The organism is Massilia yuzhufengensis, from assembly GCF_900112225.1.
Taxonomy (GTDB): Bacteria; Pseudomonadota; Gammaproteobacteria; order Burkholderiales; family Burkholderiaceae_D; genus Telluria; species Telluria yuzhufengensis.
In genome coordinates, this window is sequence record NZ_FOLD01000017.1 from 1 (window position 1) to 57671 (window position 57671).

The 57671-nt window shown below is 64.8% G+C and carries 43 protein-coding genes and 9 pseudogenes (1 of these 52 running past the window's edge); 43 read left to right on the forward strand and 9 right to left on the reverse strand.

Annotated features, from left to right (window positions below):
• Positions 1–302, forward strand: a 302-nt coding sequence (locus BM031_RS14565; protein ID WP_143084593.1) for an integrase core domain-containing protein, incomplete at its 5' end; no start/stop codon positions are given.
• A 16-nt stretch (positions 303–318) separates the two neighbouring features.
• Positions 319–1416, forward strand: a pseudogene (locus BM031_RS14570) (IS3 family transposase).
• A gap of 19 nt (positions 1417–1435) precedes the next feature.
• On the opposite strand, the gene BM031_RS25100 reads toward BM031_RS14570, so the two are convergent.
• The 3 genes and pseudogenes from BM031_RS25100 to BM031_RS14580 form a co-directional block, all read right to left on the reverse strand.
• Positions 1436–1579, reverse strand: a complete 144-nt coding sequence (locus BM031_RS25100; RefSeq protein ID WP_177207764.1) for a hypothetical protein — start codon at positions 1577–1579, stop codon at positions 1436–1438.
• Positions 1580–1826: 247 nt separating this feature from the next.
• The gene (locus BM031_RS14575) at positions 1827–2129 is read right to left on the reverse strand and encodes a putative quinol monooxygenase (protein ID WP_066419950.1); all 303 of its coding nucleotides are present in this window, start codon (positions 2127–2129) and stop codon (positions 1827–1829) included.
• 357 nt (positions 2130–2486) lie between these two features.
• Positions 2487–3409 (reverse strand): annotated as a pseudogene (locus BM031_RS14580) (IS5 family transposase); the annotation flags it as partial.
• Positions 3410–3571: 162 nt separating this feature from the next.
• Here BM031_RS14580 and BM031_RS14585 point away from each other — a divergent pair.
• From BM031_RS14585 to BM031_RS14610, 6 genes and pseudogenes are all read left to right on the forward strand, one after another.
• Positions 3572–5068 (forward strand): annotated as a pseudogene (locus BM031_RS14585) (aldehyde dehydrogenase family protein).
• 65 nt (positions 5069–5133) lie between these two features.
• Positions 5134–6258, forward strand: a complete 1125-nt coding sequence (locus tag BM031_RS14590; protein WP_091875302.1) for an alkene reductase — start codon at positions 5134–5136, stop codon at positions 6256–6258.
• An 89-nt stretch (positions 6259–6347) separates the two neighbouring features.
• Complete coding sequence (locus tag BM031_RS14595; protein WP_091875303.1) at positions 6348–7319, forward strand: LLM class oxidoreductase; 972 nt, start codon at positions 6348–6350, stop codon at positions 7317–7319.
• A 220-nt stretch (positions 7320–7539) separates the two neighbouring features.
• A complete protein-coding gene (locus BM031_RS14600; RefSeq protein WP_066419976.1) occupies positions 7540–7845 on the forward strand; it encodes an ArsR/SmtB family transcription factor in 306 nt (101 codons plus the stop codon).
• Positions 7846–7857: 12 nt separating this feature from the next.
• Positions 7858–9022 (forward strand): annotated as a pseudogene (locus BM031_RS14605) (IS30 family transposase); the annotation flags it as partial.
• 4 nt (positions 9023–9026) lie between these two features.
• Positions 9027–9332: pseudogene (locus BM031_RS14610) on the forward strand (integrase core domain-containing protein); the annotation flags it as partial.
• Between the two features lie 3 nt (positions 9333–9335).
• Here the strand turns inward: BM031_RS14610 and BM031_RS26360 are convergent.
• Both BM031_RS26360 and BM031_RS14615 read right to left on the reverse strand, forming a co-directional pair.
• Complete coding sequence (locus BM031_RS26360) at positions 9336–9641, reverse strand: hypothetical protein (protein ID WP_143084594.1); 306 nt, start codon at positions 9639–9641, stop codon at positions 9336–9338.
• Positions 9642–9705: 64 nt separating this feature from the next.
• A pseudogene (locus BM031_RS14615) lies at positions 9706–9972 on the reverse strand (transposase); the annotation flags it as partial.
• Here BM031_RS14615 and BM031_RS14620 point away from each other — a divergent pair.
• From BM031_RS14620 to BM031_RS14645, 6 genes and pseudogenes are all read left to right on the forward strand, one after another.
• Positions 9917–10684, forward strand: a pseudogene (locus BM031_RS14620) (RNA-guided endonuclease InsQ/TnpB family protein). The pseudogenes BM031_RS14615 and BM031_RS14620 sit on opposite strands and share 56 nt — an antisense overlap.
• Positions 10685–10953: 269 nt before the next feature.
• Complete coding sequence (locus BM031_RS14625) at positions 10954–12099, forward strand: MFS transporter (protein WP_091875305.1); 1146 nt, start codon at positions 10954–10956, stop codon at positions 12097–12099.
• 334 nt (positions 12100–12433) lie between these two features.
• On the forward strand, positions 12434–13504 hold the full coding sequence (locus BM031_RS14630) for a WD40/YVTN/BNR-like repeat-containing protein (protein WP_091875306.1): 1071 nt from the start codon (positions 12434–12436) through the stop codon (positions 13502–13504).
• Positions 13501–15951: an efflux RND transporter permease subunit gene (locus tag BM031_RS14635; protein ID WP_091875307.1), complete on the forward strand. Its 2451-nt coding sequence runs from the start codon at positions 13501–13503 to the stop codon at positions 15949–15951. The genes BM031_RS14630 and BM031_RS14635 overlap by 4 nt, the downstream gene beginning before the upstream one ends.
• 101 nt (positions 15952–16052) lie before the next feature.
• Positions 16053–17666 (forward strand): DUF1302 domain-containing protein, encoded by a 1614-nt coding sequence (locus BM031_RS14640; protein ID WP_218147601.1) that lies wholly within the window; start codon positions 16053–16055, stop codon positions 17664–17666.
• 13 nt (positions 17667–17679) lie between these two features.
• Positions 17680–19059 (forward strand): DUF1329 domain-containing protein, encoded by a 1380-nt coding sequence (locus tag BM031_RS14645; protein ID WP_091875309.1) that lies wholly within the window; start codon positions 17680–17682, stop codon positions 19057–19059.
• Here BM031_RS14645 and BM031_RS14650 read toward each other — a convergent pair.
• Positions 19022–19579: a MarR family winged helix-turn-helix transcriptional regulator gene (locus BM031_RS14650; protein ID WP_229408905.1), complete on the reverse strand. Its 558-nt coding sequence runs from the start codon at positions 19577–19579 to the stop codon at positions 19022–19024. The two genes, BM031_RS14645 and BM031_RS14650, sit on opposite strands and share 38 nt — an antisense overlap.
• A gap of 86 nt (positions 19580–19665) precedes the next feature.
• Between BM031_RS14650 and BM031_RS14655 the strand changes: the two genes are divergently transcribed.
• The 5 genes from BM031_RS14655 to BM031_RS14675 are packed head-to-tail and all read left to right on the forward strand — an operon-like array spanning position 19666 to position 24007.
• Positions 19666–20709 carry an aromatic ring-hydroxylating dioxygenase subunit alpha gene (locus tag BM031_RS14655; RefSeq protein ID WP_091875311.1) on the forward strand — a complete coding sequence of 348 codons (1044 nt, stop codon included), beginning with the start codon at positions 19666–19668 and terminating at the stop codon, positions 20707–20709.
• The gene (locus BM031_RS14660) at positions 20706–21659 is read left to right on the forward strand and encodes a PDR/VanB family oxidoreductase (protein WP_091875312.1); all 954 of its coding nucleotides are present in this window, start codon (positions 20706–20708) and stop codon (positions 21657–21659) included. The genes BM031_RS14655 and BM031_RS14660 overlap by 4 nt, the downstream gene beginning before the upstream one ends.
• Positions 21659–22366 (forward strand): alpha/beta fold hydrolase, encoded by a 708-nt coding sequence (locus BM031_RS14665; protein WP_091875313.1) that lies wholly within the window; start codon positions 21659–21661, stop codon positions 22364–22366. The genes BM031_RS14660 and BM031_RS14665 overlap by 1 nt, the downstream gene beginning before the upstream one ends.
• Positions 22353–22772 carry a nuclear transport factor 2 family protein gene (locus BM031_RS14670; RefSeq protein ID WP_218147602.1) on the forward strand — a complete coding sequence of 140 codons (420 nt, stop codon included), beginning with the start codon at positions 22353–22355 and terminating at the stop codon, positions 22770–22772. Before BM031_RS14665 ends, BM031_RS14670 begins: the two co-directional genes overlap by 14 nt.
• Before the next feature lie 8 nt (positions 22773–22780).
• Entirely contained in the window at positions 22781–24007 is a 1227-nt protein-coding gene (locus tag BM031_RS14675; protein ID WP_091875314.1) for a gallate dioxygenase, read from the forward strand.
• 6 nt (positions 24008–24013) lie between these two features.
• On the opposite strand, the gene BM031_RS14680 is transcribed toward BM031_RS14675, so the two are convergent.
• Entirely contained in the window at positions 24014–25051 is a 1038-nt protein-coding gene (locus BM031_RS14680; RefSeq protein ID WP_229408907.1) for a fumarylacetoacetate hydrolase family protein, read from the reverse strand.
• Between the two features lie 248 nt (positions 25052–25299).
• Here BM031_RS14680 and BM031_RS14685 point away from each other — a divergent pair, with 248 nt between their 5' ends.
• From BM031_RS14685 to BM031_RS14760, 16 genes and pseudogenes are all read left to right on the forward strand, one after another.
• Positions 25300–26439 (forward strand): amidohydrolase family protein, encoded by a 1140-nt coding sequence (locus BM031_RS14685; protein WP_091875315.1) that lies wholly within the window; start codon positions 25300–25302, stop codon positions 26437–26439.
• An 88-nt stretch (positions 26440–26527) separates the two neighbouring features.
• Positions 26528–27688: an alpha/beta hydrolase family protein gene (locus tag BM031_RS14690; RefSeq protein ID WP_091875316.1), complete on the forward strand. Its 1161-nt coding sequence runs from the start codon at positions 26528–26530 to the stop codon at positions 27686–27688.
• A 23-nt stretch (positions 27689–27711) separates the two neighbouring features.
• Positions 27712–28659: a VOC family protein gene (locus BM031_RS14695; protein ID WP_091875317.1), complete on the forward strand. Its 948-nt coding sequence runs from the start codon at positions 27712–27714 to the stop codon at positions 28657–28659.
• Positions 28660–28668: 9 nt separating this feature from the next.
• Positions 28669–29037 (forward strand): Rieske (2Fe-2S) protein, encoded by a 369-nt coding sequence (locus BM031_RS14700; protein WP_091875318.1) that lies wholly within the window; start codon positions 28669–28671, stop codon positions 29035–29037.
• Positions 29030–30160, forward strand: a complete 1131-nt coding sequence (locus tag BM031_RS14705) for an FAD-dependent oxidoreductase (protein ID WP_091875319.1) — start codon at positions 29030–29032, stop codon at positions 30158–30160. Before BM031_RS14700 ends, BM031_RS14705 begins: the two co-directional genes overlap by 8 nt.
• 10 nt (positions 30161–30170) lie before the next feature.
• Complete coding sequence (locus BM031_RS14710) at positions 30171–30983, forward strand: cyclase family protein (protein WP_091875320.1); 813 nt, start codon at positions 30171–30173, stop codon at positions 30981–30983.
• Positions 30984–30992: 9 nt separating this feature from the next.
• A complete protein-coding gene (locus tag BM031_RS14715; protein ID WP_091875321.1) occupies positions 30993–31994 on the forward strand; it encodes a fumarylacetoacetate hydrolase family protein in 1002 nt (333 codons plus the stop codon).
• A 10-nt stretch (positions 31995–32004) separates the two neighbouring features.
• Positions 32005–32322, forward strand: a pseudogene (locus BM031_RS26365) (sulfatase-like hydrolase/transferase); the annotation flags it as partial.
• 101 nt (positions 32323–32423) lie between these two features.
• Positions 32424–33107 (forward strand): formylglycine-generating enzyme family protein, encoded by a 684-nt coding sequence (locus BM031_RS14725; protein ID WP_218147603.1) that lies wholly within the window; start codon positions 32424–32426, stop codon positions 33105–33107.
• 191 nt (positions 33108–33298) lie between these two features.
• Entirely contained in the window at positions 33299–35512 is a 2214-nt protein-coding gene (locus BM031_RS14730) for a glycoside hydrolase family 3 protein (protein ID WP_091875323.1), read from the forward strand.
• 8 nt (positions 35513–35520) lie between these two features.
• Complete coding sequence (locus tag BM031_RS14735; RefSeq protein ID WP_091875324.1) at positions 35521–36429, forward strand: sugar phosphate isomerase/epimerase family protein; 909 nt, start codon at positions 35521–35523, stop codon at positions 36427–36429.
• On the forward strand, positions 36426–39068 hold the full coding sequence (locus BM031_RS14740; protein WP_091875325.1) for a glycoside hydrolase family 2 TIM barrel-domain containing protein: 2643 nt from the start codon (positions 36426–36428) through the stop codon (positions 39066–39068). The genes BM031_RS14735 and BM031_RS14740 overlap by 4 nt, the downstream gene beginning before the upstream one ends.
• 228 nt (positions 39069–39296) lie before the next feature.
• Complete coding sequence (gene gudD, locus BM031_RS14745; RefSeq protein WP_091875326.1) at positions 39297–40649, forward strand: glucarate dehydratase; 1353 nt, start codon at positions 39297–39299, stop codon at positions 40647–40649.
• A gap of 57 nt (positions 40650–40706) precedes the next feature.
• Entirely contained in the window at positions 40707–43658 is a 2952-nt protein-coding gene (locus tag BM031_RS14750; RefSeq protein ID WP_091875327.1) for a TonB-dependent receptor plug domain-containing protein, read from the forward strand.
• Between the two features lie 5 nt (positions 43659–43663).
• Positions 43664–44716 carry a LacI family DNA-binding transcriptional regulator gene (locus tag BM031_RS14755; protein WP_091875328.1) on the forward strand — a complete coding sequence of 351 codons (1053 nt, stop codon included), beginning with the start codon at positions 43664–43666 and terminating at the stop codon, positions 44714–44716.
• A gap of 28 nt (positions 44717–44744) precedes the next feature.
• Positions 44745–45659, forward strand: a complete 915-nt coding sequence (locus BM031_RS14760) for an alpha/beta hydrolase (RefSeq protein ID WP_091875329.1) — start codon at positions 44745–44747, stop codon at positions 45657–45659.
• A gap of 16 nt (positions 45660–45675) precedes the next feature.
• On the opposite strand, the gene BM031_RS14765 is transcribed toward BM031_RS14760, so the two are convergent.
• Positions 45676–46662: a LysR family transcriptional regulator gene (locus BM031_RS14765; RefSeq protein WP_091875330.1), complete on the reverse strand. Its 987-nt coding sequence runs from the start codon at positions 46660–46662 to the stop codon at positions 45676–45678.
• Between the two features lie 199 nt (positions 46663–46861).
• On the opposite strand from BM031_RS14765, the pseudogene BM031_RS14770 reads away from it, so the two are divergent.
• Positions 46862–47206 (forward strand): annotated as a pseudogene (locus BM031_RS14770) (FAD-dependent monooxygenase); the annotation flags it as partial.
• A gap of 36 nt (positions 47207–47242) precedes the next feature.
• Here the strand turns inward: BM031_RS14770 and BM031_RS14775 are convergent.
• A complete protein-coding gene (locus BM031_RS14775; protein ID WP_091875331.1) occupies positions 47243–48454 on the reverse strand; it encodes a LysR family transcriptional regulator in 1212 nt (403 codons plus the stop codon).
• Positions 48455–48589: 135 nt separating this feature from the next.
• Between BM031_RS14775 and BM031_RS14780 the strand changes: the two genes are divergently transcribed.
• The 7 genes from BM031_RS14780 to BM031_RS14810 all read left to right on the forward strand — a co-directional run.
• Positions 48590–49615, forward strand: coding sequence for an amidohydrolase family protein (locus BM031_RS14780; RefSeq protein ID WP_091875375.1), 1026 nt, complete (start codon positions 48590–48592; stop codon positions 49613–49615).
• 17 nt (positions 49616–49632) lie between these two features.
• Positions 49633–50316, forward strand: coding sequence for a 4-carboxy-4-hydroxy-2-oxoadipate aldolase/oxaloacetate decarboxylase (gene ligK, locus BM031_RS14785; RefSeq protein ID WP_091875376.1), 684 nt, complete (start codon positions 49633–49635; stop codon positions 50314–50316).
• A 28-nt stretch (positions 50317–50344) separates the two neighbouring features.
• Positions 50345–51427 carry a 4-oxalomesaconate tautomerase gene (locus BM031_RS14790; protein ID WP_091875332.1) on the forward strand — a complete coding sequence of 361 codons (1083 nt, stop codon included), beginning with the start codon at positions 50345–50347 and terminating at the stop codon, positions 51425–51427.
• A gap of 508 nt (positions 51428–51935) precedes the next feature.
• Entirely contained in the window at positions 51936–54251 is a 2316-nt protein-coding gene (gene ggpS, locus BM031_RS14795) for a glucosylglycerol-phosphate synthase (RefSeq protein WP_091875333.1), read from the forward strand.
• Positions 54252–54273: 22 nt separating this feature from the next.
• Positions 54274–55341, forward strand: a complete 1068-nt coding sequence (locus tag BM031_RS14800) for a mechanosensitive ion channel family protein (RefSeq protein WP_091875334.1) — start codon at positions 54274–54276, stop codon at positions 55339–55341.
• Between the two features lie 9 nt (positions 55342–55350).
• Positions 55351–56868, forward strand: coding sequence for a BCCT family transporter (locus BM031_RS14805; RefSeq protein WP_091875377.1), 1518 nt, complete (start codon positions 55351–55353; stop codon positions 56866–56868).
• A 101-nt stretch (positions 56869–56969) separates the two neighbouring features.
• A protein-coding gene (locus BM031_RS14810) for a TIGR00341 family protein (protein WP_091875335.1) crosses the window boundary here: on the forward strand, positions 56970–57671 show its beginning. Its footprint extends 720 nt past the window's final position; the window shows 702 of its 1422 coding nt (coding positions 1–702); it begins with the start codon at positions 56970–56972; its stop codon lies off the right edge, out of view.

A 57671-nucleotide genomic window follows, 5' to 3' on the forward strand; every position in this document is an offset into this window, starting at 1 on the left:
CTGACCGTGGCAGCCAGTATTGCGCGCATGATTACCAAGGACTGGTTAAACAATTCGGCATGCAGGCATCCATGTCACGCAGGGGGAACTGCTACGACAACGCTCCGATGGAAAGCTTCTGGGGAAGCCTTAAAAACGAGCTGGTACACCACCAGCGTTACGCCACGCGGGCCGATGCTCAGAGGGCTATCCAGGAATACATTGAAAGCTTCTACAACCGCCAGCGGCGTCACTCACGCCTCGGCTATATTCCGCCGGCTTTATTTGCTGAACAATTCAGCAGGCAACAGCAGGCAGCTTGAAACAAGAGTGTCCGCTATTGACAGTACACCTCAGACGTCCCGCTTTACCGACAGCCAGATCATCGCCATCCTCAAGCAAGCCGAAGCCGGCAGCCCGGTACCGGAGCTGTGCCGCGAGCACGGCATCAGCAACGCCACGTTCTACAAGTGGCGCTCCAAATTCGGCGGCATGGATGCCTCCTTGATGGCACGCGCGAAGGAGCTGGAGGAAGAGACCGACGGCTCAAGAAGATGTACGTCGAGGAGCGCCTGAAGGCTGAAATTGTCGCGGAGACGCTCACAAAAAAATGGTAGCGCCATCTCAGCGGCGGGAGATGGCGCAATGGGCCGTGACAGAGCGGTCAGCCGCGATCAAGCTGGCGTGCCAAGCGTTTGGCATCAGCCAGACCTGCTACCGGTACAAGGCCAAGTTGGACGCAGAGAACGTCCTCATCGCGGACTGGCTGGTGCGGCTTACGAACAACCAGCGCAACTGAGGTTTCGGGCTGTGTTTCCTATACCTGCGCAACGTGAAGGGCTTCAAATGGAACCACAAGCGCGTCTACAGGATTTACCGCGAGCTCGAACTGAACCTGCGGATCAAGCCGCGTCATCGCCTCGTGCGCGAGAAGCCTCTGCCGCTGGCGGTGCCGACCGCGATCAACCAGAGCTGGTCGATGGACTTCATGCACGATCAACTGGCTGATGGGCGCAGCATCCGGCTGTTCAATGTGATCGATGAATTCAATCGTGAAGGCTTGGGGATCGAAGTCGACTTCTCGCTGCCGTCCGAGCGCGTGATACGCTCGCTCGACCTGATCACCGAATGGCGCGGCAAGCCCGAAGCGATCCGCTGCGACAACGGCCCTGAGTACATCAGCGCGGTGACCCTGGCGTGGGCTGCAAAGCGTGGCATCCGCATCGAATTCATTCAGCCCGGCCAGCCGCAGCAGAACGCCTACGTCGAGCGCTACAACAGGACGGTTCGGTACGATTGGCTCGCCCATCACCTGTTCGAGACGCTCGACGAAATCCAGGAATTTGCCACCAACTGGTTGTGGGCCTACAATCACGACCGGCCCAACATGGCGGTCGGCGGTATTACCCAAAACAGAAATTGGCGCTCGCCGCTTAACCTCTACTTTTAGCATGCTCTAAAAATGGAGGGGATTACCGTGGATGCGCACGCGCGTGTAATCGATGGCGTCGCGGAACAGCAGCGATGCCATGGCGATTTCGCCTGCGGTGAGGGGGCGCCAGCGCTGCGCATGCAGGCGGCGAACAGGTACGGCATCCATCGGTTCTTTTGCAAAATTAAGAGGCTTGGCAAGCTTAACTTAGATTGCTCGGATACCGTTTTGAACAGCTCCTTCGAGAGCAAGACCGCGTCAAAGACGCCTTTCATCAAAAGTGTTGCGGCCGACCACCATCGACCCGTAAGCAGTCCTTGCCGATTCCATGAAGCGGTCGTTCAACGCCCGAGCCAAGCTCCGACTCGCTGGCGCCGCCAGTGAGCCGTCGACTTGAGCGACTTGTCGGGCTTGCTCAGCCCGGCAGCTTTGCCGCAAGAACGTCAACCTTTTCGATTGACGGCGGCTGGGCGAATAACTCACCCGCTTTTTCCATGAGCGCGGCCGCGACTTCGCCGGAAAGATGAGCTTGCCGACCAGCCTCATCTGGAAACGCGTCAAAGATGCCAAAGGTTGACGGCCCCAGGCGGATGCCGAACCAAGCTGTAGTAGCTGGCTCTGCCTGAACGAGGGGAAGACCACTTAACAGAAAGCTTTCTACGTCTTTCTCCTTACCTGGCTTGGCTTCAAGACGAACGAACAACGCGAGTTTGACCATGACATATCTCCTGTTATTAAACAGACAGCAATTCACGCATTTTCCAGCGAGCCGGATGCAATGATGACCGGACCGCCACCACTTGCGGCGAAGCGGCTTTCTTCACGTGCCCGAAAGCAGTTCGCTAGCGAAGGACCGATACCGATTGAATGCGCAGCCAATACCGGATGTAAGAGCGTTTCAGTATAGCATATGGCGATGTTGCTCACAGGGCAAGCAAGAGATATTGGTAGAGACAGCAGCAGTTCGTTTCGGTTGCTTGCAGTTGGCTCGCAGATGTGCAGACTGCCACAACAGGGCTTTGTTGCGTAAATCGAGCGAAGGCCGAGCTAACGCCATTTGTAGTTCGTTTAATAACACTGGGACCGTAACTGGAGTACCCAGCCGAGTGAACCGGTTCAGCACGGCAGCCCGCACTTGTAACTCAGCAACCTGACGGTCAAAGTCGCGCGCCATGACACGCTCGCCCAGCAGCTTGAAGCAGCGCATCTTGGTTTCAACAAGGCTGCGCCGGTGGTAGCCGCTCCATCTCTTCCATATTGCCTGTCCCAGCCTTTTTGTCGTCCGCAGGATGTCATTACGTGCATCGGCGCCACAGCGGTTTGCCTTCCAAGGCTTGGCGTTCTTACGGGTCGGGATGATGGCGTGTGCGGCACGCAACGCGATGGCTTCATGACAGTCCTTCGTGTCGTAGGCGCCATCGCCACTGACGCTGGCAATCTTCTCGTCAGCAGGAATCTGGCCCAGCAGCGCTGGCAGGACAGGTGCGTCGCCGATACTGTTGTCGGTGCCTCCATGGCCCGGATCTCGAGCGTGGACGCATCGATCCCGAGATGCACCTTGCGCCACTGGCGGCGGTACTCTGCACCATGCTTCTTCGTCTTCCATTCGCCTTCGCCCAGCATCTTGATACCCGTGCTGTCCACCAGCAGATGCAAGCCTGCCGTGGTCGGCACGGCGCCAATGGCAACCTGCAGCGTCTTTTGCCGACGGCTCACCGTGCTGTAGTCCGGCGCCGGCCGGTCGAGCCCAGCCAGGTGCAGCAGGCTTTGCGTCATCCCTATGGCCTGGTGTAGCGGTAAATTGAACAGGCACTTGATGCTCAGCCAGAACTGGATCCCCTCGTCGCTGAACGTCTGGCGACGGCCGCGCTTGCCACTTGGCCTGCCGTGCCACTTCATCACTGGATCAAGCCAGATGAGCAGCGAGACGCGGGCCTTGAGGGCTTCGTTGTATGTCTTCCAGTTGGTCGTGCGGTACTTCTGTGGAGCTGGTTTCATCCTGCTCAGGCTACCAGACCTACGCCTTCTACGCTGGCCGAGCCTGATTTACGCAACAAAGCCACGCTGCAAGGCACATGACATCTATCAATTTAGATATTGACATATCCCGATATGTAGCTATGATAGCCATGTCACCCACCCAAGTCAAAAGAGTTCATCGTGTTCACACACAACCAAACGACTTCAAACCATGCCCCTGACAGCCACTACGGTCATTTCATCGACAACCAATGGGTTGATGGTGAAAGTGGCGAGACCATCGACAGTACCAACCCGGCCACCGGTGCATTCCTCACCAAGATCCCGCGTGGCACGGCTGGAGACGTAGATCGTGCTGTCCAGGCGGCTGCCCGCGCATTCAAGTCCTGGGGCAAGAGTTCTCCGGCTGAGCGTGCCAACGCGCTGCTGAAGATTGCTGATCTGCTCGAAGCCGATGCTGAGCGTTTCGTGGCGTTTGAGAGCATGGATGTCGGCAAGCCGATCCGTGAGGCCCGGGTGGATGTGCCGCTGGCCATCGACCATTTCCGCTACTTCGCCGGTGCGATACGCAGCCATTCGATGAAGCTTCCATGCTTGACCACCAAATGATGAGTCTGACGCTGAGCGAACCACTCGGCGTGGTCGGCCAAGTCATCCCCCTGGAACTTCCCGCTGCTGATGGCTGCCTGGAAGATTGCCCCAGCGATTGCTATGGGCAACACGGTGGTGATCAAGCCATCAGAGATGACGCCAGTCACGATTTTGGAACTGGCAAAGATCTTCGCCAAGGTGCTTCCAGCCGGCGTGGTCAACGTCGTCACTGGCCTGGGAACGGAAGTTGGCCAGGCGATTCTCGATCATCCCCAGGTCGCCAAGCTCGCCTTCACCGGCTCGACGCGTATCGGTGAAGTCGTGGCTGCTGCGGCAGCCAAGAGGATCATTCCGGCTACGCTGGAACTGGGCGGCAAGTCGGCCAACATCATCTTTCCTGATGCCAATTGGGATCGGGCTGTCGAGGCGGCTGCTCTTGGCATTCTGTGGAACCAGGGCGAAGTATGTGAGTCCGGTTCTCGCTTGTTCGTGCACGAGTCGATCTATGAGCGCTTCGTCGACGAACTCAAGGAGCGCTTTGAAAAGGTTCGCGTTGGCAATCCGCTCGCCCCCAACACGCAGATGGGTGCCCAGGTCAGCCAGATCCAGACCGACCGCATCATGGACTACATCGAGCTGGCCAAAGAAGAAGGCGCTCGCATCCTCACTGGTGGTGAGCGACTGACTGGCGGTGAATACGATGCTGGCTTCTTCATCAAGCCGACGATCATCGTCGATGTCCGCAACGACATGCGCATCGCCCAAGAGGAGATCTTCGGGCCGGTCGTCACCGTGCTGCCGTTCAACGATGAGGACGAAGTGGTGGCGCTGGCCGATGCTTCCGACTACGGCCTGGCGGGTGCTGTCTGGACTCAGGACATCAACCGTGCAATCTGTGTGGCACGGGCCATCGAAACTGGCCGTATGTGGGTCAACACCTATCATGACATTCCGGCCCACGCCCCGTTCGGCGGCTACAAGAAGTCCGGTCTCGGCCGCGAGACTCACAAGTCAATGCTGGACGTGTACAGCGAGAAGAAGAACATCTACATCAGCCTGAACGAAGCACCATTCGGCGTGTTTTGAGTTCGATTCATCGCCAAAATTTTGCCCAGTAACATCGAGATTTCTGGATATTTAGGAGTATTGAAATGAATAGAGAAATACTGTTTGAAAGCACGCAGCTGGGGCCTTACACCCTTAAAAACCGGATCGTGCTCCCGCCGTTGACCCGCTCGCGCAGTTCCCAGCCGGGCAACATTCCAAACGACCTGATGGCCGACTACTACCGTCAGCGGGCCGGGGCGGGCTTCATGGTCACCGAAGGCACGCAGATCGAGCCGCGTGGCCAGGGGTATGCCTGGACGCCCGGTATGCACAGCCCGGAACAGGTTGAAGGCTGGCGCAAGATCACGGCAGCGGTGCATGCCGAAGGCAGCATCATCTTTGCGCAGCTCTGGCATGTGGGGCGGGTTTCGCATAACTCGCTGCAACCCGGCGGTGCGGCACCCGTCGCACCATCGGCAATCGCTGCCGACAACGTCAAGGTGTTCGTCGAAACCGGCCCGGGCCAGGGCGCACTTACGGAGCCGTCGGTGCCGCGTGCGCTGACAACTGCCGAAGTGAAAGAGTTGGTACAGCTCTACGCCCAGGCGGCCAGCAATGCACTCGATGCGGGCTTCGATGGTGTCGAACTCCACTGCGCCAACGGCTACCTCGTCAACCAGTTCATTTCCTCGCACACCAATCGGCGCACCGATGAATACGGTGGCCCCCTGCAAAATCGTCTGCGCTTCCTGCGCGAGGTGGTACAGGCCGTTGCTGATGTGGTCGGCAAGGAACGGCTCGGGGTGCGATTTGCCCCGCTGTTCGCCAGCACCGAAGAAGACCGCGTCTATCTGGGGCTGGTGGAGGATGATCCCCATGAAACCTATATCGAGGCCATCAAGGTTCTCGAACAGGTCGGGATTGCCTATGTCTCGCTTGCCGAGGCCGATTGGGACAACGCGCCAGAGCTGCCCGAGACCTTCCGAAATGATGTGCGCAGCAACTTCAGCGGCAAGATCCTTTATGCCGGTAAATACAACGTGGAGCGCGGTGTGCGCGTGGTCAAGGCGGGCTGGGGCGATCTGATCGCGTTCGGCCGTCCCTTCATCGCCAACCCGGATCTGCCTGAGCGCATCGCCCAGGGCTGGCCGCTCAACGCAGTAGATCCAGCGACGATGTATGGCGGCACTGACAAGGGATACACCGACTACCCCTCTTACCGGCCATAAGACAGTACTGGCCGCGTTCGCAGCTTCGGACGCGGCCAGTGGCGCTGCGCGCGTGCGATGGAAACCTTGAGACCCAGAGGAGCCTGACAATGTATCAGCCAAGTACAACCCCTTATCAACAGCACCAAGGGTTCGGTCGAACCTTCAAGGCCCGCCACCTAAGCCTGGGGCTGTTTTTCCCCATCGAGGCCTTCCAGGGCGATACGCCGACGATGTCCAACCAGGTCGAGTTGGCCCGTCGTGCGGAAACGCTGGGCTTCTCCGCGCTCTGGTTCCGGGACGTACCGTTGCGCGACCCCAGCTTCGGCGATGTGGGCCAGGTTTTTGATCCCTGGGTCTATCTGGGCTTCATCGCAGCACATACGTCGACGATTGCACTGGGGACTGCGTCGATAGCGATCCCGCTGCGCAATCCGCTGCACACGGCCAAGGCGGCTGCGAGCGTGGACCAATTGAGCGGCGGCCGCTTCCTGATGGGTATCGCCTCGGGTGACAGACCTGTGGAGTTCCCTGCATTTGATGTCGACCCGGATCAGCGGGGCGACATTTTCCGGGAGCACCTGGAAGTGATCCGCAAGGCTCAGCGCACCAGCTTCGAGCCGCTGCAATGGAGTCGTGGCCGATTGGAGAATGCTGACCTGATTCCGAAGCCGACTACGAACGAGATTCCATTTTTCGTGACGGGCAACAGTCGCCAGTCCATGGAGTGGATCGCGCGGGAGAGTTCCGGGTGGATCACCTATCCACGGGCACCGCAGTTGCAGAAGACGATGGTGGCGAACTGGCGAGAGGTGGTCAAAGCCCAATTGGAGGACGCCTACAAACCTTTCCTCCAGTCGCTTTACATCGACCTGGATGTGCGTCCGGACGCACCGCCGGTGCCAATCCATCTGGGCTACCGGCTGGGGCGAAATCATCTGCTGGCGCTATTGGAGTCACTTGAGTCGATTGGCGTCGATCATGTAATTCTCAATCTCAAGTATGGCCATCGTCCGGCATCAGAAATCATTGATGAACTTGGCTCTTATATCGTGCCCCGGTTTACCGCGCACTCGCCATGAGTTTGCAAGAGACCAACTCGTTATGGGGAGTCTGACGCGCGTTCTGTGCTGCACTAGACGGTTGCAGAGACTAGCGAGCAGCGAACGCGGCGAACAGGTGGATGGCATTGCTGATGCCGACATCACTCTGGACTTTGCGGTAGTGGCTCTCACTACATCCGTGCACTGTTATTAGTAATTGAGATATTATAATATCGAGAAAAGTAGTTTTGAGGTTGTCATGAGCATTGATATCCATGAGGCACTGAAGGCTTTGGACAACCCCGCCCGATTGGCGATCTTGGCCAAGCTCAAAGACCCACGCAAACACTATCCGGAGCAAGAGGTCGATCCCGAAAAGGTCGGGGTTTGCGTGAGCATCATCCAGGAGAGTGCGGGGCTGTCACAGTCGACCATTTCACAGTACTTGACGGTCTTGCAGCGGGCCAAACTAGTCACGTCCCAGCGCATCGGACCTTGGACCTATTACAAGCGTCACGAAGGGAATATTGAAGAGTTGCTGAAGAGCCTTCAAACGTTGATCTGAATATTGGCCAAGAGGTATTTGTCGTTCGCTGAGCGAGAAGAAATTGGACTTCTTTCGTGCCAGGGCGTCGGAGTACGTGAGATTGCGCGACGTATCGGGCGTAGCGCATCAACGGTTTCCCGGGAGCTGACACGCAACGCCGCAACTCGCGGCGGCCGACTTGAGTATCGAGCTTCGGTTGCGCAGTGGAAGGCGGAACTGGTTGCTAAAAGACCTAAGCCTTCCAAACTGGTGACTAATCCGCGGTTGCACGCCAACGTTCAAGACCGTCTAGAGGGCAAGGTTGCGACGCTGATGGCCGAGACATTTCTGGGCCTCGGCCGGCGCCGTTCATAGGGAGAAACGAGCCACAACGCGGTGACCGTAAATGGGTCACCGGTTGGTCTCCCGAACAGATTTCCAACCGACTACGGGCCGACTTCCCGGATGACCAATCCATGCGCATCTCCCACGAAGCCATTTACCAGGCACTCTATATCCAGGGTCGAGGCGCTCTCAAGCGCGAATTGGTTAGCTGTCTCCGCACTGGGCGAGCGTTGCGCGTGCCGAGGGCCCGGGCACAAGCAAAAGCCTGGGCACACGTTAGCGAGGATGTGATGATCTCCAACCGGCCTGCGGAAGCCGAAGATCGTGCTGTGCCGGGACATTGGGAGGTGATCTGATCATCGGTCTGAATCGGTCCGCAATCGGAACGCTGGTCGAGCGATCAAGCCGATTCACCATGCTTGTCCACCTGCCTCGCGAGGAAGGCTACGGGTTGCTACCTAGAACTAAAATTGGCCCTGCGTTGGCGGGTTACGGAGCTGTCACGATGGCAAATGCGCTCAAAAATGCCGTGACTGAGATGCCTGCTCTTTTGTGGCCGTCATTGACCTGGGATCGTGGCAAAGAACTGTCTGATCACGCCCGCTTCACGGTCGAGTCCGGAGTGAAGGTTTTCTTCGCCGACCCGCACAGTCCATGGCAACGCGGCACGAACGAAAACACAAATGGCCTCTTACGGCAATACTTCCCGAAGGGCACTGACCTGTCTCGGTGGAATTCCCGTGAGATCCAAGCCGTTGCCAATGCGCTGAATTGTAGGCCCCGTAAAACGCTTGGTTGGAAGACACCGGCAGAAGCACTGGACGAGTACCTAAAATCTGTTCAACAATCTAGTGTTGCGACGACCGGTTGAATCCGCCCAGTATGCGAGCGACCAATACCAGGCGCTGCTGGCCGAGTATGGCTTTGTCTGCAGCATGAGCCGCAAAGGTCATTGCTGGGATAACGCCGTTGCCGAACGCTTCTTCTTGAACTTGAAGATGGAGCGTGTCTGGCAGCGCAATTACGCGAACCACGCGGAAGCCAAGTTTGATGTGGCAAATTACACCGCAGGCTTCTACAACTGCGAGCGCTTGCATTCTGTATTGGGCAATCTGCCGCCCAGCGTCTATGAACGCAAAATGGCAGAGAAAGAACTTATCGTCGTGTCCGAAATTACTTGACCACTACACGACGGCAGAGGTCTCACGACGGTTCCGCATTGCGTTCACAGATGCTGGAGTCCAGGGACTGACGTTCCACGATCTCCGGCACGAGGCGACATGCCGGCTGTTCGACTGCCTGGCCAGCACGTTCGGCGCAACCGGCAGGGCATGCCTGCTGTCGGTCGTGTGCACGAATTTGCGCTTCCAGACGGGCTTCAGGCTGGCCTGCTGCATCGGACGGCGCACCTTGAAACGGCCGATCTGAAGTCCTCTATTGGACAGCGCTGTGACCAGTCGACAGCTGCCGTAACTTTGGCCGCTGCTCATGAACGCGGCACGCGGATGCACGCTCGTTCTACAAAAAGTCGGCGTGACGGAACGACGCTTCGCTTCATAACGCGGGCAAAGCAGGCCGATGCTTTTTTAAGACGTCCACATCACGACGAAGCTGCCGGCTTTCCTGCTCGAGATGGCGAATACGCTGCTGCTCAGCCGGCAACGGTTTGCCAATGCCCGGTTGGCCTTGTTGCTCGGCCTCGTTCTGCTCCATCCAGCGAAGAATCGCGGACAGGCCAATGTCCATTGTCTGGCTGACGTGCGAGATGCTGAGGCCCTGTTCTGTAATCGTTCGGACGACCTCGAGCTTGAAGCTGGGGGCGAAATTGCGACGCTACGAGCTTCCACTTTTACCGCTATCCGAAAACCAAGCTGCGATCGGAGTCGATCTCGGGGTGAGCAATCTGGCAACGCTGTCCACCGGTGAGACGTTCGCTGGGCCGACAGCGCTGCGGCGTGCCTTGACGCGGCTGCGCCGGCTGTCGAGATCCTTGTCACGCAAGGTGAAAGGGTCGCGCAAGCGCGTGTAGGCGAAGCGGAAACTGGCCAGGCAACACGCACGCGTTGCGAATATCAGGCATGACGGCACGCACCAGCTTTCAAGCAGCATTACGCGGCGCTTTCACACGATTGGCATCGAGGACCTGAACGTGAAGGGAATGCTGGGCAACCGGCATCTGGCGCGTGCGATTTCTGACATGGGTTTCGGCGAACTGCGTCGCCAGCTCGAGTACAAGGCGGCATGGCGTGGCGCCCAGGTCGTGGTGGTGGACCGCTGGTACCCCAGCAGCAAAACATGCTCACACTGCGGAGACCGGATCGAGGCGCTCGGCCTGGCGCAGCGTCAGTGGAGCTGTACTACGTGTGGCGTCACGCATGACCGGGACATCAACGCGGCAATCAATCCGAGAAACATGGCGGTGAGTTCCAACGTGTCGGCCTGTGGAGGAAAAGGCGCTGGCCTTGCGCGCGAGTGCGAGGCGAAACCGGCCCCGGTGAAGCAGGAATCCAACGGCAAGGCGAGCGTTAAGTAAGATCAAGCTGCTTTACGTAAGTTTGGAAGAACGGTATGTCCCACTTGAACGATCGATTGATATTCCGGATACCACGAATCGGAAGGTCCGATTTGTGGTCATGGAGCGCCGCCGGTACATTATGAAATTGCCATGCGTGAGCAGGGCGGCTGTCGTGGCCGTTCGCTCTCGCGCCGCCTGAACGGTCGACAGAACCGGGTGGCTCCATGCGGTCCGGGCGCGAAACCTCGCGATGCTCGCGCCGAAGAACGACACATCAGGAGACAAGAATGACATCAACTACCGAAAACTGGGGCGGACGCGCTGCCCTGATGGTGGCGCATTGCGCCGGGATGGTCGACCTGGTCGCGCTGCCGGTCTGGGTCGGCGTCCTGATCAGCGGCTACGGCCTGGATCCGCAACAGGCCGGCGGACTCGCCACCTTGTTCCTGATCGGCGCCGTCTCCGCCAGCCTGTTCGTCGCTCCCCGGTTTGCACGGCTGCCTGCCCGGGCAACGGCGGCGGCCGGCTTTGCCATCGCCGCCCTTGCGTTCGGCGCAGTCGGTCTGGTCGACGGCTACGCTGCGATGGGGGTCCTGCACGTAGTCGCCGGCCTGGCTGCGGCGACGGCGCTGAGCGTGACCCATGCGACGATCGGGGGCAGCAGCAACCCGCACCGCCTGTTCGCCATCGTCGGCTTCGCGCTGGGTGTCTTCGGTATCCTGTTCATGGGCGGCGTGCCGAAGATCATCGACGTCGTCGGCGCGCCCGCGCTGTTCTGGAGCTTCGCCGGCATCATGGCTTTCGCCGCATGCGTGGCTGCGCTCGGATTTCCAGAGACGCGCTCGCTGGGCGCGGTCACGCAGCGCGTTGCCGGCAGGCTGCCGCGTGCGGTCTGGCTGGCGTCGATCGGCGTCAGCTGCATGGCGCTGGTGCAGGCAATGATGTTCGCTTTTGTCGAGCGCATCGGGGCCGACCGCGGTTTCGGCGCCGCGGCCGTGGCCGGCGTGCTGATCGGGCTCGGCTTCGTCAACCTCATCCCGGCGCCGCTTGCCGCGTACCTGGAGAAGCGTGTAAAGCCGCGCACGGTGCTGGTCTGCGGCCCCATCGTGCAGGCGCTGCTGGCCCTCCTGATGACGCAAGGCCAGAGCTTCATCCCTTATGCGGCGGGTGCGCTGTTCTTCGCCGCCGTGATGGTCTTTACCCACACCTTCGCCTTCGGCCTGCTGGCAACGCTCGACCCGAGCGGCCGCGCGGTCGGCGCAACACCGGCCATGCTGATGGTTGGTGCGGCAGTGGGGCCGATCCTGGGCGGGACAGTGGTGAAGCTGGCGGGCTACCACAGCCTCGGGTTCGCGGCCGTTTTGATCGCAGCATGTGCCGTGGCGTGTTTCATGCCGCGCCGGGCCGTCAATCCGGTCCTCTCGCAGCCCTGAGCGCACGCCATCCCCGCTTCAATCCTGCGCTCGCCGGCACGCCCGGCGGGCGCTTCTCTCAAAGGGCCAGGATGTATCGGTCACGCCGATAGAAGCCATCGAAAGTCTCCAGTTCTCCTTCGATAAGGGGCGCTATACCATCAATCCTTAACAAATCGGCACGACGAAGCCGCAACAAGAAGGAGACCCCGCCCATGCATTCCCGCGATTAAACGCAGCATCTACTTCGTGCCCGCTCCATGTCGGGCGCTTCCAGTCTGAACCCTTCCGGATCGGCGCCCATCGGCGGCGCCAGGGGAGAGTTTTGCCTTCAAACCTCTGCAGGAACCGTGGAATGAACCTGAATGTTTCAAGCTTGTACTCCAAGGCTGCGCTGTTGACGGCACTGCTGCCGGCAAGCGTCGCCGCTGCACCCGAAGCGACCGTGCTGGCGCGCCCTGCACTGAAGGCCGAGCGGCTGCACAGCCGCACTTTCCTGGCGCTGGCCAGCGCCGGCCAGCGGCTGGTTGCCGTGGGCGAACGCGGCCTGGTCGCGCTGTCCGATGACGGTGGCACCAGCTGGCGCCAGGCCGTCACCCCGGTCAGCACGACCCTGACCAGCATCAGTTTCGTCGACGCGCGCCTGGGCTGGGCGGCAGGACACGCCGGCACGATCCTGCACACTGCCGACGGTGGCGCGACCTGGGCCTTGCAGGTGGACGGTCGCGGGATCGCGCGGCAGGTGCAGGCTTCGGTGTCGGACCAGGACGCGCGCATGGCAGCCGTGGCCGCGCAACTGGTCGCCGATGGTCCGGACAAGCCCTTCCTCGACATACAGTTCAGCGACGCGCGCCATGGCGTGGCGGTGGGGGCCTACGGGCTGGCGGTAACAACAGCCGACGGCGGCCGCAGCTGGCAGTCGTTCATGCACCAGGTACCGAATCCCAAAGGCCTGCATCTGTACGCCGTGCGGATGGTGGGCGACACGGTCTGGCTGGCCGGTGAACAGGGCTACTTCGCCCGCTCCGCCGGCGCCGGCCAGGACTTCCGGCGCATCGAGACGCCTTATCGCGGCAGCTATTTCGCGCTGGCGCCAAGCGGCAATGGGGTAGTCGTCGCGGGACTGAAGGGCAATGCCTTCCAGGTCAGCCAGGACGGAACCAGCTTCACCCGCATCGAAGGCGCGCCGCCGGTTTCCTTTAGCGGCGTGACCAGGCTGCGCGACGGCAGGTTCGCATTCACTAACCAGGCCGGCCAGGTGCTGTTGGCGCCGCATGCGGGCGCCCCGCTGGCGATGCTGTCCGCAGGCCCACGTGCTCCGTTGAGCGCAGTCACCGAGTCGGCCGACGGCCGCCTGGTGCTCGCCGGCGCCGCAGGCCTCGAGCGCATGGCGCCGGACGGCGCGAAGAGCGGAGGTCGGCCATGAGCGTCACGCCGTCGGCTTCCCGCCAGGACCCGATTCCCGACCTGGAACACTTCGACCGCCAGTCCGGCTCCTGGGCCGAACGGCTCCTGTTCAACCACCGCGCCGTCGTCGTGGCGCTGTGCGTGGCCTTGAGCGCGCTGCTGGCCTGGACGGCCATGGGACTCAGGCTAAACGCAAGCTTCGAGGACATGATCCCGAAGAGCCATCCCTACATCGCCAACTACCTGAAGAACAAGCAGGACCTGGCCGGCCTGGGCAACGCGGTGCGGATTGCGGTCGCCGCCAAAAACGGCAGCATCTACGATCCGGCCTATCTCGACACGCTGCAGCGCGTCAGCGACGAAGTGTTCCTGCTGCCGGGCGTCGACCGCGCCGCGATGAAGTCGCTGTGGACACCCTCCACGCGCTGGGTCGGCGTGACCGAGGACGGCATGGATGGCGGTCCGGTGATCCCGAACGAATACGACGGCTCGCCCGCCAGCATCGAGCAGGTGCGCATGAACGTGCAGCGCTCGGGCCAGGTCGGCCAGCTGGTGGCCCATGACGGCAAGTCCAGCATCATCTATGTGTCGCTGCTGGCCGCCGATCCGGAAACCGGCAAGGCGCTGGACTATGCCGTCTTTTCCGAACGGCTGGACGGGATCCGCGCGCGCTACCAGGCGCAGAACGTCGACATCCACATCGTCGGCTTCGCCAAGGTGGTCGGCGACCTGATCGAAGGCATCCGCCTGATCCTGCTGTTTTTCGCGGTGGCCATCCTGATCGCCACGGCCATGCTGTACTGGTACACCCGCTGCGTGCGCAGCACCCTGCTGGTGGTGCTGTGCTCCTGCGTGGCGGTGGTGTGGCAACTCGGCCTGCTGCCGCTGCTCGGCTATTCGCTCGATCCCTATTCGGTGCTGGTGCCTTTCCTGGTGTTCGCCATCGGCATGAGCCACGGGGCGCAGAAGATGAACGGCATCATGCAGGACGTGGCCCGCGGCGCGCACCGCATCATCGCCGCGCGCTTTACCTTCCGCAGGCTGTTTTTGGCCGGGCTCACGGCCCTGCTGTGCGACGCGGTTGGCTTTGCGGTGTTGACGATCATCGACATCAAGGTGATCCAGGACCTGGCGGTGGTGGCCAGCATCGGCGTCGCGGCGCTGATCTTCACCAACCTGATCCTGCTGCCCATCCTGCTGTCGTATATCGGCGTCGGGGCCAAGGCGGCCCAGCGCAGCCTGGGCCATGGCGGGGAGGGCAGCGACGGCGCACTGTGGCGCCTGCTCGGCAAGTTCGCCGAGCGCCGCTGGGCCGCGCCGACGGTGGTGATCGCCGTGCTGATGGGCGTGGCGGGCTATGCCGCCAGCCTGCACCTGAAGATCGGCGATCTCGACCCCGGCGCTCCGGAACTGCGTGCCGATTCCCGCTACAACCGCGACAACGCGTACGTGGTCGGCCACTACGCGGCCAGCAGCGACGTGTTCGCCGTCATGGTGCGTACGCCGGAAGGGCAGTGCGCCGCCTATGACACCCTGATGCGGGTCGATGCGCTGGAGTGGCGCCTGGCGCAACTGCCAGGGGTCGACTCGACCAATACGCTGGCCTTGCTGAACCGGCGCGTCATCACCGGACTCAGCGAGGGCAACCTGAAATGGTACGAGCTGCTGCAGAACCAGAGCTCGCTGAATATGGTCACGGCCGGTGCCCCGCGCGGCCTGTACAACGACTCCTGCAACCTCTTGAGCATGTACGTCTACCTGCGCGACCACAAGGCCGACACGCTCACGCGCGTGGTGGAGGAGGTTGAACGCTTTGCCGCCGCCAATAACACGGCCGACGTCCAGTTCCAGCTGGCGGCCGGTAACGCCGGCATCGAGGCCGCTACCAATATCGTGGTGAAGGATGCCAGCCGGGCCATGCTGTATTGGGTCTACGGCGCTGTGGTGCTGCTGTGCCTGGTCACCTTCCGCTCCTGGCGTGCGGTGCTGTGCGCAGTGCTGCCGCTGGTGCTCACCTCGATCCTGTGCGAAGCCCTGATGGTCGCGCTGGACATCGGCGTCAAGGTGGCGACCCTGCCGGTGATCGCCCTGGGGGTGGGCATCGGCATCGACTACGCGCTGTACGTGATGAGCATCATGCTGGCCCGGCTGCGCGCCGGCGACAGCCTCGACCAGGCCTACCGCGAGGCGCTGCACTTCACGGGCAAGGTGGTGCTGCTGACCGGCGTGACGCTGGCGGTCGGCGTGTTCACCTGGGTCCTGTCACCCATCAAGTTCCAGGCCGATATGGGCCTGCTGCTGGCGTTCATGTTCCTCTGGAACATGGTAGGCGCACTGGTGTTGCTGCCGGCACTGGCCCGCTACCTCTTGCCGGAAGCGCGGCAGGCAAAGGGGGCATCAGCCCCCGCGACGCCGGACGATGCGGCCGCCGTCGGCGTCGCGCCTGTCCTCATTAATCCTCAATAGCAGCACCCACACCCACCAATAACAAGGGAGACACCATGCATCCATCCAGGCCGACACCAGGCAAATCCGGGCCGCCGCGGCGCTCAGCCATCGCAGGGGCCGTGCTCGCCGTCCTCGCCGGCGCAGCTGCATCGGCAGTGCAGGCGGCGCCGGTCGAGACCGACAACCCGGATCTGCGGATCCGCTTCGACAATACGGTCAAGTACAGCCAGGCCTACCGGCTGGAGAAAGCCTCGCCCGGCCTGGCCAGCTGCGCGATCTGCCTGAACCAGAATGACGGTGACAACAATTTCGGCAAAGGCATGGTCTCGAACCGCATCGACCTGCTCAGCGAGTTCGACGTCACTTACCAGAACGTCGGCCTGCGCGTCAGCGGCGCGGCCTGGTACGACGCGACATACCGCTCGTCCAACGACAACGACACCATCACTGCCAACCACGTGCCGCGCAACGAGTTCCCGGAGGTGACGCGCAAGCTGCTCGGGAAGAAAGCGGAGCTGCTGGATGCCTTCGTGTTCGGCAAGGCGAGCCTGGGCGACATGCAGGCCAGCTTCCGTCTCGGACGACATACCCTGCTGTGGGGCGAGAGCCTGTTCTACGGCGCCAACGGCATCGCCGGCGGCCAGGCGCCGATCGACCTGGTCAAGCTGCTCAGCGTGCCGAATGCGCAGTTCAAGGAAACCGCCATGCCGACCGGTAAGCTGTCCGGCCAGGTGCAGGTGAACGAAGACGTGTCGGTGGGCGCCTATTACCAGTACGACTGGCGCAAGACGAGGATGATGCCGGTAGGTGGCTACCTCTCGGCCTCCGACGCGATGGGCGACGGCGCGGAGCGCATCATTGCAGGCAATCCGGCGCTGCCGAATCCGCCGGCCTTCGCCGCGTTGCCCGAGCAGGAGCCGAAAGACGATGGCCAGTACGGCCTGCAGCTACGCATGCGAGCGCCAAGCATCGATACCGATTTCGGCTTCTATGCCACCCGCTACCACGCCACCACGCCCTCGAACATCTACAACACCCTGACCGGCTTCCCGCCCGCGCCGCGCCCCTCGACCTTCCAGTGGACCTACGCCGAAGGCATCCGCGCCTACGGCGCCAGCTTCGCCAAGGCGATCGGCGAGGTGTCGCTGAGCGGCGAAGTGTCGGTGCGACGCAATGCGCCGCTGTCCAGTTCCGGGCAGTCGATCCTCAGCAGCATTGGCGTCAACGTCGGCCTGAACAACAACAGCAAGCCGGGCTACGCGATCGGCGAAACCGCGCACGCGCAGCTGTCCTGGCTGGCCAGCCTGGGGCCGTCCTTCATCTCGCGCGAGGCCTCCTTCCTGGGCGAGATCGCGTGGAACCGCATTACCTCGGTCACCCGCAATGCCGGCATGCTCAACCCGAATGCGGACCGCTCGGCCACCGCCCTGCGCATGGTGTTCTCGCCCACTTACCGCCAGCTGTTCCCGGGCGTCGACCTCAGCGTGCCGGTCGGCGTAAGCCATACGCGCGGCCGCTCGGGCGCGCTGGGGCCGGGCTTCGGCGTGCATCGCGGCGGCGACATCAACCTGGGCGTCTCCGCGATCTACCTGAATGGCTGGACCCTGGCCGCCAATTACACCCACTTCTACGGGCCGGAAGGTCCGACCCTGGACGGCGCCAACAACGCGCAGTTCAAACAGGCCCTGCGCGACCGCGACTACCTGTCTCTGTCGATCCGCAACTCATTCTGACCAGGAGCACACCATGCACCACACCGATACGAAAAAAATCACGATGCGCCTGATGCCGGGATTCTGCCTGGCGATGGCATTCGGCGCTTATGGATTCGCCTATGCAGGCGTGACCGCCGACGAGGCGGCCCAGCTGAAAACCACCTTGACCCCGATGGGGGCGGAACGGGCCGGCAACAAGGAAGGGACCATTCCCGCCTGGACCGGCGGCCACGCCACGCCGCTCGCCGGCTTCAAGAACGGCGGCCGGCGCGGCGATCCCTTCGCCAGCGACAAACCGCTGTTCCAGATCACGGCCAAGAACATGGACCAGCATGCCGACAAGCTGACGGACGGCACCAAGGCGCTGCTGAAGAAGTACCCGAACAGCTACCGCGTCGACGTCTACACCACCCGTCGCACCGCGGCGGCGCCGCAGTGGGTGTATGACAACACCTTCAAGAACGCCACCAGCGCCAAACTCGACGGGGACACCGTGAGTGGCGCCTACGGCGGCATTCCCTTCCCGATTCCGAAAAGCGGCTGGGAGGTAATGTCCAACCACTTGCTGCACTGGCGCGGCGAGGCCTGGCAGCAGGATTTCCGCCAATACCTGACCACCTCCGACGGCAAGCGCGTGCTGTCCAGCGAAGGGCAGGGCACCTACCAGATGCCGTATTACTTCAAGGACGGTGCCGACAAGTTCAAGAACAACAACTACTGGATGCTGCGCCTGGTGACGGCGGCGCCCGCGATCCGTGCCGGCGAAGCGATCACCGGATCGGAAAACCTGGATCCGGACAAGAGCCAGGCCTGGGTCTACCTGACCGGTCAGCGGCGCACGCGCAAACTGCCGAACGCCTGCTGCGACACGCCAACGCCGGCCTCGGCCGGCGTGATGAGTTTTGACGAGATCGACGTCTGGGGCGGGCGTGGCGACCGCTTCGACTGGAAGATCGTCGGCAAGAAGGAGATGTACATCCCGTATAACGCCAACGGCCTGTTCACGCCGAAAAGCGACGCCGAGGTCTTCGGCCCCAATCACCTGAACCCGGACCACGTGCGCTGGGAATTGCACCGCGTGTGGGTGGTCGAGGCCACGCTCAAGCAGGGCAAACGCCACCAGGCGCCGCGCTCGCGCTACTACGTGGACGAAGACAGCTGGGTGGCGGTGCTGGGCGACCGCTGGGATGCCAAGGCCCAGCTGTGGAAGACCTTGTGGTCACACCCGGTCGTGATGCCGGACCTGCCGGCCACCACCCCGCCGCAGCAGTTCGGTTTCAATGACCTGATCACCGGCGCCTGGTACATGAGCGGCGTGGTGAATGAGAAGAACACCCACTACCGCATCATCGGCCGTCAGCCGGAGGCCAGTTTCACCGGCGACGCGCTGGCTGGAGAGGGCGTGCGCTAGCGGGATCCGGCTTGCAGGCCGTCCAGGCTATGCCTGGCACGGCCAGCGGCGCCCGGCTCTGCGCGTTGTTTTCCCGTACCAGCTTGGCCAGCAGTTCCATGAACCTGCGCTGCTCCGCCGGGCCCAGGGGTGCAAGCAGGCGCTCGCGCAGCCGCAAGGCGCCGGCTTGCATGGTTTCCAGCATCCGCGTGCCACCGGAGGTGATGTTCAGCGCACGCTGGCGCCGGTTATGCGCAATCACGTGACGCTCGAGCAGGCCTTTCTCTTCCAGCCGCGCGCACACGCTTGCCCCGGTAGAGGTATCGATCGCGGCCAAACCGGCCAGCGATACCTGGTCGATACCGGGGTGCAGGGCCAGCTGGCTGAGGATTGCATATTGCACTGGTGTCAGTTGGTCGCCCAGTTCGTCGTAGAAGATCGAGACCGAGATTTGCTGCGCGCGGCGCAGAAGGTGGCCCGGATGCTCGTCGATTGCGAGCATCTCGCGATGCTGCACGTCATATTGTTGATCAGTCGGCATGATTGGCAAGTGTGATGGTCTTTGTATTGAACATTCAGTGTACTGAATATGAATCCGATTCACCGCAAACAATGAAGGAAACAAGCATGTTCCCAAAAAACGCATGGTACGTCGCCTGCACCCCCGACGAAATCGCCGGCAAGCCCCTGGGCCGGCAGATTTGCGGCGAGAAGATCGTGTTCTACCGCGGTGAGCAAGGCAGGGTGGCGGCGGTCGAGGATTTCTGCCCGCACCGGGGCGCGCCGCTATCGCTGGGATTCGTCCGCGACGGCAAGCTGGTCTGTGGCTACCACGGCCTGGAGATGGGCTGCGAAGGCAAGACGATCAGCATGCCTGGCCAGCGCGTCCGCGGTTTCCCGTGTATCCGCAGCTATCCGGTCGAAGAGCGCTACGGCTTCATCTGGGTCTGGACCGGCGACGAGAAGCTGGCCGATCCGGCTGCGATCCACCATCTCGAATGGTCCGACAATCCGGAATGGGCGTATGGCGGGGGGCTGTATCACATCAACTGCGATTACCGCCTCATGGTCGACAACCTGATGGACCTCACCCATGAGACCTATGTCCATGCGTCGAGCATCGGACAAAGGGAAATCGACGAGGCGCCGGTGACGACCAGGGTCGAGGGCGAGCAGGTGGTGACCAGCCGCTTCATGGAAAACATCGGCGCACCGCCGTTCTGGCGCGCGGCATTGAGAGGCAACGGCCTGGCGGACGACGTGCCGGTGGACCGCTGGCAGATCTGCCGTTTCAATGCCCCGAGCCACGTGATGATCGAAGTCGGGGTGGCGCATGCGGGAAAGGGCGGCTACCACGCGGACCCGGCCCACAAGGTGTCGAGCATCGTGGTCGACTTCATCACGCCGGAGACCGAGACCTCGCACTGGTATTTCTGGGGCATGGCGCGCAAATTCAGGCCGGATGACGCCGAGCTGACCGGGATGATCCGCGAGGGGCAAGGGAAAATCTTCGGCGAAGACCGCGAAATGCTGGAGCTCCAGCAGCAGAACATCCTGCGCCATCCCGAGCGCAAGCTCCTGATGCTGAACATCGACGCCGGCGGCGTGCAGTCGCGCCGGATCATCGACCGCTGGCTCGCACTCGAGGGCGCAGCCCAGGGGGCGGCATGAGCACGATCGAGGTCCGCGTCGCGGCCAAGGTATGCGAGGCCGAGGGCATCTGCAGCTACGAACTGGTGCCCCTGGACGGGGCGCCATTGCCGCCATTCGACGCCGGCGCCCATATCGACGTACATGTCGGTAATGAGCACGTGCGCCAGTATTCGCTGTGCAATGCACCGCATGAGACGCACCGCTACCTGATCGGCGTCCTGCGCGACGCTGGCTCGCGCGGCGGCTCCCTTGCGATGCACGAGAAGGTAGATGCCGGCTCGGTACTGACCATCAGCGCGCCCAGGAACCACTTCCCCCTGGTCGATGCGGCGCGCACGCTCCTGATCGCCGGCGGCATCGGTGTTACGCCCATCCTGGCGATGGCGGAAGCGTTGGCGGCGAAAGGCGCCGCCTTCGAGATGCACTATTGCGTACGCTCGCCGGAACATGCGGCATTCCGCGAACGACTCGCGGCGTCCGGATTTTCCCGGCAGGTGCACTTCCATTACGACAGCGGCGACGCGGCGCAGAAGCTGGACCTTTCCGTCTTGCTGGCGGCGCCGTCGGACCAGCATTTGTATGTGTGCGGACCGTCAGGCTTCATCGGGTACGTGCTGGCATCGGCACGCGCACATGGCTGGCCTGATGCGCAGCTGCACGTCGAGTATTTCTCGGGCGCGGTCATCGACACCGCAGGCGACCGGCCTTTCGACGTGAAGCTCGCATCGAGCGGACAGGTCTTGAGGGTGCCGGCTGGGCGCACGGTCATCCAGGTGCTGGCGGAGCAGGGCATCGATGTGCCGTATTCATGCGAGGAAGGCGTCTGCGGAACCTGCCTGACCCGCGTGCTGGACGGCGTGCCGGATCACCGCGACCTGTACCTGACCGAAGAAGAGCAGGCCGCGAACGACCAGTTCACCCCTTGCTGTTCGCGTGCCAAGACCAGCCTGCTTGTACTGGACATCTGATGAAAACACTGATGCTGTTGTGCGGCCTGCTGTGTGACGAGGTCGTGTGGGAAGCCCAGGCCGAGGCGTTGCGGCGCGACTACGATGTGCGGATCCTCAAATTCGTGGAACAGGACTCGATGGAGGCGATGGCCGAGCATGTCCTGCGCAACGCGCCGCAGACGTTTGCGCTGGCGGGGCATTCGATGGGCGGACGGGTTGCGCTCGAAGTGCTGCGCCGTGCGGCGCCGCGCGTGGAGCGTGTGGCGCTGCTCGACACCGGATTCGAGGCCGCCGCGGCGGATGAAGCAGGCAGGCGCGGCGTCCTCGTCGACCAAGCCCTGCGAGAGGGCATCGACTCTGTCGCGGCTGCCTGGGGTCTCCCGATGCTGGCGCCGCGCCATCGCGGTGATCCGCTCCTGGTCCAGGCCGTGCTCGATATGGTGGGGCGCATGTCGGGCACGATCTACGCGGCGCAGACGCGTGCCTTGCTGGGCCGGCCGGATGCGACCGGCGTGTTGCAGAACCTCGACTGCCCGACGCTCATCCTGTGCGGCATGGAAGACGGCTGGAGTCCGCCGGAGCGCCATCGCCGGATGGCGGAACTGGCGCCGGGCTCCGTGCTGCGCCTGATCGCGCAATGTGGCCACATGTCGATGATGGAGCAGCCCGATGCGGTACTCGCCGCGCTCCGCGAATGGCTGGCGCTGGGTGATGACGATGCATGACGAATCGATCCGCCGTACCTGCGCCGATCTCGTTTCGCATTACGCCTACCTGAACGACGAGCGGCGCTTCGAGGAGCTGGCCGCGCTCTTCACGGACGATGCGGTGCTCTACCGGCCATCCGCGCCTGGCCAGGCCATTCGGGGACGCGAGGCGATCCTCGCGTCTTTCCGCAAGCGGGCGCCTGACACCATGACCTTTCATGTCTGCAGCGACATCCTCATCGATGTCCTGGACGCGGATCGTGCACAGGGCAGGTCGAGGATTTTGCTGTTGTCCGCCCCCAGGGCCTCGGACGGCACGGCGCCGCCGGCTGCAACGCCCATGCCAGGCGTGTTCAAGGACCTCTTTGCGTTGACGGAAGACGGATGGAAATTTGCCGAAAGGCGTGGATCGTTCTGGATATAGGAAACAATATGGCAACAATCATTGGCGGTATCGGCACCTCCCACGTCCCCACCATCGGCCTGGCCTACGACAAGAAGCGGCAAAACGACCCGGCCTGGGCGCCGCTGTTCGAAGGCTACCAGCCGGTGGCAAAGTGGCTGGAAGAGAAGCAGCCCGATGTCCTGGTCTTCTTCTACAACGACCATGCGAACAGCTTCTTCTTCGACTGCTATCCCACCTTTTCCATTGGCGTATCGCCGGAATTCGACATGGCCGACGAGGGCGCGGGCCGCCGTCCGCTACCCAGGATCAAGGGGCACGCGAAGCTGGCCGAACACGTCGCCAACCGCCTGGTCAACGAAGAATTCGACATGGCCGTGTTCCAGGACCGGCCGCTCGACCATGGCTGCAATTCGCCGCTGGGTTTGATGTGGCCGCACGAGCCTGACTGGCCGGGCGCGATCCTGCCGATCGCCATCAACGTTCTCCAGCACCCCCTACCGACAGCGGCGCGCTGCTACAAGCTTGGGCAGGCAGTGCGGCGCGCCATCGAGTCATTCCCTGACGACCTGAAGGTGGTCGTGGTTGGCACCGGTGGACTGTCGCACCAGATCCACGGCGAACGCACCGGCTTCAACGACACCGACTGGGATGAGGAATTCCTGGAGCTGTTCGTCGAGCGGCCGGAATTCCTGACCGGACTGACGCATGCGGAGCTGATCCGTCGTGGCGGTGCGGAAAGCGCTGAAGTGATCATGTGGATGGCCATGCGCGGCGCCCTGGCCGGCAAGATCCGCTGCCTGCACCAGAACCACTATCTGGCGACGACGACCAACATGGCGGTGGCGCTGTATGAGCAGGATGTCGCGGAGCCCTCTGCGCTGCCGCTGAGGCATTCGAATACCCAGCTGCTGGGTGTGGAGGATATCCCGGGCACGTATACGTTTGACATCGAACACAGCGTCAAGGCCCTGAAGCTGAACCGCTTCTTCTGGCGTCACCGGGAGCCGGCCTTCCGTGAACTGGTCGCCCGCGACCTGGAGGCGGCGTTCGGCGAATCGGACCTGATCGAGCAGGAAAAGGCACTGGTGCGCAGCCGGGACTGGCTCGGCCTGGTCCAGTATGGCGTGTCCTTCTTCGTGCTCGAAAAATTCGCACGTGTGCAGAAAATGTCGAACCTGCAGGTCTATGCGAGCATGCGCGGCGAGAGTCTGGAAGACTTCCTCGCCACGCGCAGGGTGCCGGAATCGGCCTGAGCGGCTTTACCTGACGGCGGCCTCGGCGACGCAGGGATTGCGCTGTTCGCCAAGGCCGGTAATCGACGCTTCCATCACGTCGCCGTCGCGCAGGAAGCGTTTGTAGTGGATGCCGTTACCGGCCGGCGAACCGGTGCAGATGACGTCGCCCGGCCACAATTGCACACGGCTCGAGATGTACTCGATCTGGCGAGCGATATCGAAGATCATGTCGGACGTGCTTTCATCCTGCATGACCTCGCCGTTGAGCTTGAGTACGATCTGCAGCTGCTGTGGATTGGCGACGAAAGCGGCCGGCACCAGGTAAGGGCCGAGCGGTAGGAAGGTAGGGGAGTTCTTGCTCGACACCCAGTCCGTGCCCATGGCCTTCGGCTCCTTGCACCAGATCAGGTCGCGGCTGGTGATGTCATTGGCGATCGTGTAGCCCGCGATGTAGTCCAGCGCGTCGTCGCGTCGCACATGGCGTGCGGGCTTGCCGATCACGACCGCCAGTTCCAGTTCCCAATCGGGTTCGCTGGCCAGTGCGGGCAGGATGACCGGGTCGTATGGGCCGGTCACTGCGGAGGGGACCTTGCTGAAGACGTAGGGTGAGCCCGTCGCCGCGCGCTCGCTCATCAAATTTTCAGCGTAAGCGCGTAGTTCGGCCGGCGTCATTCCCGCAGTCGCGGGCTGCGCGCCAGGACCCATGCTGACCAGCATATCCACGACGTGCTTGAAGTAGTTCGCGCCGGTGCAGAAGATCTGGCGTGGCAGCTCGACCGGGGCGTGCACCTTGAGGCCGGAGACCGGGGCCCAGTCGAGCGCGCCGGTCTGGTCGGCCAGCGCGAGCGCCTCGCACAATGCGCCGAAGTTGGTTTGCCAGTTCTGCAGCAGGGCAAACACCGATTCGCTGCCGCTCAGTTGCAGCCCCTTGGCCTCAGCTACTTTCTTCAGCGCCTGCAGGGCAATGACCTGATCACCCCGCACAAGTCCTGCGAAGACAGGGGAGCCGGCGGCCGAAAAGCTGCCGAGCTTGAAGCCGGCCTGGGTGTTCGTGTCCATCATACAGTTCTATCCTTTGTTGGTAGCGGCAAGCCGCCAGTATAGGGACGGCCTTTCCCGTTGACGAATGGTGAATTCCGCTAGCAGACCTCGGCAAAACCGATAGCTGCGGGGCGGCGCGACCCATCGGTTCGGCCGATGGGAGCGATCGGAAAAACGCATGCCGGCAGCGGGCATGGGCTCGGTAGAATCGCCTGGATTCAAGCCGCCCGCGGGGTGGCTCGCCAGTCCACTCACGATCAGGAGACCCCATGCTGTTTCACCGATGTACGCCGACCTGCCCTGGCGATTGTCCCGACAAGTCCCCGGTCCACGTGCAGGACGCGGCACGCCGCAAGGCCCGGACATTCACCGTCGACCTCCATTGCCACGCCTTCTTCCCGGAGGTTGAAAAGCTGGTTGCGGGACTGCCGCAGAAGCTGGCCGAGCCTGAGCTCATGCTCAAGGCGCTGGGCATGGAGACCGTCGACTACAACAACAGGGTGATGCTGCCGCAAGCCGGCCCGAAGCTGACCAATCTACAGCAGCGCCTGGGCGACATGGATGTCATGGGCGTCGACATGCAGCTGGTAAGCCCTACCTCGACCCAGCACTATTACTGGGCCGAGCCGGACCTGGCTGTCGAGGTGGTTCGCATCCAGAACGAGGCAATGGCTGAGTTGTGCGCGACGCATCCGGACCGCTTCCTCGGCCTGGGCACGCTGGCGCTGCAGCATCCGGTGCTCGCGATCGAACAGCTCGAGCACGCCGTGCGCAAGCTGGGCCTGCGCGGCGTGGAGATCTCGACGATGGTGGCCGGTAAGGAGCTGGCGGATCCGATGTTCGAGCGCTTCTGGGCCAAGGTGGAGGAACTCGGGTGCATCGTGTTCATCCATCCTTTCGGCACGACCCTGGGAGCCCGCCTCGACCGCCATTACCTGTCGAACGTGATCGGCCAGCCCCTCGAGACCACGATCGCGCTGTCCCACCTGATCTTCGGCGGCGTGCTGGACCGCTACCCGGGCGTGAAGATCCTGGCGGCCCATGGCGGCGGCTACCTGCCCGCGTACATCGGGCGCTCCAACCACGCCTGGCATGCGCGGCCGGACGCGCGCGGCTGCGCCAGGCCACCGGGCGACTACCTGCGCCAGATCTGGTTCGACAACCTCGTGTACGAACCGGAGGCGCTGCGTCACCTGATCCAGGAAGCCGGTATCGGCCAGGTCGTGACCGGTTCGGATTATCCCTTCGACATGGGCCAGTATGGCTTCTCGGACTTGCTGGACCTGGTGCCGGGGCTGTCGCAGGACGAGCATGAGCGTATCGCCTGGCGCAACGCCGAGCGCCTGCTCGGCCAGGGCTTGAAGCCCGCCGACTGGAAGGCGCCCGCCACGCATTCAGCCGACCGATAGCTTGTATCGGAATAATCCATTTTACGGATGGCCCGGGCCTCCATACAGTGGGATAGGCGTCATTTATTCACAAGTCATTCCACTACAAATGTTCAAATATTTTCCTACCAACTATCCCTGGAACCTGTCAGTCGATCTGGCCATCGAAATGGGCGCGCGCATCGGCGAGATCGAGGAAATGTGCGCCCCGCTGCAGGACGCGGCGAAGCAGCCGGATGCCGCCGGAACCCGGGCGTTTCGCGAGACCTGGTCGAACATGGCCGACAAACTGTGCAGTCTGGCGGAAGAGGACGAGGCGCGAGGCCGCCTCATCTCGGCCGGCGACAAGTACGGCCGCGCTGCCACCTACTACCTGAGCGCCGAGCGCCTGCAAGCCCATGGCGCGCCGGGCCGCATCGAGCTCTACAAGCGCTTCATCGAGGTATTCAACAAGGGCCTGAAGCTGGCGGGCGAGAACTGCGAGCGTGTCGAGATCCCGTACGGCGACGCGCATATCTCGGGCCTGTACGTGCGCGCCGAGGGTGTGACTGGTGCGGCGCCGATCCTGGTGCAGGTCAACGGACTCGATTCGACCAAGGAAATGAAGTACCGCGTCGGCCTGCCGCAATGGCTGGCCAGGCGCGGCGTGTCCTCGCTCGTCATCGACCAGCCGGGCACCGGCGAAGCGCTACGCCTGCACGGCATGCACGCGGTCTACGACAGCGAACGCTGGGCCAGCAAGGTGGTCGACTGGCTCGAGACCCGCGCGGATGTCGACCCGAAGCGCATCGGGCTGGAAGGCGTGTCGCTGGGCGGCTACTACTGCCCGCGCGCCGTGGCCTTCGAGCCGCGCTTTGCCATGGGCGTGGTCTGGGGCGCCAACCACGACTGGCGCGACGTGCAGAAGAAGCGCCTGGCCAAGGAGGGCAGCTTCCCGGTGCCGCACTACTGGGAACACGTGCGCTGGGTCTGGGGCGCCAAGGACCAGGAAGACTTCATGCGCATCGCCGAGAACGTCCACCTGGACGGCGTCCTGGACCGCATCAGGGTGCCGTTTCTGGTCACGCACGGCCAGAAGGACGCGCAGATTCCGCTGCACTGGGCCGAGCGCACCTATGAACAGCTGGTCAACAGCCCCAAGCGTGAGCTGAAAGTGTTCACCGAACGCGAAGGCGGCGTGCAGCATTCCAGCTTCGACAATTCCGCCAACGCGGGCGCCTACATCGCCGACTGGGTCGCCGAGGCCCTGGGCGGACGCACGGCAATCTGACCACATCGAGAAAGAGAACACCCATGAATATCATCGGACCCGACGCACTGCTGTTCGGCGTCGACGACGTCGACGCCTGCACCCAATACCTGACCGACTACGGCCTGAGCCCGGTCGGAGAAGGGCGCTTCGAAGCACTGGATGGCACGGCCATCATCATCGCCCACAAGGACGACGCCGCGCTGCCGCCATCGATGGGCACCGCCAGCATGCTGCGCAAGACCATCTACGGCGTGGCGGACCAGCAGGCCCTGGGCGCCATCGCCGAGGAACTGGGCCGCGACCGCGACGTGAAGCGCCTGCCGGACGGCTCGATCGAAGCGGTCGACGACATGGGCTTCGTGCTCGGCTTCCAGCTCACCGTGCGCCGTCCGCTCACGATGCCGGCCGAAGCGATCAATGCGCCCGGCGCCCCGGCCCAGCGCCCGGCGAATGTGCTGGGCGTCGATGAAAACGCGCCCGCGAAGCCGCGCACGCTGTCGCACGTGGTGTACTTCGTGCCCGATACCGCGAAGGCCGAAGCCTTCTACGTGGAGCGCCTGGGTTTCCGCTGCACCGACCGCCTGGTCGGCGCCGGACCCTTCCTGCAGCCGGCCGGCACTGCGGACCACCACACCCTGTTCATGATCCAGACCCCGCCGTTCATGAAGGGCTGCGAGCACTTCACCTTCCACATGGGCGGACCGACCGAGGTGATGCAGGCCGGCACCCGCTTCGTGGAGAAGGGCTACCAGTCGTTCTGGGGCCCGGGGCGCCACAAGATGGGGTCGAACTGGTTCTGGTACTTCAACAGCCCGCTCGGCTGCCACGTGGAGTACGACGCCGACATGGACATCCACGACGAGGCCTGGGCGGCGCGCGCGATCCCGATGGACGCCGATGCCTCGCAACTATTCCTGTTCGAGCGGCGCGACAAGTGGGCGCCGGGCGGGCCGCCGCCCGGACCGGTGGGCGCCGCCGAGCGCCACTAGGAGCAGTATATGACGGCAACGGCATTCCTGTGCCGCGACGACGCGCTGGCGGAAGGCCAGTCGCGCGGCTTCGATCCCTGGGGCGAGGGACACGACACGGTGCTGCTGGTGCGCCGCGGCGGCAAGGTGTTCGGCTGGGCTGATGCCTGTCCGCACCACGGCGGCACCCCGATGGCCTGGCGCAAGGACGCCTACCTGAACGGTGACCGCAGCCGCATCGTGTGCGCCGCCCATGGCGCCCAATTCGACATCGAAAGCGGTGTCTGCACGCTGGGACCCTGCCTGGGGCAGTCGCTGCAGCCCGTCGAGATCGTCATCACATCGGAACAAGACATTTACATCTGCCGCGAAGGTGGAGGGGACACGGAACATGACTAGCAGCGCAAACAAGGTACTCATCATCGGAGGCGGGTTCTCCGGCATGGCCGCGGCGATCGAACTACGCCGCCAGGGCGTCGAGGTCGACCTGGTCGAGATCGACCCGGGCTGGCGCTCCTACGGCGCCGGGATCAGCCTGGGTGGCGCCACCTTGCGCGCCTTCCGCCGCCTCGGCGTGCTGGACGCCTTCCTGGAACAGGGTGCGGCATCCGACGGCGTCGACATCTTCATCCCGACCGGCGTCAAGGTGGCCAGCCTGCCGACCCCGCGCATCGCCGGGCCGGACGTTCCGGGCAACGCAGGCATCATGCGGCCGGTGCTGGCGCGCATCCTGGCCGAGGCGACCCGGGCCGCCGGCGCCAACGTGCGGCTGGGCTGTACCTTCACCCATATCGAGCAGGACGGCGAGGGCGTCGACGTCAGCTTCAGCGACGGCAGCCAGGGACGTTACGATCTGGTGATCGGCGCCGACGGCCTGTACTCGAAGGTCCGTGAAACCCTGTTCCCGGACGCGCCCAAGCCGCAGTACAGCGGCCAGGGCGTGTGGCGCGCGGTGCTGCCGCGCCCCGCGGAGGTGACCGGCACCATGATGTGGCTGGGCCCCAAGGTCAAGACCGGCCTCAACCCGGTGTCGAACGACGAGATGTACCTGTTCGTGACCGAGGACCGCGCGGAGAACGTCCACATCGCTCCCGCTGAATTCCTGCCCATGCTCAAGGGTTTGCTGGCGCGCTTCCCGGCGCCCTTGATGCAGCAGGTCGCGCAGCAGCTCGACGAACGCTCGCAGATCATCTACCGACCGCTGGAGTCCCTGCTGGTGCCGGCGCCCTGGTATCGCGGCCGCGTGGTGCTGGTGGGCGACACCGTGCACGCCACCACGCCGCACATGGCCTCCGGCGCCTGCATCGGCATCGAGGACGCGATCGTGCTGGCCGAGGAGGTAGGCAAGGGCGGCGCGGTGGTGGACGCACTGGCGCGCTACCAGGAACGCCGCTGGGAGCGCTGCCGCATGGTGGTGCACAATTCCGGCCGCCTGGGCGAGATCGAGATCGCCGGCGGCGACAAGGAAGAACACGGAAAAATCATGCGCGAGACCCTGATGGCCCTCGCCGCCCCGATTTGAGGACGAAAAAATGACCCGCCAATTCATCGACCTGTCGATCTACCTCGAGAACGAGGTGCTGTCCGACCCGCCGCCGCTGGCCCCGAGGATCACATACCAGAAGCACCAGGATACACTGCCGGAATTCATGGCCATGATCCCGGGCACCACGCCCGAGGATTATCCGGACGGCGAAGCCGCCGCCGCCGAGTGGGTCACCATGACCACCCACAGCGGCACCCACCTGGACGCGCCTTACCACTTCCATTCGACGATGGACGCCAAGAACGGCGAAAAGAAGGCCTCGATCACGATCGACGAGGTGCCGCTGGAGTGGTGCTTCCAGCCGGGCGTCAAGCTGGACTTCCGCCACTTCCCGGACGGTTATGTCGCCACCGCCGCGGATGTCGAAGCGGAGCTGAAGCGCATCGGCCATGAACTGCAGCCGCTGGACATCGTGGTGGTGAACACCCGCGCCGGTAGCCGCTACGGCCACAACGACTTCGTGCAGGCCGGCTGCGGCATGGGCTACGAGGCGACCATGTACCTGCTGGAACGCGGCGTGCGCCTGACGGGCACCGACGCCTGGAGCTGGGATGCGCCGTTCTCGTATACCGCGAAGAAGATCGCCGAGACCGGCGACACTTCCCTGATCTGGGAAGGCCACAAGGCCGGCCGCGACATCGGCTACTGCCACCTCGAGAAGCTGCACAACCTGGAAAGCCTGCCGGGCCACGGCTTCTTCATCAGCTGCTTCCCGCACAAGGTGCGCCGCGGCTCGGCCGGCTGGACGCGCGCGGTGGCGATTATCGATGACGCGCTGCAGGCGCTGCCGCGCAAATAAGGAAACAGCATGAAATTTGCCACATACCGCAATGGCGAAGCCGATGGCTGCCTGATGGTGGTTTCGCGTGACCTGAGCCGGGCCGTCGAGGCCTCGGGCCTCGCGCCGAACCTGCTGCAGGCGTTGCAGCGCTGGGACGAGGTCGCTCCCGAACTGCAGCGCCTGTCGGACGCACTGAATGCAGGGCTCAAGCCCCTGGCCCGTCCGTTCGACCCGGCGCGCTGCATGGCGCCGCTGCCCCGCACCTTCCAGTGGTGCGACGCCTCTGCCTTCCTGAACCACGGCCACTTGATGGAGCGCGCCTTCAACACGGCGCCGATTCCGGACTTCGACACCATCCCCGTCATGTACCAGGGCGCCTCGGACGACTTCCTCGGCGCTTGCGAAGCGGTCCCGATGCCGGACGAAGCGCTCGGCATCGACTTCGAGGGCGAGTTTGGCGTCATCACCGGCCCGGTCGCCATGGGCGCCACGCCTGCAGCTGCGCAACAGGCGATTCGCCTGGTGGTGCAGCTGAACGACTGGAGCCTGCGCAGCCTCGGCCCGCGCGAGATGAAGACCGGCTTCGGCTTCCTGCAGGCCAAGCCGTCGACCAGTTTCGCCCCGGTCGCGGTGACGCCGGACGAATTGGGAGAGTACTGGCGCGACGGACGCGTGCACCTGGAGCTGGAAGTCACCTGGAACGAGGCGAGCTTCGGTCATCCGCACGGCGGCGAGATGCATTTCAGTTTCGGCGAGCTGCTGGCCCATGCCGCCCGTACGCGCAAACTGGGCGCCGGCACCATCGTTGGCACCGGTACCGTATCGAATGCCGGCGGTGAGCGGGGATCGGCCTGCATCGCGGAGCGGCGTGTGATCGAGATCATCGCCCAGGGCGCTGCGGCCACCCCGTACATGCGCTTCGGCGACCGGGTCCGCATGGCCGCGCGCCTGCCGTCCGGAGAGACGCCGTTCGGCGCGATCGACCAGCGGGTGGTCGCGTGCCAGGCTGCCGGCACGGCAAATCATTGACGGAGACTCCATGCCCAAGCTCGCTCGCCGCAGGCTGCTGAAGTCGATTGCTCCCGCCCTCGCAGCCACCGTGCTGCCCGCCCGGGCGGTCCAGCAAGGGGCTCGTCGGCCCAACATCGTCTGGCTGGTCAGCGAAGACAACCGCCCCCTGATCGGCGCCTACGGCGACGAGCTGGCGCGCACGCCGGTCATCGACGGACTGGCAGCACAGGGCATCCTTTACCGGAACGTGTACGCCACCTCACCGGTGTGCGCGCCCTCGCGCTTCGGCATCATCACCGGGGTACGGGCGGAGAGCGCCGCACCCGCCAACCACATGCGCGCCGTCGCGCGCTTGCCGGCCACCCTGCGCGCCTTCACCGAATTCCTGCGCAAGCGCGGCTACTACTGTTCGAACAACAGCAATCTGGACTGGCTCCTGAATTGGCGGTGCCGGGTTCGCTGGTCTTCGTTTATCCGGCGCTGCGGCGGGTGCGCGCGCCCGGCCCGCCATGGCAGTGGGTCGCCGGGGCCTGCTGGCGTTATCCTCGTGGCCCGGACAGCGGCATCGAGGCCATCGAAGACCATCCGGTCGTGCAGGTGGCGGTGCCGGACATGGAAGCCTACGCCCGATGGGCGGGCAAGAGCTTGCCGACCGAGGCCGAATGGGAGTTCGCCTGCCGTGGCGGCCTCGATCGCAAGATTTATGCATGGGGCGACAGCTTTCAACCTGGCGGGAGGATCATGGCGAACACCTGGCAGGGCGATTTCCCCGACCAGCAGTTTGCGCTGCATGGCTTCAGCGGCACCTCACCGGTCGGCAGCTTCCCTCCGAACGGGTATGGACTGCTCGACATGATCGGCAATGTCTGGGAGTGGACAGCGGACTGGTTCGCGATGCCGGACACCCGCAACAAATCATGCTGCATTCCCGGCAATCCCACCGGGGGCAGCGAGTCGGGCAGCATCGACCCGCAGGCAGCGGTGGCCGGTCTGCCGAGACGTGTGATCAAGGGCGGCTCGCACCTGTGCGCCCCGAACTACTGCCAGCGCTACCGGCCAGCGGCGCGCGCGGCGCAGGCGATCGACTCGGGAACCAGCCACATCGGCTTTCGCTGCATCATCCGGTCGTGAGCCACAGGTAAGCCGCGGAGGCGGACTCCCTCGGACGGACTATCCGCTTACCCGATTCCACGCATTCGATTTTTCGATTGGACAAATTACAGCGCGAGCGACTAGGATCGCTGCATCTGGAAATGGTACCGCTACCGTGAGGTGGGAGGTCAACGATAACAGGCGGGGCCGACCCTGCCGGAGGAGATTGCATGCACATCATCCGACTGCGCCGCAGCGCCCTTGCGCGTGTGGCGGCGCTCGTCCCACTCGCGGCACTGGGTGCCTGCGCCGCCCCGGGCGCCCTTGATCACGCCGGACAGCCCGTCATCGGCGCGCGCAGCAAGGCAGTCCTGAACATCGATGGCCGCGCGTTCCGCGACGCCAACGGCAATGGCCGGCTCGATCCTTATGAGGACTGGCGCCTGAGCGCCGAACAGCGCGTCGCCGACCTGCTGCCGCGCATGAGTCGCGAACAGAAGGCCGGCATGATGCTGATCGATACCCTGAATGCCGGTTGCGCCGGCGCGCTGGTGGACACCAAGGCCGCCGACTACGTCGGGCAGCAGAAGATGACGCGCTTCATCCTGCGCAACGTGGCGGGACCCAAGCCGGACGCCTGCGACGGCAGCGTCAAGGCCGGCCGCGGCGGCTTCACCGTCACGCCGCGCCAGCTGGCCGAGTTCCACAATGCTGTGCAGGCCATGGCGGAAGCCGAGCCGCTGGGGATTCCCGCGCTGTTCAAGGATAACCAGCGCAACCACTACAACAACGACCCGCGCTTCGGCATTTCCGGCGGCGCCGGCGCCTTCACCGAATTCCCGCGCGAAGCGGGGATCGCGGCCGCCAGCCTGGGCGCCGGCGACATGGCCCCGCTGCGTGCCCTGACCGAGGTGATGGGCGCGGAATTCCGGGCGGTCGGCCTGCGCGGCGTGTACGGCTACATGGCGGATCTCGCCACCGAGCCGCGCTGGTACCGCATCTCGGAAGCCTTTACCGAAAACGCCGACCTCAACGCCAACATCATGCGCGCCCTGGTCGGCGGCCTGCAGGGCGGTCCGCTGAACCCGCGCTCCGCGGTCGCGTTGACGATGAAGCACTTCCCGGGCGGCGGGCCGCAGGAGCAGGGGCTGGACCCGCATTATTCCTTCGGCAAGGGACAAGTCTACCCCGGCGGGAATTTCGCCTACCACCTCAAGCCCTTCAAGGCGGCGATCGACGCCGGGCTGGAAGCGGTGATGCCGTACTACGGCGTGCCCGTCAACGTCACCTACGAAGGTGTCACCTACGACCAGCTCGGCTTCGCCTTCAACCGCCAGATCGTCACCGACCTGCTGCGCGACAAGCTGGGTTTCAAGGGCTACGTCAATTCCGATACCGGCATCATCAACGAGCGCGCCTGGGGACTCGAGGGCAAGTCGGTGCCGGAGCGCGCGGCGACGGCGATCAACGCCGGCGTCGATGTGCTGTCCGGCTTCAACGAGAACAAGGTCATCCTGGACCTGGTCGCTCGCGGGCTGGTCAAGCAGGAGCGGGTCGACGAGGCGGCGCGCCGCCTGCTGCTGGCGCAGTTCCGGCTTGGCCTGTTCGAGAACCCCTACGTCGATGCCGCTGGCGTCGACGGCATCATCGGCAAGGCCGAATACCGCGCCGCCGGCCTGCAGGTGCAGAAGCAGTCGATCGTGCTGCTGCAGAACCGCGAGCAGGGCGCCGCGAAACTGTTGCCGCTGGCGCCGGGCAAGCGTGTTTACACCATGGGGATGGGCAAGGCCGACGTCGAGGCCTACGGCTACAAGGCCACCGACGGCAATTACACGGCGCCGGCCGCACGCCCAAGCGCGGCCGGGCACGACGCGGCGATCATTCGCGTGCAGGTGACCAACCCGATGAAGACCACGCTGGCTTACCGCACCAGGCAGATGGGCGCGGATGCGGGCAAGCTGAACCCGCGCACCGGAAAGACCTGGGGCGCCGAGGATCCTTGCGTCAGCCATCCGGCCCGGAATCCGAAATGCGTCGACGACATGGGCATGCTGTTCGGCGGGCCTTTCCCCTGGGAAGCCGACAAACTCTCGTTCACGACCATGGCGAGCGCCGAGTCCTGGCAGATGTCGCCCTCGCTGGCGGATATCCAGGCCGTGATGCGCGAGATCGGCGCCGAGCGCACCGTGCTCGCAATCTACTTCCGCCAGCCCTATGTGCTGGACCAGGCCAGCGGCTTGCGCAACGCGGGCGCGGTGCTGGCCACCTTCGGGGTCACGGATATCGCCCTGCTGGACGTCGTCAGCGGGAAGTTCAAGCCGCAGGGCAAGCTGCCCTTCGCGCTGGCGAACAAGCTGGAAGCGATCGTCAACAAACAGTCGGATGTGCCGGGCTATCCGGCTGCGGACACCCTGTACCCCTACGGCTTCGGCCTGACTTACTGAAAGCGGCCATGATCGACAGACGACGGTTTCTCGGCGCCCTTGCAGCACCAGTGTTCGCGGGGGCGCTCGCCGCGCCGGTCTTCGCCAGCCCGGCGCAGGCGTTCGGCCTGCAACTCTTCACGCTGTTCGACGTACTTGATATGGACGTACAGGGCACCCTGCGCGAGGTCGCCAGGATCGGCTACCGCGACCTGCAATCCTCGTACAGCAAGCAGGCGGGCATCTACGGCATGAAGCCCAGGGAGTTCGCCGCCATGGTGGGTGAGCTGGGGATGGCCTGGTCTTCCCATCACGTGCCCGGCGAACCGCGCCGGATCGATCCGAACGCCAAGCCCTTCCTTGACGCGAGCGGCAGGCCAAGGGTGTTCGCCAAGGCGCTCAACCTGCGCGACAACCTGCACGAGATCGTCGATGCCATCGCCGACGGCGGGCCGCGCTACCTTGTGTGCGCAGGCGTGCCGACCTCCACGCAGGCCGATGTCGACGCCTCGATCGCGCTCCTGAACCGGGCCGGTGAAGCCTGCCGCAAGGCGGGCCTGATGCTGTCGCTGCACAACCACGAGGCCGAGTTCCGGCCGATGGGCGACTCGACACCCTACGAGATGATCCTGAAACACACCCGGCCCGAGCAGTTGACGATGGAGCTCGACATCGGCTGGGCAGTCAAGGCGGGCGTCGATCCGGTCGCGCTGTTCCGGCGCCATCCCGGCCGCTTCGGCCTCTGGCACGTGAAGGACATCGACGGCCAGCGCGGCTTGCCGGTGCCGCTGGGGCAGGGCGTGATCGATTATGTCCCCATTTTCGCCGCCGCGGGCACGGCCGGGATGCACCACTACTACGTTGAACACGATTTCCCGGCCGACCCGATGGCCAGTATCAGCACCAGCATGCATTACCTGAAACGGATCCTGACATGAATTCCCATCGCTTTTTCCATCGGGTCGCCGCAGTGCTGGCGACCGTCCTGCTGCTCGGTGCGGGTGCACATGCGGCGCCCGCCGCTGGCGGCCGTACCGAATATTCGCTGGTCGAGGGCTGGCGCTTCGCCTTTGGCGAGCAGCACACCGAGCAGTCCGACGCCAGCCAGTGGCAGGCGGTCACGCTGCCGCACACCTGGAACCGGATTGGCGGCCACACGACCAAGGCAGCCGATGCCAACGACACGCGCGGCAAGGGCTGGTACCAGCTGAGCTTCCGTGCCGGTCCGACCGCGGAGAAGCCGCGCCGGACCTGGCTGCAGTTCGACGGCGCCAGCATCGTCAGCGATGTCTGGCTCAACGGCGTGCTGCTGGGCCGCCACGCCGGCGGGGTATCCGCCTTCCGCTTCGACGTCAGCGATGCGCTGCGCCCCGGCGAGAATCTGCTGGTGGTGCGCACCGATAACACGGCGCCGGACACCAAGGGCTCGGTCACTGCCGAAACCCTGCCGATGGGCGGCGACTGGTTCATGTATGGCGGCCTGTATCGCAAGGTTTCCCTGATCACGACGGCGCCCGTGCACGTCGACCTGGGCGACCACGGCGGACCGGGTGTGTATGCCCGCACCGTGTCGCTGGAGCCGGGCCGCGCCCGCGTCGAAGTGGTGGCGAAAGTGCGCAACGATGCCGGCGCCGCGCAGGCGGTCAAGGTCCGCACCTCGCTGGTCGATGCCAAGGGCAAGACCGTAGCCAGCAGCACCCAGCCGCTCGAGATGGCGGCGTCGGTACTGCGCGAAGTGAAGACCAGCCTGGACGTGGCGAAGCCGCGCCTGTGGAACGGCGTCGTCGATCCCTACCTGTACACGGTGCGGGTCGATGTGCTGGCTGGCGCCCGCATCGTCGACACGGTCGCGGAGAACTTCGGCATCCGCACCATGCGCTTCGATCCGGACAAGGGCTTCTTCTTGAACGGGAAGCCCCTGGCGCTGCGCGGCGTGAACCGCCACCAGGAAACCGGGGCGAACGGATGGGCGTCGAGCGTGGCCGAGCTGGAACGCGACTATGCCATCATCAAGGAAATCGGCGCGAACACCATCCGGCTCGCGCACTACCAGCACCCGAAGGAAGGCTATGCGCTGGCGGACCGCATGGGCCTGATCGTCTGGGCCGAAGTGCCCCTTGTGCTGCTGTCGGCGCCGTATGGCGAACCAAACGCCACGCCCGGCTTCATCGCCAACGCCGAACAGCACCTGCGCGAACTGATCCGCCAGAACGTCAACCATCCATCGATCGCGGTCTGGTCGATCGCGAACGAGCCGAACATCGCCAACGTCTGGATGCAGCCCAAGCCGCCCACCGTGCCGCTGCTGGAGCGCCTGGCCGCCTTGTCGCGTGCGGAAGATCCTTCGCGGCCACCGGTACTGGCCAGCTGCTGCGGCACGCTGCCGGGCAGCCTGATGCCGACGACGCCGGGCAAGGGCCTCGATTCGCCGCCCCAGGCCGTGGACGTGTTCGGGGTCAACGTCTATTTCGGCTGGTATTACGCCAACGTGGCGGACCTGAGCGCCTACCTCGACGAAGTGCACGCCTTCTACCCGAAGAAGGCGATCAGCGTGACCGAGTACGGCGCCGGCGGGGCGCTGTCACAGCATACCGACAATCCGCTGGGCGGCCCGATCATCGCCGGTGGACGTCCGCACCCCGAGGGATTCCAGTCCTTCATCCACGAGAAGACCTGGCCGCAACTGCGCGACAAGCCCTACCTCTGGGCCAGCTGGCTGTGGAACATGTTCGACTTCGGCACCGCGATCCGCATGGAGGGCGACCTGGTGGACACCAACGACAAGGGCATCGTCAGTTTTGACCGTTCGGTAAAAAAAGAGTCCTTCTACTTCTACAAGGCGCATTGGAATCCGGAACCGATGATCTACCTGGCCGGCCATCGCTACACGGAGCGCGCCAGCCCGGTCGCCGACGTCAAGGCCTACAGCAACGCTCCGACGGCCCGGCTGTCCGTGAATGGCCGCGACCTGGGCAGCGTGGACTGCGTCGAACGGATCTGCCTGTGGCGCAACGTGGTGCTGGGCAAGGGCGACAACCAGCTCGTCGTCACTGCTTCGCTCAAGGGCAAGGCCTTGCGTGACCGTGCGGTGTGGCGGCGCGCGGATGGCCCGGGTACCTACCGGGTGCTGGCCGGCCAGCTGGGCGTCACGCAGACCAGCGCGGGTCTCTACGGTTCGGACAACTTTTTCAAGGGCGGGGAGGGCAAGCTGCTGAACGAGCCGGTGCGCCGCCCCCCGCCGCCAAAGGTTGTGCAGGGAGCAGCCGACCAGCAGATGTACCTGGGTTACCGGACCGGCCGCTTCAGCTATGAGCTGCCGCTGCCCGATGGCGAGTATGCGCTGACCCTGCGCTTCGTCGAGCCGGTCGACAAGCAGGCTCCAGGCCAGCGGGTATTCGATGTCCTGGTGCAGGGCAGTGTCGCGCTGCCTGACCTGGACATCGCGGCGCTCGCCGGCAGCATGCGGGCACTCGAGCGCAAAGTGCCGCTGCGCGCCAGCGGCGGGAAGGCCCGTATCGAGTTCGTGCCGAAAGCAGGCGCGGCCATCCTTTCCTCATTCAGCATCGATCCCCGCTGACGCATTCCGGGAGCTGTCTACCGCGCTTTCCCTGTCCACAAGAACGCCCGGCGCAGCATCTGCGCCGGGCGTTTTGCTCGGGTACCGGTACCAGCTGATGCACCCCAACAGGGCGCGGACCTATCTGATTCATCAATTCGGTGCATCCGAATTATCGATTAGACGTAGATCATGCGCTAAGACTAGCATCACTTCATCCGGTAATGGTACCGGTACCGAGAGAACCCGATGTCAAATCAACACCCCATTCCCCGCAACGGATCGCCTGTCGTGCACGACATGCGGGTCGTTCCGGTCGCCGGCCGCGACAGCATGCTGCTGAACCTGTCCGGCGCTCACGGCCCTTATTTCACCCGCAACCTGGTGATCCTGACCGACAGCGCCGGCAACACCGGCGTCGGCGAGGTGCCGGGCGGTGAAGCGATCCGCCAGACGCTCGAAGATGCGCGCCCGCTGCTCATCGGCCAGGCGGTGGGCAACTACCATGCGATCCTGAACAGTGCGCGTGCAGCCTTCGCCGGCCGCGACGCGGGCGGACGCGGCAACCAGACCTTCGACCTGCGCGTGGCGATCCATGCGGTGACGGCGCTGGAAGCCGCCTTGCTCGACCTGCTTGGCAAGTTCCTCGACCTGCCGGTGTGCGCACTGCTGGGCGATGGCCAGCAGCGTACGCAGGTGGAGATGCTGGGCTACCTGTTCTATATCGGCGACCGCAAGGCCACCGACTTGCCATACGATAGCGACCCGGAAAACGGCGACGCCTGGATGCGCCTGCGCCACGAACCGGCCATGAGCCCGGAAGCGGTGGTGCGCCTGGCCGAAGCGGCCTACGATCGCTACGGTTTCCGCGATTTCAAGCTCAAGGGTGGCGTGCTGCGCGGCGAAGAAGAAATCGCCGCCGTGACCGCGCTGGCGGAGCGCTTCCCGGAAGCCCGCGTTACGCTCGACCCGAACGGCGGCTGGCGGCTAGAGGACGCGATCCGCCTGTGCCGCGACCAGCACCACGTGCTGGCCTATGCGGAAGACCCCTGCGGCCCCGAGAACGGCTACTCCGGCCGCGAAACCATGGCCGAGTTCCGCCGCGCCACCGGCTTGATGACCGCCACCAACATGATCGCCACCGACTGGCGCGAGCTGAACCACGCGGTGCAGCTGCAGTCGGTCGACATCCCGCTGGCCGACCCGCACTTCTGGACCATGCAGGGTTCGGTGCGCGTGGCCCAGATGTGCAACGAGTGGGGCCTGACCTGGGGTTCGCATTCGAACAACCATTTCGATGTCTCGCTCGCCATGTTCACCCATGTGGCGGCGGCCGCTCCGGGCAAGATCACCGCGATCGACACCCACTGGATCTGGCAGGACGGCCAGTACCTGACCAGCAACCCGCTGCAGATCAGGGACGGCAAGGTCGACGTGCCGGCGGCGCCAGGCCTGGGCGTGGAGCTCGACCTGGAGGCCGTCGAGGCGGCGCACCAGGCCTACCGCAACATGGGCCTGGGCGCGCGCAACGACGCCGTCGCCATGCAATACCTGATCCCGGGGTGGAGCTTCGATCCGAAACGTCCCTGCCTGGTGCGCTGAGACAGCGCACCACCTACTAAAACTATTCAAACAGCAGCGCAATTGGAGGAGTCAACAATGAAGCATCATTCGTCCCGCCCCGCAGTGAAGTGTTCGGTCATCGCCATCCATTCCGCACTGGCAGCGCTCGGCGCGCTTGCCCTCGCCGTCCCGGCACATGCACAGACCGAGGCCAGCGCCGCCGCACCTGTCGAGAACCAGGCCCCGGCCGAAAGCGGAGCGCCCGCAACGGGCCAGGTGCAGTCGGTGGTCGTTTCCGCCTCGCGTATCGACCGTGCCGGCTACTCCGCCCCCACGCCCACGGTGAGCCTCGGCGCCGCGGCCCTGGAGCAGCGCGCCACCGTCAACATCGGCGACATCCTCAACGAGATCCCGTCGTTCCGGGGCAGCCAGACACCTTCGGGCGGCGGGATCGCCAATTCCGGCCAGACCCTGGCCGACCTGCGCGGCCTCGGCGCAACGCGGACCCTCGTCCTGCTCGATCGTCACCGGCTTCCGCAGACCAATAACGGCGCCGGGGTCGACATGAGCATGATTCCGACCGCCCTGATCCGCAACGTCGACGTGGTGACGGGCGGCGCGTCTGCCTCCTACGGTTCCGACGCGGTGTCCGGTGTCGTCAATATCATGCTGAACGACCAGCTGCAAGGCGTGAAGGGCAATGTCCAATACGGCGCGACCCGTTACAACGACATGCGGGACACCTTCGGCAGTCTTGCCTGGGGCGGCAGCTTCGCGGGTGGCAAGGGACATGTCATCGTCGGCGGGGAATACAACAAGAACACCGGCACGGACATTTACAACGACGAGCGCAAGTGGGGCAGGGAGAGCTACATCAACTTCGCGTTTCCAAACCGCCCGGCCGGCGCACCTGCGAACGCGATCGGCGAAAATGGATTGGTGGGCAACGGCACGACCGGCGGTCTGATTCGCACCAACGGTCCTCTGCAGGGACTGGCATTTGTCAAGGGGCCGAACGGCGCCACGACGACTGCGCGATTCACACCTGGCCTGTACGGCAATTTGCTCACGTCGCAGGACATCTTCACCGATGCGGCAAGGGCGGCCAACGAGGCGGCCGGGATCTCGCACCGGTATCCGCTGCAGCTGCGCCCTCAGCTGGAGCGCGCGAACTTTCTGACCAAAGCGACTTACGAGTTCAATGACCGGCTCAGCGCCTACGTCCAGCCCTTGTTCTCGCATACGCGGAGCGGAAATTCCATCATTGCGCGGCGCGATGGCGCCGGCGCCGGGCCGGCACTGCCGATCGCTCGCGACAACGCCTACCTGGTGCAGGCCTTGAGCCCGGCGCAGCTGGCGCTGGTTCCTGCCGGCGGCCTGTCGATCGGCTACCTCGGCAATGACTTCGGTCCGGTACGCAGGGATGTTTCGCACGACACCAGCTATATCTCAACCGGGCTGGAAGGAAAATTCGGCGAAACCTGGGAGTGGGACGTGTCGTACCAGAACGGCCGCGACAAGGCCGATTCGGAGTTCGCGAACAACATGGTCAACGCCAACTTCAGGAACGCGATCGACGCAGTCGTGGTGAACGGCCAGGTGGTCTGCCGCAACGCCGCGGCCCGCGCTGCCGGATGCGAACCGCTGAACATCCTCGGCCAGGCCAGCGGCTCGGCCGGGGCGTACAACTACATCAGGGGTACCGCCACCGGAAAAACCGTGTCGCGCCTCCGTGAATTTTCGGCCAATGTGCAAGGCGAGCCGTTCTCGAACTGGGCCGGCCCGGTCTCGGTGGGCGCCGGTCTCGAACATCGCAAGGAATCGCTCGTGACAACGGTCGATCCGCTGTCGCAATCGAATGGCTGGCTGGCGGGAGCAGGCGCCAGCCTGCAGTCTGCGAGCGTCACTGTCAAGGAAGCGTATGCCGAGACGATCGTGCCTTTGCTGAAGGATGCACCGTTCGCCAGGACACTCGACGTCAACGGCGCGGTACGCCGCACCGACTACAGCAGCTCGGGCATGGTCACTACCTGGAAAGGCGGCGTGTCGTGGGAGCCGACTGCGGACTTCCGCTTGCGCGGTACCCGCTCGCGCGACATTCGTGCGCCCAACCTCGTCGAGCTGTATACGCCGACGGCGCCGAGCTTGCCGTTACCGGCCGATCCGCGTCCAGGCGTTGCGCCGATCACGAACGCAGCCGGCGTCACGGTCGGCGGGAATCCCAACCTGAAGCCGGAGATTGCCAACACCGTCACAGTGGGCGTGGTGTTCCAGCCCACTTACCTGAAGCGCCTGAGCGTCTCGGCGGATTACTACCGGATCGACATCGATGGCGCGATCACCAGCACCGCCACGCAGAACGTGGTGAACAACTGCCTGCCAGGGGGCGTGTACAGCGGGAATGCGTACTGCTCGCTGATCACCTTCGCCAACAACGACGTCAAGAACGGGCAGATCACCGGGATTCGGGGAACGACCGCCAACGTGGCCGAATTCCGTACCCGCGGCCTCGACATGCAGATGTCGTACAGGCAGCCGCTTGGCGAGTTGAACACCGCACTCGCCGGAACGCTGGGGATCAACATCCAGGGCACGCGTGTCTTCGAGTACCGCACCTCGACGGACGTGTCGGCGCTGTACCCTGAGGGGATCAACCGCGCGGGCCAGACGGGAGCAGGTTTCGGCGGCCCTGCCGGCTTGCCGAAATGGATGTGGACGACTGCGCTCGACTACAAATGGAAGCGCCTGTCGGTCAACGGCCAGGTCCGTTTCATCAGCCGCGGTCATCAGAACAACGGCTTCGTGGGCCCTGACGAACCCGGCTACACGCCTGCGGCGGTCAACAGCGTCAACAACAACCAGATCCCGTCCTACACACTCGTGAACGTGGGGGCGAGCTACGACTTCGGCGAAGACGCCGGACGCCGCGAGCTTTACTTCACGGTCAACAACCTGCTGGACCGCGATCCGCCGCCACCGGCCAACCAGAACGCCTACTACGACCTGGCCGGACTGACGCTCAAGGCCGGTGTACGCTTCAGCTTCTAGTAGACATGACCGACAGACCCGATCCGCCGGCTGAAACCACGCGCCGCCGCCGGCGCCACGGCGGCCTGACCCTGCGCGACGTCGCCAAGCTGGCCGGCGTGGCGCCGATCACCGCCTCGCGCGCGCTGAACACGCCGGAACAGGTGTCGCCCGAGATCCTGGCGCGCGTGCGCGACGCCGTCGAACGCACCGGCTACGTGCCGAACATCCTGGCCGGCGGCCTGGCCTCGCGCCAGACCCGGCTGGTGGCGGCGGTCGTGCCCACCATCTCCAGCCCGGTGTTCCTGGAGATGATCGAGGCGCTGACCCGTTCGCTTACCGCCGCCGGCTACCAGCTGATGCTGGGGCAGAGCGGCTACACCGAATCGCGCGAGGACGAGCTGCTCGAAGCGATCATCGGCAGGCGCGCCGACGGCGTGGTCCTTACTGGGGTCATGCGTTCGCCTGGAGCCCGGCGCCGTCTGCTTGCCAGCGGCATCCCGGTGGTCGAGACCTGGGACCTGACGCCGACGCCGATCGACATGCTGGTCGGCTTCTCGCACAGCCGGCTCGGCAGCGCGGTGGCGGCCTACCTGCATGGGCGCGGCCGGCGCCGGGTGGCCATCATCAGCGCCAACGACGAGCGCGCGCGCCAGCGCACCGCCGCATTCATCCAGACGGCGCAAGCCTTGAAGCTGGCCGGGCCGGACGGCCAGGTGCCGGCCTGCTACGTCGGGGCGCCGACAACGGTAGGCCATGGCCGCAGCGGCTTACGCGAACTGCTGGCCGCCCATCCCGACCTCGACGCGGTGTTCTGCAGTTCCGACATGCTCGCCATGGGCGTACTGAACGAAGCAAACGCGCAGGGTATCGACGTGCCCGGGCGGCTGGGCGTGATCGGCCTGGGCGACCAAAGCTTCGCGCGCGACCTGCATCCGGCGCTGACCACGGTTCGCATCGACGGTAACGTGATCGGTGAAACGGCCGCGCATTTCATCCTCGAGCGCATCGCGGGACGGCGGGTTGCCGAACCCGTATGCGATATCGGCTTCACGATTGTCGAGCGTTCGACGATCTGACTCATCCCTCACAACAGAAAGGGTTCACATGCAGCGCTCGCGTCACCCCCTCTTCAACACCTTCATCGCCGCGCTTGCCGGCTTGCTCGTCTTCGGTCCCGGCAGTGCGCTGGCGCAGTCGATAGGCAAGCCCATCCCGGTGCCCGCGGCGCCTGACGAGATCCGGCTCTATCCAGGCGTCGCGCCGGGATCGGAAGCGGCAACCCACACCGAGCAGTGGAACCAGACCGAGGATAATCGCAGGGCACGCAATGTGGTCGTGCCGACGCTGATTCCTGTGCTGCCGGCCGCGGGCAAGGCCAACGGCACCGCGGTTATCGTCGCACCCGGCGGCGCCTTCCGCCTGCTATCGATGGACAACGAAGGCTATCTGGTCGCGAACTGGCTGGCGCAGCGCGGCGTCAGTGCATTCGTCCTGAAATACCGCCTGGTCGAAACGCCGGCCAAGGAAGAAGACTTCATCCGCGCGCGGCAGCAGGGCGCGGCGTCCGGTCAACGCATCGGCACCTTCCCGCTGGCGGTCGACGACGGCCGCCGCGCGGTGCAGCTGGTCCGCGAGAACGCCGCGCGCTGGAACCTGCGCCCGGGGCGCATCGGCATGGTCGGTTTTTCAGCCGGCGCCATGGCGACGCTCGAGGTGGCGACGGGGCCAAGCGCGGCCAGCCGGCCGGATTTCGCAGCCTTGATCTACGGCCCGATGAGCGCGCGCGAGGTGGCCTCCGACGCGCCACCACTATTCATGGCGCTGGCCGCCGACGATCCGCTGTTCGCAACTGGCGACTTCGGCCTGGTGAACTCGTGGAAAAAGGCCGGCCGGCCGGTCGAGCTGCATTTCTACGAACGCGGCGGCCACGGCTTCGGCATGAAAAAGCAGGGACTCAGCAGCGATGTGTGGCCGGAGCAGTTCTGGGCATGGATGCGCATGCGCGGCGTAGTCGAGTAATCGTCTGGCCGGGTGCTCAGGCCGACTTGCGCTCGCGCGCCAGGGGAAGGACCTGTCCAGCCGGTGCGGCGGCCACCATCGGCGTGGACAGCGTCCTGGCCGGTTCGGCGTCCGCGATCTCCAGCAGCATCTTGCGCAGCCAGATGTGGGACGGATCGTGGTCGAGGAAGCGGTTCCATTGCATGCACATTTCCAGCTTCGGGAAAGCGATCGGCGGCGCAATCAGGCGGATCGGGTAATAGCAGGCCAGCATGCGCGCCAGGCGGGTGTGCATGGTCGCGATGCGGTTGGTGCCGATCACGAAGTGCGGCAGGCTGGTGAAGTTGGTCGTCGAAATCTCGATCCGCCGGTCATAGCCGCTGTCCTTCAGGAAGTGCTCTTCGAAACTGGTCAGCGAGGTGCCGAAGCGCGAGGACACGTGGCCGAGCGCCATGTACTGGTCCAGCGACAGCGTGTCGCCGACCAGGGTGTTGCCGGTCCACACGATGCAGGTGTAGGTCTCTTCGAACAGCAGCTCGGTCGGCTGCGACTCCGACATGTATTTGCGTGGCAGGATCATCAGCTCGACTTCACCGCGTTCGAGCTGCTCCGCCGGCGTCGAGGTGGTCGGCGAGATGTCGATGGACACGCCGGGCGCCTCGGCGGCGATGCGGCGGCCGAGTTCTCCCAGCAGCACGGTCGACACGAAGTCCGAGGCGAACAGCCGGAACTCGCGGGTAGCGGTGGCCGGGTCGAACTCCGGCTTGATTTCGATGGTGCGCTGGATCTGCAGCAGCACGTCGCGTACCGGCTCGATCAGGCTGACCGCGAGCGGCGTCAGGATCAGGTTGCGGCCGACCTGCACCAGCAGATCGTCCCGGAAGTAATCGCGCAGGCGCGCCAGCACGCCGCTGGTGGCAGATTGGCTCAGGTTGAGGCGTCGGGACGCGCGGGTGATGCTCTTCTCGCTGAGCAGCGCGTCGAGCGCGACCAGCAGGTTGAGGTCCAGGCGGTTGAATCGCATGCTGTCTCCTTGTTCTCGGCCTGCGTGTCGTGCCGCAGTGCGCTCTTGGCCGATGATGCCACAGCGAGGCCGCGACGTCACCGCTTTCAAGGCGCCGACATGGTAAAAGCGGTATCGTAAACGCGGATGCCCCCTATCGGTGTCGCCGATACCCATCGACGTCATGTTGCCGCGCCCTCGACTCAGGCACGGTGCAGACCCAATGCAGGCTGGCCGCCTGTTCCTGGCCGGCGACGCCGCCCGCATCGCGCCGCCGACCGGGGCCAAGGGCATGAACCTGGCCGTGTCTGACGTGAACTTTCTGGCGCAGGGGCTGGAACAGTTCTACAAGCAGGACCGCAGCGATCGCCTGGAGCGCTACACCGAGGACGCGCTCAAGCGGGTATGGCGCGCGGAGTACTTTTCGTGGTGGATGACCAGCATGCTGCACACCTTCGACGACGCCTCGCCCTTCCAGCGCGAAGTGCAGCGCGCCGAACTGGAGAACGTCGTTGGCTCGCGTGCGTTGGCGACGGCACTGGCGGAGCACGATGTCGGGGCCTTCCGAGTTCGCATGTGTGCCGCAGTGTTGATGCGGTACTTACTGGCGGTCCCAGAGCAGGCTCGCGGTGTTGATCTCGTCCAGCAAGGCACGGGCGCCGGGAGCCAGGAGTGCGCCCTTGCGCGTCATGATGCCGATCGAGCGTTCCAGGCCGGGCATGTCGAAGGGCAGCACGGCAAGTTGCGCCGTCTCGATCTCGTAATGCAACTGGTGCGCGGAGACGACGGTCAGCATGTCGCTCGAGACAAGCAGGCCGCGCAGGAGGGCAAGATCGCCCGTTTCCACCCTTGGTTCCGGTGGCGCCAGCCCTTGGCTCCGGAAGAACTCGACGAGTGATTCGCGCAGTGGCGTACCGGGGCGCGACAGCACCCACGGATAGCCCTCCAGGTCGCCGATGTGCATCCGCTTCCTTGCCGCCAGCGGATGTCCAGCCCGTGCCACCAGTACCGCCTTGTCACCGAACAGCGAGCGCGAGACGAAAGCCCCATCGGGATTGCTGCGCAGGGCGCCGACGATGAAGTCGATGCGCCCGGACAGCAGTCCGGCGGTGAGCTCGCCATAAGGACTTTCGAGCGAACTCACGTGCAGGCGGGGGTGGCGCTGCAGGACCGCGGCGATCGCCGCCGGCAGCAGCTGTGAGCGCGCCAGCGGCAGCGCACCGATCGTGACCGTGCCCTGCACGACGCCGGCCAGGGCGGCCACGTCTTCCGGAATATGGCGCAGTTCGGCTAGTGCCCGCTCGAAGCGCCCGATCCAGCGCCGTCCGGCGTCGGTGGGCAGCATGCCGTGCGCAGTTCGCAGGAACAGCGGCTGGCCGAGCATGTTTTCCAGCCGCGAGATCGCCTGGCTGACGGCGGACTGCGAGGCGCCCAGCGCGTGTGCGACGGTCGGCATGTGGTGGACCTCTGCCAGCAGTGCCGCGGCCTGCAGGCGCCGTTCGTTGAGCAGGGCCTCGATGCCGCCGACCTTCGGTGCGCCGCGGTCCTGCCCGCGCAGCGCGTCGTCGCGGACGCTCAGCAGCTCGGCCTCGACGCGCTCGGCGCGCAGGCGGACGACCTCGCCGGCGGCAGTGAGCAGCATGCCTCGTCCTTTCCGCTCGAATAACTGGACTTCGAGGCTTTCTTCCAAAGCGGCGACGGAACGCGCCACCGCCGACGAAGCACGGTGCAAGGACTCGGACGAGCGCCGGATGCCGCCCAGGGCGGCAACGACACGGAAAGCGTGCAAATGACGGAGACTGACGGCGTTCATGCGGGAGTCGGGCAGGTGATCAGTAAATTCGAACATTGTAAGGCAAACAAAGCAACCAAGCGGCAAGCGTCGCCGAAGATACTTGCGACATCGACGCGAGGACAATCAAACCCGGAGACATGCATGCGAAAACCCCTGATCATCGACTGCCACGGCCACTACACCACCGCCCCGAAGGCGCTGGAAGAGTGGCGCAATCGCCAGATCGCAAACCTGAACACGCCGGAACTGGGTCCGAAGGTGTCGGAGCTGAAGATCAGCGACGACGAGCTGCGTGACTCGATCGAAACGAACCAGCTGCGCCTGATGAAGGAGCGCGGCTCGGACCTGACGATCTTCTCGCCGCGCGCCAGCTTCATGGCCCACCACGTCGGCAACTTCGAGACCAGCGCCACCTGGGCCGCCATCTGCAACGAGCTGTGCTACCGCGTCTCCCAGCTGTTCCCGGATAACTTCATTGGCGCGGCCATGTTGCCGCAGTCGCCCGGCGTCGATCCAGGCACCTCCATCGCCGAGCTGGAGCGCTGCGTCAGGGAATACGGCATGGTCGGGATTAACCTGAATCCGGACCCGTCGGGCGGCCACTGGACGGCGCCGCCGCTGTCCGACCGCTCCTGGTACCCGATCTACGAGAAGATGGTCGAGTACGGGATCCCGGCAATGATCCACGTGAGCACCAGCTGCAATCCCTGCTTTCACACCACCGGATCGCACTACCTGAACGCCGACACCACGGCCTTCATGCAGTGCCTGACCAGCGACCTGTTCAAGGACTTCCCGACCCTGAAGTTCCTGATCCCGCATGGTGGTGGCGCCGTTCCCTACCACTGGGGGCGCTTCCGCGGCCTGGCCCAGGAGATGAAGAAGCCGCTGCTGTCCGAGCACCTGCTGGATAACATCTTCTTCGACACCTGCGTCTACCACCAGCCGGGCATCGACTTGCTCACCAAGGTCATTCCGACGAAGAACGTGCTGTTCGCCTCCGAGATGATCGGGGCGGTGCGCGGGATCGACCCGGAGACCGGCCACTACTACGACGACACCAAGCGCTACGTCGAGGCGGCGAACATCAGCATTGAGGACCGCTTCCAGATCTTCGAAGGCAATGCCCGCCACGTCTATCCGCGTCTCGACGCCGCCTTGACAAGGAAAGGACTGTAAACATGAGCATCCCCCTGATGAACCAGCTCGGCATTGTCAAGCGCAACATCGAGCGCGCCGACCCTGCGGCAGTCGAGCGGCTCGGCCGTCTTGGCAGCGCCACCGTGCATGAAGCGATGGGCCGCGTGGGCCTGCTGAAGCCCTACATGCGCCCGATCTATCCGGGCGCCTCGGCCGCCGGCACCGCCGTGACGGTGCTGCTGCACCCGGGCGACAACTGGATGATGCATGTGGTGGCCGAACAGATCCAGCCGGGCGACATCGTGGTAGCAAGCATCAGCGCCGAGTGCAGCGACGGCTACTTCGGCGACCTGCTGGCTACCAGCTTCATGGCGCGCGGGGCACGGGGACTGGTCATCGACGCCGGCGTGCGCGACGTGCGCATCCTGAAGGAGATGGGCTTTCCGGTGTGGAGCAAGGCGATCAGCGCCAAGGGATGCATCAAGTCGACGCTCGGCTCGGTGAACATCCCGGTGCTGTGCGCCGGCGCGCTGGTGAACCCGGGCGACGCCATCATTGCCGACGACGACGGCGTGGTGGTGGTGCCTGCGGCGGACGCGGTGCGAGTTGCCGCGGGGGCGCAACAGCGCGAAGACCTGGAAGGCGAGAAGCGCGCCAAGCTGGCTTCCGGCGTGCTGGGGCTGGACATGTACAACATGCGCGGCCCGCTCGAGCAGGCGGGTCTCAAGTACATCGACTGAAGGCCGCGCACAAGGCAGAATCCTCATCATGCAAATACCCATCCCCAGCTTATTCATGCGCGGCGGCACCTCGCGCGGGCCTTTCTTCCTCGAGTCGGACCTGCCCGCGGAGACGGCAGCCCGGGACCGGGTCCTGCTTGCCGCCATGGGCTCGCCAGACCCGCGGCAGATCGACGGCCTTGGTGGCGCCCATCCCTTGACGAGCAAGGTCGGCATCGTCCGCAAGAGCGCCGTGCCCGGTGTCGATCTCGACTTCCTTTTTGCCCAGCTGCAGCCGAACAAGGACGTGGTCGACACCACGCCGAATTGCGGCAACATGCTCGCTGCCGTGGTGCCGTTCGCACTGGAGCGCGGCATCGTGCAGGCGCAGGGCGACACCACGACGCTTCGTGTCCTCACCCTGAACACCGACATGCAGTGCGACATCACGGTCCAGACACCTGGCGGCCGCGTCGCCTACGAAGGCGAGGCGCGGATCGACGGCGTGCCCGGCACTTCGGCACCGATCACCATCAACTTCCTCGATACCGAAGGCTCGGTGTGCTCCAGCCTGCTGCCGACCGGGCAGGTGCGCGACACCATCGATGGCATCGATGTGACCTGTATCGACAATGGCATGCCCCTGGTGCTGTTCCGTGCCGACGCCGTGGAACGTACCGGTTACGAAACCGTGGACGAGCTCAACGCGGACGTCGAACTCAAGGCACGCATCGAACGCCTGCGCATCGCCTGCGGGCATGCGATGGGCCTCGGCGATGTGACAAGCAAAAACTACCCGAAGATGACCCTGGTCGCTGCACCGCGCGCGGGCGGAAGCCTGAGCACGCGCAGCTTCATCCCCCATGTCTGCCACGACGCGATCGGCGTGCTGGCGGCTGTGACGGTCGGCACCGCCTGCGTGCTGCCCGGCTCGGTCACCGAAGGCTTGGCCGTGGTCCCGGAAGGGCAGGTGAAGGCCATATCGGTCGAGCATCCAACCGGTGAATTCAGTGTCGAACTGGAGCTGGATCCCACTATGCCACACAAGGTTATCCGTGCCGCCCTGCTGCGGACCGCCCGGCTGATCATGCGCGGGGAAGTGTTGGTGCCGGCACGCGTGCTGACCGCCTGATCCCGCCCTTGCTTGTCAAGTCCCGTCTGGTCATAAACCCTCTTGACGAATCAGTCCGGGCGCTTTTGCTGCCATTCATTGAAGACCTTTGCAGCCTGGCGGTCCGACAGTCCCGAGTCCTTGATCTCATGCCGGATTTTGGGGCTGGGTCGCCATGATCCGGGCGCCGGAATCGAATACCGGGCATACCGAGGTCCGGCAGTAGCGAGCGCCGCGCAAGCCGGGGCCTTGCCGGCGCCCGGTGCCGGATTTCCGGTCACGACAGTGCAGGATGCACCATTCCCAATGATGCTAGAAATACATTTACATTTGTCCAAATATGTAATTGCTGCTATGATGTACCGGTTCGTCGAAGCATGGGTCTCCCTTTCGGCGCAACTGCGTTATCCGCTTCACACCATCCCCGGTTACGGGCGCGCCCCGCGCGCCATCCCGCGTCTTGCAGCGAACCCGCCTCCGCCACCGGGCGCTGCGGCGCCGGGCATATCGTTCAGAAAGGACGAAGTCAATGACCATCGCCACACCTCCGCAATGGGCGCCGCGCCCGCAGCCGGGCAAATTCGTGCTCGCCACCGACCTCGACGGAACTTTGCTGGCCGGCAGCGTCGCCGCCCGCCGCCAGGTCCGTGAACTGTTCGACGGCGCGCCTGCCGGCGCCGTCCTGGTGTTCGTCACCGGCCGCGGGCTCGAGTCGATCCTGCCCCTGCTCAGCGACCCGACCATTCCCACCCCCGACTACATCATCGCCGACGTCGGCGCCACGATCGTCGACGGCGCGCTGCGCCCGGTCGGCGACCTGCAGGACGAGATCGCGGCGCGCTGGCCGGGGTCGCAGGCGGTGCTGCGGGCGCTGTCCGGCTTCAGCGGCCTGGCGCGCCAGAGCGTGCCGCAGGAGCGCCGCTGTTCTTTCCTGGTGGGCGAGCACGACGTCACGCCGGCCCTGCGCGCGGCGGTCGAGGAGCTCGACTGCGACCTGCTGCTGTCGGCCGGCTGCTATCTCGATGTGCTCCCGCGCGGCGTCGGCAAGGGCCAGGCCCTGCTGAGCCTGGCCAAGGCGGCCGGCTTCGATCCCGCCACGATCATCGTGGCCGGCGACACGCTCAACGACCTGTCGATGTTCGAGACCGGCCTGCACGGGGTCGTGGTGGGCGCGGCCGAGCCGGCCCTGGTGGAGCGGGTGCGCGGCCTGCCGCTGGTGCATGTCGCCACCGGCGAAGGCTGCGACGGCATCATGGAGGGGCTGGCGCGGCACGGCGCCGTCGCCGCCGCGGCGGCGGCCCTACCGGCGGCAGAGCACGGCAAATCCGACCTGGTGATGGTCTATCACCGCCTGCCTTTCGACGAGGTGGTCGAGGACGGCGTGCTGTGCCAGCGCCGTCCGCGCAGTCCGAACGGCATCATCCCGACCCTGCTGCGCTTCTTCGCCGGTGCCCGCGCCGGATCCTGGGTGGCGTGGTCGCAGCAGGCCAGCCGTCACCCGGCCGGCTTCGTCACCCATGTCCCGGTCGATATGGAGCAGTATCCGCAGCTGCAGGCCGCCCGCATTGCGCTGACGGCGCAGGACATCGACATCTTCTACAAGAAGTTTTCGAAGGAAGCATTCTGGCCGATCATTTTCTCCTTCCCCGACAAGGCCGAGTTCAGGCAGGCCCACTGGGACCGCTTCCTGGAGGTGAACCGCCTGTTCGCCGAGCAGGCCGCGCGCGAGGCGGCCGAGGGGGCGCTGGTCTGGATCCACGACTACAACCTGTGGATGGTCCCGGCCTTCCTGCGGCCCTTGCGGCCGGACCTGCGGATTGCCTTTTTCCACCATACCGCCTTCCCGTCGAGCGACGTGTTCAATATCCTGCCGTGGCGCCGCGACATCATCGGCAGCCTGCTCCAGTGCGACTACGTGGGCTTCCACATCCCGCGCTACGTCGAGAACTTCGTCGATGCGGTGCGCTCGCATGCACCGGTCGACGCCAGCGCCACGGTGCCCTGCGCGCCGCGCTTCCTGACCTACGGCTGCGCGCTCGGCGTGGACCGCATGACGACCCTGATCGACACCGGGGCGCGGCGGATCGGCCTGGGCGCCCATCCGGTCGGCACCGACGCCGCGCTGATCGAGCGGACCGTGGCGGCGCCGGCGGTGCAGGCCCAGGCCGCGGCGATCCGCGACTACCTGGGCGCGGCGACCGGCATCGTGTCGATCGAGCGGCTCGACTATGTCAAGGGCACGCTCGAGAAACTCGAAGCGTTCGAGCGCCTGCTGGAACGCCATCCCGAGCACATCGGCAAGGTCACGCTGCTCAACGTGATCACGCCGGCCGCGCCCGGCATGGAGATCTACGAAAGCCTGCGCGTCGAGGTCGACCGCACCGTGGGCCGCATCAACGGCCGCTTCTCGACCCTGAACTGGGTGCCGGTGCGCTACTTCTACCGTTCGCTGCCGTTCGAGGAAGTGCTGGCCCACTACGTGGCCTGCGATATCGCCTGGATCACGCCGCTGCGCGACGGGCTGAACCTGGTGGCCAAGGAATTCGTGGCGGCGAAGAAGGCCAGCGCCCGTTGCGGCGTGCTGGTGCTGTCGGAGTTCGCCGGCGCGGCGGTCGAGCTGCACGGCGCGCTGCTGACCAACCCCTACGATGCCAACGCCATGACCGCCTCCCTGCACCATGCCCTGACCATGGGGCAGGAGGAGCGCGAGTACCGCACCGCCCGGATGGCGATGATCACGACCGAGCATGACGTGGCGCGCTGGGGGCGCGACTTCATCGCGGCGGCGACCGACACCGCGGCGGGGCCGGACTGGACTGGCGAAGCCGAGGCGCTGGCCGCATGAACCACCTGATGAGGAGTTGCACATGCTGAAGTACTCGCTGCTTGGGAATGACCTGTATGCCTGGGCCATCGCGCTGGCGATCGCGCTCGCGGTGTCCGCACTGCTCTACCTTGCACGGCGTGTGCTGGTGCGGCGCCTGAGCGTCTTTGCCGCCACCACCACCACGTATCTCGACGACCTGGCGGTCAAGGTGCTGTCGGCCACGCACCCGCTGTTCATCCTGCTCATGGGCATGTATGCAGGCTCGCACTGGCTGCTGTTGTCGGACAAGGGCACCACCTTGCTGGCGCGCCTGGCGATTGCGGCCCTGCTGCTGCAGGTGGCGCGCTGGGGCGACGTCGGCGTGCACGGATGGCTGCAGCATTACCGTACCCGGCGCAGTGCGCTGGACGTGGCCAGCACCACATCCACGGCGGCGCTGGGATTCGTCGCGCGCACGGCGATCTGGGCCATCGTGATCCTGATGATCCTGGATAATTTCGGGGTCAATATCACCACGCTGGTGGCCAGCCTGGGCATCGGCGGCATCGCGGTCGCGCTGGCGCTGCAGAACGTGCTGGGCGACCTGTTCTCCTCGCTCTCCATCGTGCTCGACAAGCCGTTCGAGGTCGGCGACTTCATCTCGGTCGACGGCATCGCCGGCACCGTCGAATACGTGGGCCTGAAGACCACCCGCATCCGCGGCCTGGGCGGCGAGCAGGTCGTGTTCTCGAACAGCGACCTGCTCGGCAGCCGCATCCATAATTTCAAGCGCATGCAGACGCGCCGCATCGTGTTCGGCATCGGTGTCACCTACGAGCTCGACCGGCGCCAGCTGGGGGCGATCCCCGGCATCCTGCGCGAGGCGGTGCAAGCGCAGCCCCAGGCCAGGTTCGACCGCGCCCATTTCAAGTCCTACGGCGCCTCCTCGATCGACTTCGAAACCGTCTACATCATGCAGACTTCCGACTACGCCGCGTACATGGACGTCCAGCAGGCGATCAACCTGGCCCTGTTCGAGCGCTTCGCCGAAGAGGGCATCGATTTCGCCTATCCGACCCAGACCCTGTACCTGGCGCGCGCCAGGGCCGGCGCCGCGCAGGAGGGCTGAGCCATGCCGCTGCAGATGCTGGTGTCGGCGGGCTTCATCCTTGCCGTGGTGCTGTGGGGCCTGCTGGCGCCCGCCTCGATGGGTGCGCTGCTCGACGCCCTGCTGGCGGCCCTGACCCGCAACCTCGGCTGGTTCTACCTGTGGGTCGTGCTGGGCCTGGTCGTATTTGCCGGCTTCGTGGCGTTCAGCCGTTATGGCAACCTCAAGCTGGGCCAGGAGGACGAGGAGCCGGAGTTCCCGGTCGGCAGCTGGTTCGCGATGCTGTTCGCGGCCGGCATGGGGATTGGCCTGGTGTTCTGGGGAGTGGCCGAGCCACTGTCGCATTATGCGGTGGCGCCACCCGGCATCGCGCCCCATACGCCGGAGGCCGCAAATGCCGCGATGCGCCATGCGTTCTTTCACTGGGGCATCCATCCCTGGGCTGTCTACAGCGTGGTGGCGCTGGCGATCGCCTTCTTCCAGTACCGGCGCGGCGCCAGCCCCCTGATCAGCAGCGTGACGGACGCCTTGCCGTGGCGGCCGCTGCGCGCCATGGCGGGCTGGTTCAACGGGACGGCGGTGGTGGCGACTGCCTTCGGCGTCGCCGCCTCGCTCGGGGTTGGCGCGCTGCAGATCAACAGCGGCCTGCATGCCGTATTCGGCGTGGCAATCGGACCTGCGGCGCAGGTGATCATCATCGTCCTGACGGCAATCGTGTTCATCGGTTCGGCCGTGGCCGGGGTCGACCAGGGTATCCGCAGGCTGTCCAGCCTGAACATGGGCGTCGCGGTACTGCTGGCGCTGGCGGTATTCGTGCTCGGCCCGACGGTCGCCATCATCGACACCTTCACCAATACCCTGGGCAGCTACCTGAGCGAGTTCGTCAGGATGAGCCTGCGCACGACACCGTTCCGCGACAGCAGCTGGGTCGGCAACTGGACCATCTTCTACTGGGCATGGTGGATCTCGTGGTCGCCCTTTGTCGGCCTGTTCATCGCCCGCGTCTCGCGCGGCCGGACGATACGCGAGTTCATCCTCGGAACGGTGCTGGCCCCCTCGCTGGCGGCCTTCCTGTGGTTTTCGATCTTCGGCGGCTCGGCCCTCTACATGGAAATCTGGCAGCAGGTCCCGCTGGCGGAGGCGGTCAAGGCCGATGTGTCGACCGCCTTGTTCGCGATGTTCGACGCCATGCCCCTGGGCGGCATCATGTCGGTGCTGGCCACCCTGCTGGTATTCGTGTTCTTCGTCACTTCCGGCGACTCGGCCGTTCTGGTGCTGGGCATGATGAGCAGCGGCGGCAACCCGAATCCGCCGGGCCGCATCAAGATCGTCTGGGGCGTGCTGGTGGCGGGCATCGCAGTCAGCCTGTTGCTGGCGGGCGGGCTGAAGGCGGTGCAGACGGCCACCATCCTGTTCGCACTGCCATTCGCGCTGATCATCGTGCTGATGGTGCTGTCCTTGTGGCGGGCGCTGGCGCAGGACTGGGCGGAAGAAGCGCGGCGCGAGCGCGCGCTGAAGCGGCGCATGCGCGAAATGATCGACCGCTGAGCGTGCCGCTGCGACGCGCGAAGAAATCTTTTGTCGAATCGCAGGTTCCCGGCGACAATTGCGGATTTCCCTGACACCAGGGACGCCCACTGCATCCGACCATGAACGCACCCGACACACCGCGTCCGGCCTCCCTCAGGGAGGCCATCGCCCACCGCTTCAGCCTGCTCGACGACAAGGCCGACGACGACGAGATCGACCGCAGCCTGCGCGCCGGCGTCGAGCTGCGCGGCGCCACGCCCTGGATCCTGATGTTCGCGATCGTGATCGCCTCGGTCGGCCTGAATACCAATTCCAACGCCGTCATCATCGGCGCCATGCTGGTGTCCCCGCTGATGGGACCGATCGTGGGTCTGGGTTATGGCCTGGGCATCTACGATTTTCCGCTGGTCCGGCGCTCGCTCGCCAATCTCGCGATCGCCGCGGCGATCAGCCTGCTCACTTCGACCCTGTACTTCATGCTCACCCCGCTCGACGAGGCCCAGTCCGAGCTGCTGGCGCGCACCACGCCGTCGCTGTGGGATGTGCTGATCGCGCTGGCCGGCGGGCTGGCCGGCATCATCGGGCAGACGCGCAGGGAGAAATCGAATGTCTTGCCTGGCGTGGCCATCGCCACCGCCCTGATGCCGCCGCTGTGCACGGCCGGCTACGGGCTGGCCAATGGCGACTGGTCGGTGTTCGGCGGCGCCTTTTACCTGTTTTCGATCAATTGCGTGTTCATCGCATTCGCGGCGGTGATCGTCATCGAGTTCCTGCGCCTGCCGCACCGCAAATTCGTCGACCCGCGGCGCGAGCGCCATGTC

Coding starts and splice junctions, on each gene's coding strand:
- BM031_RS25100 (WP_177207764.1), bottom strand. CDS start 1,579: ATGGATGCCGTACCTGTTCGCCGCCTGCATGCGCAGCGCTGGCGCCCC.
- BM031_RS14575 (WP_066419950.1), bottom strand. CDS start 2,129: ATGGTCAAACTCGCGTTGTTCGTTCGTCTTGAAGCCAAGCCAGGTAAG.
- BM031_RS14590 (WP_091875302.1), top strand. CDS start 5,134: ATGAATAGAGAAATACTGTTTGAAAGCACGCAGCTGGGGCCTTACACC.
- BM031_RS14595 (WP_091875303.1), top strand. CDS start 6,348: ATGTATCAGCCAAGTACAACCCCTTATCAACAGCACCAAGGGTTCGGT.
- BM031_RS14600 (WP_066419976.1), top strand. CDS start 7,540: ATGAGCATTGATATCCATGAGGCACTGAAGGCTTTGGACAACCCCGCC.
- BM031_RS26360 (WP_143084594.1), bottom strand. CDS start 9,641: ATGAGCAGCGGCCAAAGTTACGGCAGCTGTCGACTGGTCACAGCGCTG.
- BM031_RS14625 (WP_091875305.1), top strand. CDS start 10,954: ATGACATCAACTACCGAAAACTGGGGCGGACGCGCTGCCCTGATGGTG.
- BM031_RS14630 (WP_091875306.1), top strand. CDS start 12,434: ATGAACCTGAATGTTTCAAGCTTGTACTCCAAGGCTGCGCTGTTGACG.
- BM031_RS14635 (WP_091875307.1), top strand. CDS start 13,501: ATGAGCGTCACGCCGTCGGCTTCCCGCCAGGACCCGATTCCCGACCTG.
- BM031_RS14645 (WP_091875309.1), top strand. CDS start 17,680: ATGCACCACACCGATACGAAAAAAATCACGATGCGCCTGATGCCGGGA.
- BM031_RS14650 (WP_229408905.1), bottom strand. CDS start 19,579: ATGCCGACTGATCAACAATATGACGTGCAGCATCGCGAGATGCTCGCA.
- BM031_RS14655 (WP_091875311.1), top strand. CDS start 19,666: ATGTTCCCAAAAAACGCATGGTACGTCGCCTGCACCCCCGACGAAATC.
- BM031_RS14660 (WP_091875312.1), top strand. CDS start 20,706: ATGAGCACGATCGAGGTCCGCGTCGCGGCCAAGGTATGCGAGGCCGAG.
- BM031_RS14665 (WP_091875313.1), top strand. CDS start 21,659: ATGAAAACACTGATGCTGTTGTGCGGCCTGCTGTGTGACGAGGTCGTG.
- BM031_RS14670 (WP_218147602.1), top strand. CDS start 22,353: ATGACGATGCATGACGAATCGATCCGCCGTACCTGCGCCGATCTCGTT.
- BM031_RS14675 (WP_091875314.1), top strand. CDS start 22,781: ATGGCAACAATCATTGGCGGTATCGGCACCTCCCACGTCCCCACCATC.
- BM031_RS14680 (WP_229408907.1), bottom strand. CDS start 25,051: ATGATGGACACGAACACCCAGGCCGGCTTCAAGCTCGGCAGCTTTTCG.
- BM031_RS14685 (WP_091875315.1), top strand. CDS start 25,300: ATGCTGTTTCACCGATGTACGCCGACCTGCCCTGGCGATTGTCCCGAC.
- BM031_RS14690 (WP_091875316.1), top strand. CDS start 26,528: ATGTTCAAATATTTTCCTACCAACTATCCCTGGAACCTGTCAGTCGAT.
- BM031_RS14695 (WP_091875317.1), top strand. CDS start 27,712: ATGAATATCATCGGACCCGACGCACTGCTGTTCGGCGTCGACGACGTC.
- BM031_RS14700 (WP_091875318.1), top strand. CDS start 28,669: ATGACGGCAACGGCATTCCTGTGCCGCGACGACGCGCTGGCGGAAGGC.
- BM031_RS14705 (WP_091875319.1), top strand. CDS start 29,030: ATGACTAGCAGCGCAAACAAGGTACTCATCATCGGAGGCGGGTTCTCC.
- BM031_RS14710 (WP_091875320.1), top strand. CDS start 30,171: ATGACCCGCCAATTCATCGACCTGTCGATCTACCTCGAGAACGAGGTG.
- BM031_RS14715 (WP_091875321.1), top strand. CDS start 30,993: ATGAAATTTGCCACATACCGCAATGGCGAAGCCGATGGCTGCCTGATG.
- BM031_RS14730 (WP_091875323.1), top strand. CDS start 33,299: ATGCACATCATCCGACTGCGCCGCAGCGCCCTTGCGCGTGTGGCGGCG.
- BM031_RS14735 (WP_091875324.1), top strand. CDS start 35,521: ATGATCGACAGACGACGGTTTCTCGGCGCCCTTGCAGCACCAGTGTTC.
- BM031_RS14740 (WP_091875325.1), top strand. CDS start 36,426: ATGAATTCCCATCGCTTTTTCCATCGGGTCGCCGCAGTGCTGGCGACC.
- gudD (WP_091875326.1), top strand. CDS start 39,297: ATGTCAAATCAACACCCCATTCCCCGCAACGGATCGCCTGTCGTGCAC.
- BM031_RS14750 (WP_091875327.1), top strand. CDS start 40,707: ATGAAGCATCATTCGTCCCGCCCCGCAGTGAAGTGTTCGGTCATCGCC.
- BM031_RS14755 (WP_091875328.1), top strand. CDS start 43,664: ATGACCGACAGACCCGATCCGCCGGCTGAAACCACGCGCCGCCGCCGG.
- BM031_RS14760 (WP_091875329.1), top strand. CDS start 44,745: ATGCAGCGCTCGCGTCACCCCCTCTTCAACACCTTCATCGCCGCGCTT.
- BM031_RS14765 (WP_091875330.1), bottom strand. CDS start 46,662: ATGCGATTCAACCGCCTGGACCTCAACCTGCTGGTCGCGCTCGACGCG.
- BM031_RS14775 (WP_091875331.1), bottom strand. CDS start 48,454: ATGAACGCCGTCAGTCTCCGTCATTTGCACGCTTTCCGTGTCGTTGCC.
- ligK (WP_091875376.1), top strand. CDS start 49,633: ATGAACCAGCTCGGCATTGTCAAGCGCAACATCGAGCGCGCCGACCCT.
- BM031_RS14790 (WP_091875332.1), top strand. CDS start 50,345: ATGCAAATACCCATCCCCAGCTTATTCATGCGCGGCGGCACCTCGCGC.
- ggpS (WP_091875333.1), top strand. CDS start 51,936: ATGACCATCGCCACACCTCCGCAATGGGCGCCGCGCCCGCAGCCGGGC.
- BM031_RS14800 (WP_091875334.1), top strand. CDS start 54,274: ATGCTGAAGTACTCGCTGCTTGGGAATGACCTGTATGCCTGGGCCATC.